General features: G+C 45.0%; 36 protein-coding genes and 1 other annotated feature. Of the genes, 18 read left to right on the top strand and 18 right to left on the bottom strand.

What is annotated here, in order from left to right; genetic code table 11:
* The 6 genes from AB4Z17_RS09590 to AB4Z17_RS09615 all read right to left on the bottom strand — a co-directional run.
* Positions 1 to 440, bottom strand: a 440-nt coding sequence (locus AB4Z17_RS09590; RefSeq protein ID WP_441959492.1) for an ATP-binding cassette domain-containing protein, incomplete at its 3' end; no start/stop codon positions are given.
* Positions 441 to 598: 158 nt separating this feature from the next.
* Positions 599 to 1,984: a class II fumarate hydratase gene (gene fumC, locus AB4Z17_RS09595; protein ID WP_441959494.1), complete on the bottom strand. Its 1,386-nt coding sequence runs from the start codon at positions 1,982 to 1,984 to the stop codon at positions 599 to 601.
* Positions 1,985 to 2,123: 139 nt separating this feature from the next.
* Positions 2,124 to 3,224, bottom strand: coding sequence for an ATP-binding protein (locus tag AB4Z17_RS09600; RefSeq protein ID WP_441959496.1), 1,101 nt, complete (start codon positions 3,222 to 3,224; stop codon positions 2,124 to 2,126).
* Between the two features lie 297 nt (positions 3,225 to 3,521).
* Entirely contained in the window at positions 3,522 to 4,397 is an 876-nt protein-coding gene (locus AB4Z17_RS09605) for a glycoside hydrolase family 43 protein (protein WP_441959498.1), read from the bottom strand.
* Between the two features lie 102 nt (positions 4,398 to 4,499).
* Positions 4,500 to 5,168, bottom strand: coding sequence for a bifunctional 2-keto-4-hydroxyglutarate aldolase/2-keto-3-deoxy-6-phosphogluconate aldolase (locus AB4Z17_RS09610; RefSeq protein WP_076268815.1), 669 nt, complete (start codon positions 5,166 to 5,168; stop codon positions 4,500 to 4,502).
* 99 nt (positions 5,169 to 5,267) lie between these two features.
* Positions 5,268 to 5,579, bottom strand: coding sequence for a Dabb family protein (locus AB4Z17_RS09615; protein WP_076268814.1), 312 nt, complete (start codon positions 5,577 to 5,579; stop codon positions 5,268 to 5,270).
* Between the two features lie 241 nt (positions 5,580 to 5,820).
* Between AB4Z17_RS09615 and AB4Z17_RS09620 the strand changes: the two genes are divergently transcribed.
* Positions 5,821 to 9,894: a bifunctional 2',3'-cyclic-nucleotide 2'-phosphodiesterase/3'-nucleotidase gene (locus AB4Z17_RS09620; RefSeq protein ID WP_441959499.1), complete on the top strand. Its 4,074-nt coding sequence runs from the start codon at positions 5,821 to 5,823 to the stop codon at positions 9,892 to 9,894.
* 121 nt (positions 9,895 to 10,015) lie between these two features.
* On the opposite strand, the gene AB4Z17_RS09625 is transcribed toward AB4Z17_RS09620, so the two are convergent.
* Positions 10,016 to 11,230: a DUF418 domain-containing protein gene (locus AB4Z17_RS09625; protein WP_441959501.1), complete on the bottom strand. Its 1,215-nt coding sequence runs from the start codon at positions 11,228 to 11,230 to the stop codon at positions 10,016 to 10,018.
* Between the two features lie 131 nt (positions 11,231 to 11,361).
* On the opposite strand from AB4Z17_RS09625, the gene AB4Z17_RS09630 reads away from it, so the two are divergent.
* Positions 11,362 to 12,111 carry a response regulator transcription factor gene (locus AB4Z17_RS09630; RefSeq protein ID WP_441959502.1) on the top strand — a complete coding sequence of 250 codons (750 nt, stop codon included), beginning with the start codon at positions 11,362 to 11,364 and terminating at the stop codon, positions 12,109 to 12,111.
* Positions 12,108 to 13,844 carry a sensor histidine kinase gene (locus AB4Z17_RS09635; RefSeq protein WP_441959504.1) on the top strand — a complete coding sequence of 579 codons (1,737 nt, stop codon included), beginning with the start codon at positions 12,108 to 12,110 and terminating at the stop codon, positions 13,842 to 13,844. The genes AB4Z17_RS09630 and AB4Z17_RS09635 overlap by 4 nt, the downstream gene beginning before the upstream one ends.
* 44 nt (positions 13,845 to 13,888) lie before the next feature.
* On the opposite strand, the gene AB4Z17_RS09640 is transcribed toward AB4Z17_RS09635, so the two are convergent.
* On the bottom strand, positions 13,889 to 15,076 hold the full coding sequence (locus AB4Z17_RS09640) for an aminotransferase class I/II-fold pyridoxal phosphate-dependent enzyme (protein WP_441959506.1): 1,188 nt from the start codon (positions 15,074 to 15,076) through the stop codon (positions 13,889 to 13,891).
* 52 nt (positions 15,077 to 15,128) lie between these two features.
* Positions 15,129 to 15,366 (bottom strand) — a binding site (T-box leader).
* 243 nt (positions 15,367 to 15,609) lie between these two features.
* Between AB4Z17_RS09640 and AB4Z17_RS09645 the strand changes: the two genes are divergently transcribed.
* Positions 15,610 to 16,299, top strand: coding sequence for a class I SAM-dependent methyltransferase (locus tag AB4Z17_RS09645; protein ID WP_441959508.1), 690 nt, complete (start codon positions 15,610 to 15,612; stop codon positions 16,297 to 16,299).
* A gap of 103 nt (positions 16,300 to 16,402) precedes the next feature.
* Entirely contained in the window at positions 16,403 to 16,741 is a 339-nt protein-coding gene (locus AB4Z17_RS09650) for a hypothetical protein (RefSeq protein WP_441908034.1), read from the top strand.
* 164 nt (positions 16,742 to 16,905) lie between these two features.
* On the opposite strand, the gene AB4Z17_RS09655 is transcribed toward AB4Z17_RS09650, so the two are convergent.
* From AB4Z17_RS09655 to AB4Z17_RS09675, 5 genes are all read right to left on the bottom strand, one after another.
* A complete protein-coding gene (locus AB4Z17_RS09655; protein WP_441959510.1) occupies positions 16,906 to 17,121 on the bottom strand; it encodes a hypothetical protein in 216 nt (71 codons plus the stop codon).
* 243 nt (positions 17,122 to 17,364) lie between these two features.
* Positions 17,365 to 18,045 carry an S-layer homology domain-containing protein gene (locus AB4Z17_RS09660; protein WP_441959512.1) on the bottom strand — a complete coding sequence of 227 codons (681 nt, stop codon included), beginning with the start codon at positions 18,043 to 18,045 and terminating at the stop codon, positions 17,365 to 17,367.
* Between the two features lie 72 nt (positions 18,046 to 18,117).
* Positions 18,118 to 19,317, bottom strand: coding sequence for an MFS transporter (locus tag AB4Z17_RS09665; protein ID WP_441878590.1), 1,200 nt, complete (start codon positions 19,315 to 19,317; stop codon positions 18,118 to 18,120).
* A 39-nt stretch (positions 19,318 to 19,356) separates the two neighbouring features.
* Complete coding sequence (locus AB4Z17_RS09670) at positions 19,357 to 20,484, bottom strand: Gfo/Idh/MocA family protein (protein ID WP_441959514.1); 1,128 nt, start codon at positions 20,482 to 20,484, stop codon at positions 19,357 to 19,359.
* Positions 20,477 to 21,310, bottom strand: coding sequence for a sugar phosphate isomerase/epimerase family protein (locus AB4Z17_RS09675; RefSeq protein WP_441908038.1), 834 nt, complete (start codon positions 21,308 to 21,310; stop codon positions 20,477 to 20,479). Before AB4Z17_RS09675 ends, AB4Z17_RS09670 begins: the two co-directional genes overlap by 8 nt.
* Positions 21,311 to 21,668: 358 nt before the next feature.
* On the opposite strand from AB4Z17_RS09675, the gene AB4Z17_RS09680 reads away from it, so the two are divergent.
* The 7 genes from AB4Z17_RS09680 to AB4Z17_RS09710 all read left to right on the top strand — a co-directional run bounded on the left by AB4Z17_RS09680 (position 21,669) and on the right by AB4Z17_RS09710 (position 28,611).
* Entirely contained in the window at positions 21,669 to 23,069 is a 1,401-nt protein-coding gene (locus tag AB4Z17_RS09680; RefSeq protein ID WP_441959516.1) for a stalk domain-containing protein, read from the top strand.
* A gap of 19 nt (positions 23,070 to 23,088) precedes the next feature.
* Entirely contained in the window at positions 23,089 to 23,952 is an 864-nt protein-coding gene (locus tag AB4Z17_RS09685; protein ID WP_441908040.1) for a phosphate ABC transporter substrate-binding protein, read from the top strand.
* 165 nt (positions 23,953 to 24,117) lie between these two features.
* Positions 24,118 to 25,080 (top strand): phosphate ABC transporter permease subunit PstC, encoded by a 963-nt coding sequence (pstC, locus tag AB4Z17_RS09690; protein ID WP_076268798.1) that lies wholly within the window; start codon positions 24,118 to 24,120, stop codon positions 25,078 to 25,080.
* A gap of 14 nt (positions 25,081 to 25,094) precedes the next feature.
* Positions 25,095 to 25,985, top strand: a complete 891-nt coding sequence (gene pstA / locus AB4Z17_RS09695; RefSeq protein WP_430056169.1) for a phosphate ABC transporter permease PstA — start codon at positions 25,095 to 25,097, stop codon at positions 25,983 to 25,985.
* A gap of 272 nt (positions 25,986 to 26,257) precedes the next feature.
* Positions 26,258 to 26,749: a DUF1648 domain-containing protein gene (locus AB4Z17_RS09700; protein WP_441959518.1), complete on the top strand. Its 492-nt coding sequence runs from the start codon at positions 26,258 to 26,260 to the stop codon at positions 26,747 to 26,749.
* 94 nt (positions 26,750 to 26,843) lie between these two features.
* Positions 26,844 to 27,620: an exonuclease domain-containing protein gene (locus AB4Z17_RS09705; protein ID WP_441908043.1), complete on the top strand. Its 777-nt coding sequence runs from the start codon at positions 26,844 to 26,846 to the stop codon at positions 27,618 to 27,620.
* Between the two features lie 112 nt (positions 27,621 to 27,732).
* On the top strand, positions 27,733 to 28,611 hold the full coding sequence (locus AB4Z17_RS09710; protein WP_441959535.1) for a DMT family transporter: 879 nt from the start codon (positions 27,733 to 27,735) through the stop codon (positions 28,609 to 28,611).
* A 214-nt stretch (positions 28,612 to 28,825) separates the two neighbouring features.
* Here AB4Z17_RS09710 and AB4Z17_RS09715 read toward each other — a convergent pair whose 3' ends face one another.
* The gene (locus tag AB4Z17_RS09715) at positions 28,826 to 29,410 is read right to left on the bottom strand and encodes a LysE family transporter (RefSeq protein WP_441959520.1); all 585 of its coding nucleotides are present in this window, start codon (positions 29,408 to 29,410) and stop codon (positions 28,826 to 28,828) included.
* A 63-nt stretch (positions 29,411 to 29,473) separates the two neighbouring features.
* On the opposite strand from AB4Z17_RS09715, the gene AB4Z17_RS09720 reads away from it, so the two are divergent.
* Positions 29,474 to 30,079 (top strand): helix-turn-helix domain-containing protein, encoded by a 606-nt coding sequence (locus tag AB4Z17_RS09720; RefSeq protein ID WP_441959522.1) that lies wholly within the window; start codon positions 29,474 to 29,476, stop codon positions 30,077 to 30,079.
* A 314-nt stretch (positions 30,080 to 30,393) separates the two neighbouring features.
* Positions 30,394 to 31,962 (top strand): class I adenylate-forming enzyme family protein, encoded by a 1,569-nt coding sequence (locus AB4Z17_RS09725; protein WP_441959524.1) that lies wholly within the window; start codon positions 30,394 to 30,396, stop codon positions 31,960 to 31,962.
* Between the two features lie 28 nt (positions 31,963 to 31,990).
* Here AB4Z17_RS09725 and AB4Z17_RS09730 read toward each other — a convergent pair whose 3' ends face one another.
* The 4 genes from AB4Z17_RS09730 to AB4Z17_RS09745 form a co-directional block, all read right to left on the bottom strand.
* Entirely contained in the window at positions 31,991 to 32,527 is a 537-nt protein-coding gene (locus AB4Z17_RS09730) for a hypothetical protein (protein ID WP_441959526.1), read from the bottom strand.
* Positions 32,527 to 32,943 carry a MerR family transcriptional regulator gene (locus tag AB4Z17_RS09735; RefSeq protein WP_441959527.1) on the bottom strand — a complete coding sequence of 139 codons (417 nt, stop codon included), beginning with the start codon at positions 32,941 to 32,943 and terminating at the stop codon, positions 32,527 to 32,529. The genes AB4Z17_RS09730 and AB4Z17_RS09735 overlap by 1 nt, the downstream gene beginning before the upstream one ends.
* Positions 32,944 to 33,181: 238 nt before the next feature.
* Positions 33,182 to 40,747, bottom strand: coding sequence for a pullulanase (locus AB4Z17_RS09740; RefSeq protein ID WP_441959529.1), 7,566 nt, complete (start codon positions 40,745 to 40,747; stop codon positions 33,182 to 33,184).
* 121 nt (positions 40,748 to 40,868) lie between these two features.
* The gene (locus tag AB4Z17_RS09745; protein ID WP_339206762.1) at positions 40,869 to 40,991 is read right to left on the bottom strand and encodes a hypothetical protein; all 123 of its coding nucleotides are present in this window, start codon (positions 40,989 to 40,991) and stop codon (positions 40,869 to 40,871) included.
* 218 nt (positions 40,992 to 41,209) lie between these two features.
* Between AB4Z17_RS09745 and AB4Z17_RS09750 the strand changes: the two genes are divergently transcribed.
* From AB4Z17_RS09750 to AB4Z17_RS09765, 4 genes are all read left to right on the top strand, one after another.
* The gene (locus tag AB4Z17_RS09750; RefSeq protein ID WP_441959531.1) at positions 41,210 to 41,905 is read left to right on the top strand and encodes a response regulator; all 696 of its coding nucleotides are present in this window, start codon (positions 41,210 to 41,212) and stop codon (positions 41,903 to 41,905) included.
* Positions 41,898 to 42,902: a sensor histidine kinase gene (locus AB4Z17_RS09755; protein ID WP_441959533.1), complete on the top strand. Its 1,005-nt coding sequence runs from the start codon at positions 41,898 to 41,900 to the stop codon at positions 42,900 to 42,902. Before AB4Z17_RS09750 ends, AB4Z17_RS09755 begins: the two co-directional genes overlap by 8 nt.
* A gap of 103 nt (positions 42,903 to 43,005) precedes the next feature.
* Complete coding sequence (locus AB4Z17_RS09760) at positions 43,006 to 43,767, top strand: ABC transporter ATP-binding protein (protein WP_076268787.1); 762 nt, start codon at positions 43,006 to 43,008, stop codon at positions 43,765 to 43,767.
* Positions 43,757 to 45,709 (top strand): FtsX-like permease family protein, encoded by a 1,953-nt coding sequence (locus tag AB4Z17_RS09765; RefSeq protein ID WP_076268786.1) that lies wholly within the window; start codon positions 43,757 to 43,759, stop codon positions 45,707 to 45,709. Before AB4Z17_RS09760 ends, AB4Z17_RS09765 begins: the two co-directional genes overlap by 11 nt.
* Positions 45,710 to 45,860: the final 151 nt, after the last annotated feature.

Genomic DNA, 45,860 nt, shown 5'->3' on the forward strand with positions numbered 1-45,860 from the left:
AGCTTCGACAGCGCCATCTTCGCATCGCTCTCCAGCTGCCATGCATCAAATTCATCCATAAGCTGGTTTGCCTTAATCAGCTTGTCTTGCAGCGCTACATCGCTTGGATTAAGCTCAATCGCTTCCATTGCAGCAGCATAAGCCTGCACAGCTCTTAGCTGTGGAGAATCTCCGCCAAGCACATGCTCCAGAGTCGTTTCGTTCGGAGCAAATACCGGGTCCTGCGCCAGCATTCTAACCGTTACCCGGTTGCCGATCGACACTGTGCCTGAGTCAGCTTGTTCTAGGCCCGCAATCACCTTAAGAAAGGTGGATTTCCCCGTGCCGTTCACACCAATGATGCCGACTTTGTCGCCATCCTCTACGCCAAATGTTACATTTTCGAACAATAGCTTCTCGCCATAGCTCTTCGTTATATGTTCTACAGACAATAAATGCATGAGACAAACCTACTTTTTTGGAATAGTATTGCTGCGATTGCAGCCCCTCGTATCATACCATAAAAAGCCCATATCATAACATGAACCTCTGTACAGCAAAAAGAATCAGCACCTTGTCCCATGAGACAAGAGCTGATCCTTTCTTATTTCGCTGTTTATTAACGCTTTCCGATCATGTTCTCGGGACGAACAAATTCATCGAATTGCTCTGAAGTTAGCAAGCCGCTCGCGATAGCCGACTCCTTCAATGTTAGTCCTTTTTTGTGTGCGTTTTTGGCAATGGCAGCCGCATTCTCGTAGCCGATATGCGGATTAAGCGCTGTGACCAGCATCAGCGACTGATCCAGATTACGTTTGATAACCGCTTCGTTTGGCTCGATGCCAACCGCGCAGTTGTCGTTGAATGAAACCATGCCATCAGCAAGAAGGGCTACTGATTGCAGGAAGTTATAGATGATAACTGGTTTGAATACGTTTAGCTCGAAGTTTCCTTGGCTTGCTGCCATCGAAATAGCCGTATCATTGCCAATCACTTGGCATACTGCCATCGTCAAAGCTTCGCTTTGCGTTGGATTAACTTTACCTGGCATAATCGAGCTGCCCGGCTCGTTCTCTGGAATCGAAATTTCACCGATGCCGCAGCGAGGACCGCTTGCCAGCCATCTTACATCGTTTGCGATTTTCATCAAATCAGCCGCCAGCGCTTTTACGGCACCATGCGTGTATACGATTTGGTCGTGGCTTGTAAGCGAGTGGAATTTGTTCTCTGCCGTTACAAATGTTTTGCCCGTAAGCGCCGTTACTTCTTGCGCCACTGCAACTGCAAAGTCAGGGTGAGCGTTAAGGCCCGTACCAACTGCCGTACCGCCAAGCGCTAGATCGCGCATCGTTTCTACGCTTTGAACTAGCATAGCGCGCGTTCTGTCCAGCATGGAATACCAGCCGCTTATTTCTTGGCCCAGCGTAATTGGTGTAGCATCTTGAAGATGAGTACGCCCGATTTTCACAATATCGTTAAACTTCTCCGCTTTCGCGCGAAGCGTGCCATTCAGTAGATCAAGAGATGGAAGCAAGCGATCCTCGAGCGCAATTACGCCAGCAATATGCATCGCTGCAGGGAATGTATCATTCGAGCTTTGTGAGCGGTTAACATCATCATTCGGGTGGATGCGCACTTCGCTTCCGCGTTCTGCAAGCAAGTTATTCGCACGGTTAGCAATAACCTCATTCACGTTCATGTTCGTTTGCGTGCCGCTGCCTGTTTGCCATACGACTAATGGAAAATGCTCATCCCATCTGCCTGAAACGATTTCGTCTACCGCTTCACCAATAATCGCTGATTTTGCTGCATCCAAAACGCCAAGCTTCTCGTTGGCTTGCGCGGCTGCTTTTTTAATATAAGCCATCGCATACACCACTTCGATCGGCATGCGCTCACCGCTAATTTTGAAGTTTTGCAAGCTGCGTTGCGTTTGTGCGCCCCATAGCTTATCCGCAGGAACCTGAATCTCGCCCATTGTGTCCTTCTCAATACGATAATCCATTAATTGAACGACTCCTTTAATCAATTGTGTTTTCTCTTTTTTGACCCTGTTTCTGTTATAACGCTATTCCTGATCAGAATCAAGCAAAGCTCCCAAATTGGTTATAAGGACTGCGCTTTTGCTGAGCATACTGCTCACGCTAAACATACGCTTCTTCAGTCATAAGAGGGAGTTCTAATACAAAGCATGAGCCGCGCTCATTGGATTCCATCAGCCATATCCGGCCTGCCATTTGCTCAGCAAGTTTCTTACAGATAGATAGCCCGAGCCCTGTACCGCTGTATTCAAAGCTGCGCTCAGGTGTATGCAATTGAGAGAATGGTTTAAAAAGCATGTCCAGCTTCTCCGCACAAATACCGATTCCAGTATCTCTAACCTTTACAAGCATTAAAGGATAGCTTGAATCTGAAGAATGCTGCTCCACAGAAAGGGTTACATCGCCAGTATTTGTGAATTTGATTGCATTGCTGATTAGATTAATCATGATTTGCTGAATTTTCGTAGCATCGGTCCTAACCATATCCGGTATAGTAGGACAGACTTCCGCATGAAGCTTAATGCCTTTTTTGGCAGCATCCGGACCGAGCAGCTCTTGAACTTGTTTGACGCATGAGCGCAGGTCAAGCGGGAGATGAACGAGCTCTGATTGATCGGAATCGATTTTGGCATACGATAAAATATCATTTAGCACAGCGAGCAATGAATCTCCGCTGGACTGTGTAATTTTAATATATTGACGCTGCTCCTCGGTCAGCTCAGTGGACTGGAGCAGATCGATCATTCCGATGATACCATTTAGAGGAGTGCGGATCTCATGACTCATCACGGCAAGCAGGTTGGATTTCTCCTCAGCCAAATCACAAATCTTATGATGAGCTTCCTGCAGTGCCATGGCTGCGTCTTCCAATTCTAGAACATTGGCAAAAAAAGCAGCTAACGATGACATGAATGCTACTTCCTTCTCGTCGTAAGCATAGAAGTTATGGTCAAAGGCGCAAAGGGAGCCGTATACTTCTCCACTTTTTTTGACGATCTGAACTCCCATGAAAGAACAACCGCCGACCAGCTTCGTTGCATCCATATCCCGCGTGAGCGGATGTGTCAAATTATTATTAATAATTAATGGCCCTTCTGACTTTTCAATGACCAAATGACAATAGGACTCTTCGTTGTCAACGACTAAGCCTTCATCCAAAATCATGTAGTCGCGATTGTACGACCTCAAGACTGTTGTTGTCATTCTATCATTTATAGCGATGCAAAACGTGTTTGCCRGTATCATCGTATAGGCGGTGCTCATTACTTGTGTAGCCGAATTATAAATGTTTGCTGAGACTATCGTTAGCATGTCCTCAATAATAGTAGATCTCATACTACCCATCCCATCATGATTATGAATATGACCGTTACACTAAAATTCCATATGTATTGATCATATACTTCTATAGGAAAGAAGTCTAAGCCTTTCGACCTAGCAACGCCTGTGATTAAAGCAAACATCGCCTCTGGCTTGTCATGAGCTGCCTATTTTTCTTCGTTATTCTTTTCGCTGCAGCGTACCGTTCTTCTCTTCAATTTCAATAAATACAGCTCTTTCATCCGGCTCATTATTGGGTGAGTGCATGGCAAGCATAAGCTCTCCTTCCAATGAGCGGAATAACATCCCGTGTCCGCCATCCTGCGGGAAAAGCGTCTCCGCATCCTGCGTCCATGGCCCTTCAATCGTTCCGCTGGCTGAACGTGCGATCCCAATAGCGTAGCCATTTTTCGAACCGCTTGACCAAAGCATGAGCAGTTCGCCTGCTTGATTACGATATAGATATGGGCCGTCTGTTATATAGTTGTTATGATCATCGCCAAAAGGAGTTGCCCAAGCTGCTTCCGATGCGGAGAAAAGCGTGATCGGCTCTCCAGCCGCTTCCTTTAAATCTGCGGTCAATGGAATGGCGCACATTTTGCCATCATTCACCTGCACCCACTCTTGGCAAAATACCATCCATGGCGTTCCATCCGCTTCGATATGCAGCGTACCGTCAAGACATTCCCACTCCGATGGAGTTACGGGCTTATCTGTAAGCGGGACAAAAGGCCCAAGAGGGCTGTCCGCTATTAAAACCTGTGTTGCGCGCCTCTTATCCTCTGACTTAAATGAAGCAAACATATAGTAGCTGTCATCGAAAACATACACTTCAGGCGCCCAAAAATGATGATCCGACCAAAAATCCGGCTCCGGCCTGAAGGCTGGATAAGGCCCGTCCCAATTCTCAAGATCAGTGCTTTTGTACGTATCGAACCCCGTCCCTGGAGCTGACCATACATTCTCATCCGTTGTACCGTATAGGTAATAACATTGCTCTTGCTCATTTACGAGTATGTAAGGATCACGAATTCGAATTTGCTCACGTTTCAGCATTGGCTGGATTTCCCCCTCTAAACATAAGTATGAGAAAATGATTTCCTTTCTTCTATTTCAAAAAAAAGAACCTGACAGAGGCAGCCTCCGTCAGGTATTTGATTAAAGTCCTTTTGCTTCGCGGTATGCTGCGATATAAGCTGCGGCTTTCTTCTCAATGAGCGAGAAGTCGCCCGTTTTTACAGCGTCCTTCGTTAGATCGGATCCGATACCGACCGCTACCGCACCCGCTTTGATCCAGTCCTTTAGGTTGTCGAGCGATACGCCGCCGGTTGGCATAACGTTAGCCTGCGGCAACGGCCCTTTAATAGAAGGAATGACACTTGGTGAATATAGATTTCCTGGGAACAGCTTCACGATATCAACGCCCAGCTCCAATGCCGTTTGAATTTCATGAATGGTCATTGTACCTGGCAAAATAGGAACCGCATAGCGATTGCAAAGCTTGATCGTATCCGGATTAAGCGCTGGAGAAACGACATATTCCGCCCCTGCCAATATAGCAGCGCGTGCCGTTTCTGGATCTAGTACTGTGCCGACGCCGATAATAGCAAAGTTGTCAGCATCAGGCGATACGGAGCTTGAATACTCTTTGGATAATTGCTCGATGGCACGCAGCGCAAATGGCACTGTCATCGTAATTTCAATCGCTTTGATACCGCCCTTAATTGCACGGCGTGACATTTCCACAACTTCCTCAGGCGAGTCCGCACGCAATACCGCCACGACGCCGGCATCCGTCAACTGCTGAAGCACTCTAAGCTTTTTCATCCCTTAGTCCCTCTTCCCATTATGTTCGTATTTGTTCGAAAATGTGTATTCTATACCGCTCATTATATGTCGTATCAGCTAAATCTTCAATGGAATGTCCTACTTCGCGTAATCGATTTCAAGAAATTTTTCTACTTCTGTCACCCAACGTTCATTTACAAACTGCACATGCAGCGGATGCTCGTTATAAGCATCGTAATCAGCCTGATTTGCAAATTCCATTGCGAAGCCATGGCGGTAGTCATTTTTCCCGCTTACTTGCTTATACACTTGAAAGTTCTTAACAGACGGAATCGAAGTAAGAATCCGCTCGCCATCCTCCAAAAACTGCTGCTCCTCCGCAGAGCCCTGTTCATGCTTTAAGTTAAAAATGACGGAGTGCAAAATCCAGTCTTTTGTTTGCGTTGTCATACGTTTCACTCCTTCTTCTCTATGAAATGGTTTTGTTCCTATAAAAATAACATAAACAAGCTGCTAAGTGGAACGCTTTTCGTTATAAATCCTTCCATTTTTTGTTCTTGTTCTTTTTTCAAAATATACATTATTATTAGCTTGGTTCTATTAAATTTCGAAAATATAGTATTGGAATTTAGTAGCTTCTGCTCTAATATGTTTATGTTAACATTTATGACATGAGAGGAAGATTGGTAGAATGCAAGAAGGTCAGCTTAAGGGGAAAAAGGGTTTACGAAAGCTCGCTGTCTCATCATTGACTTTATTCGTGCTGTCGATGCCGTTTAACGGCATGTTCGCAGCAGCAGCGGATGCCGGGTCCAGCGTGAAACTCAGAATTATGGAAACAACAGACATTCACACCAATCTTGTGCCGTACGATTATTACAAGGATGCCGTTTCCAATACGGTCGGATTTGCTAGAACTTCAAATCTGATTAAAGCGGCTAGAGCAGAATCAAAGAACACATTCCTTGTTGACAACGGTGACCTTATTCAAGGCACGCCGCTTGGCACTTACAAGGCAGTCGTAGCTCCAATTAAAGACAAAGAGATTCATCCCGTCTATAAGGCCATGAATCAACTTGACTACGACGTTGCTACCCTAGGCAACCATGAGTTCAACTATGGATTAGACTATTTGGACAACGCTCTTAAAGGCGCCAATTTCCCTTATGTGAGCGCAAACGTATATATCGATGATAAGGACTCGAATCCGGATAACGATGTGAACCGCTTTGAGCCCTACAAAATTATTACGAAAAAAGTTGTTGATGAATCCGGTCAGGAGCAGACGCTGAAAATCGGTGTTATCGGCTTTGTACCTCCGCAAATTACACAGTGGGATAAAACTTGGCTTGAAGGCAAAGTCATTACGAAGGATATTGCCGCAACTGCTGAGAAATTTGTACCTAAAATGAGAGCGGAAGGCGCAGACATTATTATTGCTATGGCGCACACGGGCTTTAATGGCAACTCTCAAGCAAATACTAACGCTGAGGATGCTGTACTGCTTCTAAGCAAGGTGTCTGGTATTGATGCAATTACATTCTCTCATACTCATAAAGTATTCCCTGCAGTTGACGAGAAATCGCTCGACGCTTTATTTAAGGATGCTTCTGGCAAAGTATATGCAAGCGTTGACAATGCGAAGGGCACGATTAATGGAGTGCCTGCCGTGCAAGCTGGATACGGCGGAAGCAATCTAGGAATTATCGATTTGTCGCTAGAGAAACAGGACGGCAAATGGAAAGTTGCTGGCTCCCAGTCTTCTACGAAAGCGATTTACGATAGCGCAGCGAAAAAACCGCTTGTTGAAATCGATCAAGCGATCATCGACGCCGTGAACGGTGATCACGAAGCAACGATTAAATACGCAAACAATCCGATTGGAACAACAACGGCGCCGATTCACAGTTATTTTGCGCTCGTACAAGACGACCCTTCTGTTCAGATCGTAACGAACGCACAGAAATGGTATGTTGAAAACTATATTAAGAAAAACCTGCCCGAATACAAGGACACGCCAATCTTGTCCGTAGGCGCTCCATTCAAGGCGGGACGCAATGGCGTTGAGGAATTCACAGAAATTAAGGCCGGCCCGCTCGCGATTAAGAGTGCAGGCGATCTCTATCTCTACGACAACACGCTTAAAGCGATTATGGTTAAGGGTTCTGTTGTGAAAGAATGGCTGGAAATGTCTGCTGGCAAATTCAATCAAATCGATCCAAGCAAATCGGAAGAGCAAGAACTGCTCAATCCTTCCTTCCAAGTGTATAACTTTGACGTGATCGATGGCGTAACTTACCAGGTAGACGTTACCAAACCAGCTAAATATAAAGTTGATGGTACGATTAATGATGCAGCTTCCAGCCGGATCATTAAGTTAAACTACAAAGGCAAGCCGGTAGATCCAAATCAAGATTTCATCGTTATTACTAACAATTACCGTGCTGGCGGCGGCGGCAACTTCCCAGGCGTTAAAGGAAGCAAATATATTATTGACGCACCGGACGAAAATCGCCAAATCTTAATGGATTACATTAGCACGAATAAGCAAATTAATCCATTGATCGATAACAACTGGTCGATTGCTCCAGTTATGGGCGATGTAAAGGTTACATTCACTTCTTCTCCAAAAGCGGCGGAGTATGCAAAAACGACGAACAACATCCGTTACTTGGATAAAGTCGATGAAAAGGGCTTCGGCATCTTCTCCCTCGACCTGAACAAGCTATTTACTGATGTACCAGCTTCTCACTGGGCTTCCCCTGCCATTAATGAGCTGGTTGTAAAACAAATCGTTACAGGCAAAACCGATACTACTTTCGAGCCAAACACGAACGTTACCCGCGCGGAATTCGCGACACTGCTCGTGAAAGCTTTGAAATTGACTGCGAAGAGCAAAAGCTCGTTCATCGATGTTCCAGCGACTGCATGGTATGCGGAATCCGTTGCAGCGGCAAGCGAGAACGGTTTGGTTAACGGAGTTTCCAAAGGCAAATTTGCTCCGAACGACAAAATTACGCGTGAGCAAATGGCGGTAATGGCAAGCAACGCATTGAAACTCAAAGCAGGCAAAGAGACGATCGTAGCAGATAGCAAAAAAATGGCCGACGATGCTCAAATTAGTGCTTGGGCAAAAGCTGGCGTGAATATCGTCGTTGACCGCGGGGTTATGAACGGACGCGGCGAAGGCAAGTTTGTCCCTAAAGCGTCATCGACTCGTGCAGAAGCGGCGAAAGTCGTTCATACGCTGATCAGCGATATTTCGGTACAATTGCTGGGCATTAACGATTTCCACGGACAATTGGATTACAAAAAAGATGTAAAGGATGCAGCGGGCAAAGTCGTGTCGACACTCGGAGGCGCTGATTATTTGGCCACATATTTGAAACAACGCGAAGCTTCGAATCCGAACACGCTGCTTGTGCATGCTGGCGATGCGGTTGGTGCCAGCGCACCGGTATCCGCGATGCTGCAGGATGAGCCGACGATCGATTTCTTGAACCGCCTCGGCTTCGATATCGGCACACTCGGCAACCATGAGTTTGACGCTGGCGCTGCTGAAGCACTCCGCTTAATCAACGGAGGCAAAAACCCGAAAACGGGCAAGGATTTCGCAGGTGCAAACTTCCCGTATGTCGCTGCAAACGTAGTGGATGCAAACGGCAAACCGCTGCTTGACGCCTACAAAGTACTTGAGGTTGGCGGAGTTAAAGTCGGTTTTATCGGGGTCGTAACAAATATTACGCCTTCTGTCGTAAAAGCTGAAAGCATTAAAGGTCTTAACTTTATCGAGCAAGCTCCAGCGGTTAACAAAGCAGTGAAAGAGCTGCAAGCGAAAGGCGTGCACACCATCGTTATTTTGGCGCATGATCCATTCGATGGCAAAGCCGACGCTCCAACTGGCGAAGTTGTCGATCTGGCTAACAACGTTGATGATGATGTAGACGTCATCTTCGCAGGCCACAACCATGGCGGCCTGAACAAAATGATCGACGGCAAGCTTGTCATTGAAGCCTTTTCTTATGGTACGGCATTCTCTGATGTGGATCTAGTTATCGATCGTGCAACGCATAACGTTATTTCCGCTAAAGGCGAAGTCGTCGAAGTGAAACGCGAAGGCGTTACCCCGGATGCAGAAATTGCACAAATGATCAAATCGTACCAAGAGCTGAACGCTCCAGTTATGAACGCACCGGTTACTAAAACGGATGCTGCCATTACACGTACAACTAACGCTTCCGGCGAATCAGCGCTAGGAAACCTAATTGCCGATGGCATGCGCGAAGTAATGAAAGCGGACTTTGCATTCATGAATTCGGGCGGAATCCGTAATGATCTTCCACAAGGAAATGTCACTTACGGAAACATGTTCTCCGTACAGCCTTTCGGCAATGTGCTCATTAAGATGACGCTGACTGGCGCGCAAATGAAAGAACTGATGAATCAGCAATGGGCAGGAACAAGCCCGAAGATTGGCCAAATTTCCGGTTTCACATATAAGTATGACGATAGCAAGCCAGACGGCCAAAAGATTGTTGAAATCAAGAAAGCAGATGGCACTGTTCTAGATGACGCAGCAGCCTATACGATTGTCGTGAACGATTTTATGGCAACAGGCGGCGACGGCTACACGGTGCTTTTGAAAGGAACAAACCGTGAAGCTGGTCCTGTAGATCTTGACGCTACGATCACATACATTAATGCGAAATCCACAGCAGGTACTATCTCGGCAAAAATTGAAGGCCGCTTTACTAAAGTGAACTAATCACCTGTTAAAAGAAAATCCCCCTCGCCGAGGCTTCATTCGCACCGGTCGAGGGGGATTTTTTGTATAAATAACCGAATCGTAAATCTAGAACGTAAACATCGTCTGCTCCTCGAATTGCTTACAAACCAGCGTTAGCAGCCTGTGCATCTGCTGCTTTTTTCGAAACCCGAGCTTTTCCGCTAAACGACCAATATGTTGCAATGCGAAGCAGTCGCTCAAATGGACCATTTTTGAACCAGAACAGGATGAAGCTGGACACAACGGCTTGAACGGCATAAATGGCTATGCCAAGCAGTACCCCGTTAAGCACACCGATTTCTCCAAACCATCCCAACGCATATCCATAAAATATAGTGGTACAAATCACTGTCTGCATTAAATAGTTGGTCATAGACATGCGTCCTACCGATTCAAATGCCATAATGATATAGGATCGTTTAGATAAAAACGACATGACGAACGCAAGACCAAAAATATACCCAAAGGCCAGCAATTGTCCGCCCAAACTCAATAACACGCCGCTCCAAGCCCACTCTGGTTGAAGCACTGCCACGCCTTTCGATAATAGACCCAGCGGCAGCAAAATACCGCCGATCCACGCATATCTGCGTCTCTCTCGCTTCGGATTATGGAACCATTGCTTATTCGCAGCTGCAATTCCAAACAAAAACATTGGCAACAGCATAAATGGCATCATAACTACCAGCACCGCCATGACTGCCGCAGGTATTTCTAATGGATCCTCATCTTGGCGGAAGTTCATAATTTCTTGATAGGTTCCTTCCCCGTACACCATTTTGGATTCTACCACATATTCCTGCATGCGAGCTTTCTCTTCTGGTTTATCCTTCTCCATTCCGAAGCTTATGCCAGCCATTAAGACACTCAAAATTACTCCCCATATCATAAGCGTCTTTGGCTTCCGTTTGATAAACAACAATAAGCAAAAACCGGCGATCCCATATGCAAGTAGAATATCGCCCTCCCAAAGGAGCATGCTATGCATAAGCCCAAGCCCTATTAGCATAAAAAAGCGCCGTACCATATACCTCGCTGGCTTAAGCCCCTTGGCGACTAGTCCTTCGCGCAGCTTAAAGAGGCTGTAGCCGAACAAAAACATAAAGATAGGCATAAAGCTGCCTTCCACCGCTACCTTGAGAACTTGATGCGTTACTTCATCTGTAGGAGAAGGATTAAATAGCTTCATTTCCTCTTTCCCATAAATGCCATATTGAAAAATAAGCATGTTCGCCAGCAGGATGCCAAGCAAGCAGAACCCTCTAATCGCATCAATAACGCGAATTCGCTGTCCCGTTTCATTTTGATTTATCATTCCCATCACCTCTTACCCAATCATAAGGATTCCAATTGAACAGCGTACAAACGGAATCATAACAGCAGCTTAATTTTTTTCAATTTTGTTCAACAGATGTTAAGGTTGGTGTGCTAGCATAAAACGGGGTGATGAACATGAACAAAATTGTCATAGTGGAAGATGAACCTTCTATTGTAAAAATGCTGCAGCTGGTGCTCCAAAAGGAAGGCTTTCAGCATATCCATACGGCAGGAACCTGCCAAGAAGCTCTCGATACGATCGCTCGTTACGGAGCCGATATCGTGCTGCTGGATGTGATGCTGCCCGACGGCAGCGGATTTGAGCTTTGCTCAAAAATTAGACAGCTGGGCAATCCGCATATCTTATTTTTAACCGCCAAAGCATCCGATCTCGATATATTGACCGGATTTGCGATGGGCGGCGATGACTATATCACGAAACCATTTAATCCATTGGAGATTGCCGCTCGCATTAAAGCAAGGCTGCGCCGCATGGAAGAGGCGGAATCACTTCCACCGCATTCAACATTCGCTTCGTCAATATCTGCTGCCTCTACCCCTCATCAAACCTACCGTTATGGCCGTTTTCAGTTAAATGAAGCAGCTGGGGAATTATTAGTAGATAATCAGCCGGTATCATGCCCTGCACAGGTTTTTCAGCTGCTGCTGTATTTCTGCAAAAACCCCGGCATCGTCTTCTCGAAAGGCCAGCTTTATGAAGCGGTATGGGGCATTGACGGATTAGGGGACGACAACACGGTTATGGTTCACATCAGGCGAATTCGCGAGAGGATTGAATATGATCCCAGTATGCCGACGCATCTGCTTACCGTTCGTGGCCTCGGCTACAAATTAGTTAAGGAGCCTGTAAGCCTATGAAGGTTCAACGCCGAATGGCCTTTCATTTTACATATCAGCTCGTCGTCTATTCCATTCTCATATTCGTTGCGATGATCGTGCTGTTTCTTGTCCTTATTAATAAAATTACGAACGAGGATCTCAAACGGAACTTTCCCGCCGGCGCGCTTAGTYCCATTGTCGCGGAAACCGACTATTCGAAAAAAGAGATTAAGATGTCGAAGCACTGGAAGGAGCTCATTGAAGAGCGTGATATGTGGCTGCAAGTCGTGGACTCCAAAGGGCAGGTTATTTATTCCGTCCATTCGCCGAAAGAGCAGCCGACTTCTTATTCGATTACGCAGCTTTTAGCCATCCAGCAATCCGAAAAATCCGGCATTTATACCGTCGATAACGAGCTCGATCTGACGTACTCTACTCCGCTGCTCTTTCTTCTTGGTTACAAAAATCCGCAGCAAGAGAAGCTGACTGCATGGTATATGGCATACCAGCAGAATGGTCTAGTAAATGAGGCATATAAGAATGACCTGCTCACTGAGCTAAGGAAAACGAACAGCTATTTGCTAATCGTCGACCAAGAAGGCAAAAGTGTTCAAACGATTGGAGATCAGACTTCAGCTATCGATGTATATGAACCGCTGGAAGTGCTGACTATGCAGCAAAAGCCTGGTGATTATGATACGAACATCTTTGTGTATCAGCCTGAAAATAGTGATATGACTTGGATTTTGCACACGCCAAATGAACAAATAACGTATACGAAGCAGCCCATCCTATCGGAAGCCATACGTATCTTCATTTGGATAGGCGGCTCGCTGCTCTTGCTCTCCCTTGCTATCTCCATTTGGCATGGCTATCGCTATGGTCAGCCGCTCATCCTATTCGCCGGCTGGTTCGAGCGGATGGGCAATGGACGGTACGACGAGGTGCTTACGCCAAAGGATCGCAAAAAAGTATTCCGCCGCAGCGGCAAGCTGCGTATTCGCTACCGCCTTTACCGGGAAGTGATTGCGGCTTTCTACCAAATGGCCGAGCGGCTGGCGCAAACGGAGAAGGATCGGCGCCAGCTTGAGAAAACGAGAGAGGAATGGATGACTGGCATTTCGCATGATTTGCGCACGCCGCTCTCTACCATTCAAGGCTACGGCTATATATTGGAAAGCTCCCCTGCGCAGTGGAGTGATGAAGAGCTTCAGGACATGGGCAAAATGATTCGTGAAAAAAGCAGCTATATGCTGGAGCTTATGAATGACTTTTCGCATATTTATCAAATAAAGCATGGAACCGTCCATATGGATCGACATGAATTTGAGCTTGGCGAGCTGGTTAGACGCTCAGTACTCAAATATGTGAACGATGCTACGCTTGCCGAGGTAGACTTCCTTTATGAGGGAGACGAGCTGCCTGTCAGCCTATATGGCAATCCAAAGTGGATGCAGCGGCTAATGGATAATCTGCTTTCGAACGCCGTGAAACATAATCCTACAGGCATAACCGTTACGGTAACCTGCGGCATGCTGAATGATGATGCCTACATTCGCGTCTCCGACAACGGGAGAGGCATGGACGAGGCCACTGTCAACAAGCTGTTCGAAAGATATTACCGCGGAACGAATACGGAAGAATCAAGCAGCGGCACTGGCCTTGGCATGAGCATCGCCAAAATGATCGTAGAAGCACATCAAGGACGAATCGAGGTGCGCTCTGCGATTGATGAAGGCACCTCGATCAGTATTTATTTTCCAAGCGATTGATCCACTCGTCCGAGCCGTGAGGGAGCCTATGCTGGCTCCCTTCTTTATTTCCCGGACATACCGGGTGTCCTCAAGCAGCGATCCATACGCTCAAGCGCTTCGTTAAGCCTTGATACAGAGGATGCGTAGGAGCAGCGAATGAAGCCCTCTCCTCCAAGGCCGAACACATGCCCAGGCACTGTAGCAACACTGGCATCAAACAATAGCTTTTGCGCAAATGCATCGGAAGTAAGTCCCGTATGCGCAATAGAAGGGAAAGCATAAAACGCGCCCAGCGGCTCATGGCAGGGCAGGCCAATTTCCCTTAGGCCCTTAACAAACATCCGTCTGCGCTGCGCATAAGCCTCAATCATCCTATCCTTTTCATCTAATCCATTGCGAAGTGATTCTATCGCCGCAACCTGCCCAATAATTGGTGCGCACATGACGGTATACTGATGAATTTTGAGCATCGCTGCGATCAGCTCCGGATGACCGCAAGCATAACCGATTCTCCACCCTGTCATTGCAAAAGCTTTGGAGAAGCCGCTTATAAGCAGCGTTCTGTCCCGCATGCCTGGCAGTGAAGCGAAGCTTACATGTTTCGCATCGTAGGTCAGCTCCGCATAAATTTCATCGGATATAACGATTAGATTATTTTCTTCCACGACCTTAGCAACAGGAAGCCACTCTTCATAGGTCATGACAGCCCCTGTCGGGTTGTTCGGATAATTTAAAATAAGCACCTTCGAGTGCGGAGTAATGACGGCTTTCAAGGCTTCTGCCGTTAGCTTGAAATGATCCTCAGCGAACGTTTCAACCTCAATGACCTTGCCGCCATTTAACTGCGCGATCGGCGCGTAGGCAATATAGCTAGGAACAGGAACAATAATTTCATCCTCTGGCGATATTAACGCCCGCAGTGCAAGATCAATGGCTTCACTGCCTCCAACGGTAACAAGCACTTCATTCGATGGTTCGTATTTCACTTGGAACCCATTGTATAAATAGTTGGCGATTTCTTCTCTAAGCTCAATAAGCCCTGCATTTGAAGTGTAGGAGGTTTTGCCCTGCTCAAGCGCACGGACGCAAGCCGCTCTTACATGCTCAGGCGTAACAAAGTCAGGCTCTCCAACGCCAAGCGAAATAATATCCTTATTGCCTTCAGCCAGGCTAAAAAATTTACGAATGCCCGAAGGCGGAATTTGCTGCACCATTGGTGAAATCATTTTGCTCATCGACCATGTCTCCATTACTTTTCCTCCTAAAATATGGATAAAAAACAAAAAAAGAGACCCATCCCTATAAAGGGACGAGTCTCTACCCGTGTTACCACCCTAGTTTCACGCCAAAAGCGCGACACTCTGCTCATGTATCTAGCAATACATGTTCCCGTTAACGCTGGAAATGCGGCAGAGCTTACTCTCGTTCAGCCTGCTTCTCGGAGATGGCTTTCCGCTACTACCCGAACGTTGGTTTTCAGCTGCCCCAACTCTCTGTTCGATCAGGCCCATAACGTACTCTTTCTCGTCATCGAATGTAAAAGCTATTAACTTGCCATATGTGTTTATCAGTGATCTTAAAATTTTACCAATCGTACCATCAAAAACTCGGATGCGCAATACCCATTTTTTAACGGATTGAAATCGATTCATTCATAGTTTAAAACTATAAAGTATATTCATATTATATATTTCCATTATGAAACAATAATCTATAATATACTGATTAACTCAAGTGAAAATGAAAAATCAGCACTCAGCCCACTATTCGAGGAGGCATTATTGTGAATGAAAATGTAAAAAAACAGTTTGATGCTGTCGCGCCTGAATATGATCGTCAGCGCCGCCAACTGATCCCCTGCTTTGATGATTTTTACAGCATAGCAACCAACTTGGTTCACTGTGATAGCGATGCCCCGTGCATACTCGATTTAGGTGCCGGAACAGGGCTTTCCTCATCTATGATTCGCAACAAATACCCAAATGCCAATCTTACTCTTATCGATTTAAGCGAAGAAATGCTAAAGGAGGCGCAATCTCGCTTCGGAGCTGACCCATCAGTCAGCTATATAGCTGCTGATTATTCAAGCTACCCTTACACAGAAAAATACGATGCCATCATCTCCTCCTTGTCCATCCATCACTTATCGCATCCAGCAAAACGCGGCTTATTTCATACCGTTCATCAGCTTTTAAAAGAAGGCGGCAGCTTCGTTAATGCTGATCAAGCAGCGGGTACAACCGCTTATTGGGATCAATATTATATGTCGCAATGGACAACAGCCATCCGGCAAAGCGGTTTAACCACAGGCGCAATCGAAGCGGCCATCCAGCGCCGAAGCGTCGACATTAATGCCACTGTAGAGGATCAGCTTAGATGGCTGAGTGAGGCAGGTTTTGTTCATTCCGACTGCGTATATAAAAATAATGGCTTCGCTGTTTTTGCAGCATTCAAACATAAAACCAGTTCCTAACCGAATGGGACAAAAACACAATAATTACAAATTGCTTGCAATCCCCTTAATTCCTAGTATAATACTAGGTATATAAACAAAACGGAGATTGGAGCTGACCAGCATGACTTATTCCGAGAAACAAATTGCAGCAACATGGGTTGATGATTATTTGGATCTTTATAACTTTGCTGTAATGATCGGAGATGCAGAGTGGCAGCAACAAATCCTTCAAAACCTGCACGCCAAAGATAATCATATCCGCCTTGAAATCGAGCATGGCATTCGTGTCGATCTATGGCTTCGCTTCGATCAAATCAATCGTAAAATGCTTGATATTTACGAGCAGCTTCGGAATGCGCATAATTCGGAGCAGCAGATTCAGCTAAGAGAAAAGGTTTGGGAGTTTAAGCTTCAACGGGTGATGATCGCCAGCAAGCTGAAAGCCCACTATGCGTTATAAGGCGAAGGTTCGAGGCGCAATGGTGAAGGTCTAGAAATAAAAAAAAGCCTGCATGCAGTTGGCTGCTCTGCTTAGCTATGTAGGAAAAAACGATATACGACGGCATGCCGCGAACAGCTCTGCCGATTATACTAACCTCTATGAATGGTCAGATTCATAGATGATTACATCGATACTTGCTCCATGTCACGCATCATTTGCATCATCATCGTGGACATTTCGTCACATTCCTGCATCTTCATCATCATCATGTTCATATCCATGTTGTCCATCATTTTCATTTCCATCATCATGTCCATCATCATCTTCATGGATTTCATCTTGCACATCATTTCATCCATGCACATGTTCAYCATCATTTGCATTGCCATCTTTTCCATTACCGTTCACCTCCCAAAAGTTTCCTATACAGAAGATACTACAGCCTTGAATTAATTTCAAGGCTTTTTTACATTTTTTATTGATTTTTCAAAATAAAATGTGATATAAATAAAGATTACCCTTTTATATCTTATTACTCCGCTTGGAATTATCGCGTTGCTAGGAAAAATAATTTTAAAATAAAAAGGCAGTTAATGAGGCTGAAATAACCCCTAATTAACTGCCTTTCCCTATTTCATTTTTTATTCAGCTGCTCCCTGCTCGGGTTCCGCCTTTTCCTTATGCGCCTCAATAAAGCCTTGTGTATCATACAGCATTCCTGCCGCTTCAGCACGGGTTAAAACATGCGCTGGATCAAAGTTGCCCTTCTCATCTAGAGACGCAATCTTGTATAGCAGTGAACGCTGAATAGTTCCTTGATAAGCCGTCGTAATATCCTTTTCGTCCTGGATATTAATAAACATTTTGATCATCGGATATTGACCGGTAAGCTCTAAGGCTTGAACAAGATAATGCGTGAACTGCTCTTTCGTAAGTGGCGCTTGCGGATCAATATCAGCCGGGATGTCCAAACCGTTGTAGTGTGCAATGATGAAATCCTCCRCGTACCACGCATCGTTTTTCACCTTTGTATAGAAACCATCAGCGGTAGGCGCACTAGAAAAATCAATGGCGGCTAGGCTAATTTGCGTCGTTCTCACGATCAAAGAAATGCCTTGTGCTGCCGTCAAATGATCCTCTGGATGGAATGCCGTATCGCTCACTCCTTTAATAATTCCTTGCAGCTGCAAAGCTTCAATCTTTGCTTTGCTGCCAATGTTTGCGATATCGCCAAATGGAGCCGCCGCGAAGGCTTGTGCTGCAATAGATGTAGAAAGCATGACCGCGACTGCTGTTAAGGCTAAACTCCGTCGTTTTCTCATGGTCGTTCACCTCTCCTATAACATGATGTCCATTCTCTTATTCGAACGACCATAAGACAAGAAAGGTTGCAGTTATCCAGCATGAGAGCTTATTTTGCTGCTCGTGCCCACTTCTCTGCGCAGCCGCGCAAACAGCAAGAAGAAGCCAACAATCCCGAGCGCAGCCATGACGCTGCATAATTGATACATCGCCTGCGGACCCATTTGCTCAAACACCCAGCCTCCAAGAAAACCCGCCGCAATACCTGACAAGCCTCCCCAAGTAAGGGCATAAAGCGCTTGTCCCGATGCTCTGAATTCAGCAGGCACAAGCTGTACGGCCAGCTGCGTGCCAATATAATAGTAGCCGCCAAATGTTAAGCAGTGCAGCACTTGGATATAAATAATTTGCTGAGCAGTGTCTGCGTTTGACATCAGGAACCAGCGCAAGGCGAATAGGATACTGATGACAACGAGGCATAATACCATCGTTTTTGTATTTTTTTTCAAATACCGATCAAGCAGCAAGAAGACTGGAATTTCAAATATGGATGACCAGAAGGCAGACCAACCGATTAAGGAAGCCTCTCCGCCCAATTCCTTAATATACAGCGGGATAAATGTCGTATTCATAGAGTTAGGAATGGAGATCACTAAACCTATGATTAAGAACAACAAGAAGGAACGGTTCACGAACATCGAACGGTAATTCACTTTGCCGGCAGGGGCTGCACCCTTCGCCTCGCCTTTTGGCAGCGTAAACGCAAAAGCAAGCGAGATAAGCATCATGACCGAATAAATAATCCAGAGACGCTCAATGCCAATTTGCCCAATCACAGGTCCAGCCACCAAAGCGATAAACGCCCAGCCGAGCGAGCCGAACAAGCGAAAAGCGCCGAATTTATGGTTCGTTCCTTCAATGCTGTTCAGAATGAGACTGTTGCTCTGTGAAAATAAAGGCATTTGAAAAAAGAAAAAGAACAGCATACAGGCGTAAATGATCGTATACGATTGATATAAAAAGACGAGCTGCATGACAAGCATGCTGCCAATAAGCATCACGATCAGAATTAGCCTGACATTGCGGAATCGATCGCTCAAATAACCCCATAGCGGGTTCGCGATGATGGAAACAATCGGGCCGCCGGCCATTAACGCACCAATCTCAAGCGTGGACATTCCAATAGATTGTAAATAAACGACAAAAAACGTACTGTACACAGCAATCGCGCCATATACAAAAAAGTTAAACGCTTTAATTAAATGAAATGTACGATTCTGATTCTGATTCATATCCAAGTCCCTCGTCTTGCTCTTTAGCTTAGCAATTCTTTAAAGCTGTACAGCAGAAGTACGTGCGCGTACAATAACTTCGTCCGCGCTAACCTCACGTCCAAGCTCCTCTGACATATAAATGCCTTCGCTAATGAGCATCGTATTCAGCGCGATTTCCGCTGTTGGCAGTAGCGGCACTCTGCCTTGCAGAGCTGCGATCCAGTGATGCTGAGATGAGCTGTAGGCATCCTCATTCTCATATAAGCGATTCCTGCGCAGGTCCATCATATCAAGGTCCAGCGTACTGTCCATATCCATATCACAAACCGTGTTATGGAAGCTGAAGGACTGAGCCCCCGGTCCTGTCTGCTCGTTCGGCAAGCGTACGCCACCCTTGGAACCAGCGATACTGCTGCCCTCGAAGCCGCCAAGATGAACAGCCCACGCTTCAACGATATCAAGCGTCAAACCACCGCTGAACCGAATCAAGCCTGTAGCCAGCTCCTCTACATCAAAGCCGCTTTGTTCCCTTCTCTCTTGCAGCATATCCGTCTCTTGATAAACTTTCCCTGAAATTCTTTCAACCTGCGGGTTGCCTAATAAATAGAGCAGCTGTGCAATGTGATAGACGCCCATGTCGAGCAGAGCGCCGCCTGCCGCTGTTTCCTTGCGCGTAAAATAAGGCGTGCCATAACCGTCAACAAACGGTCGATTCCTTCGGCGAAAGCCTGACGAGCGGGCATGGTACAGCTTGCCCAGCATGCCGCCATCAATTAATGTTTTGGCAGCTTTCGTATCTTTACCATATAACGTGTAGAGCTGCACATGCAATTGTTTTCCACATAACTTCGCAGCATCGACCATAGCCTTGCCATCGGAATAGGTTCCTGCAATCGGCTTCTCACAATAGACATGCAAGCCCGCCTGCAGCGCTGCAATCGTTACCGGCGCATGGAAATTGTTGTGCAGGCACACGTCGACCGCGTCCAAATCATCGCGCTTCAGCAGCTCTCTAAAATCAGAGTAGGCATGAGGTATATCATAATGCTCAGCAACTCGTTTAGCTTCCGCTTCATTTAAGTCGCATACAGCAACAAGCTCAGCACTAGCGATATTTTTATACTTTTCGATATGCATTTTTCCAATTTGTCCTACGCCTATAATGCCAATTCGTATTTTATTCATAGTGCTGAGCCCCTCTGCCTGATTGTTGATCTGCCTCGATCAGAAGCTTCTTCACCTTCGTTATAAGCAGCTCCGTTTCTACGTATTGATTTTTTGGCGCATTATATTCTACTCCCCAATATCCCTTGTACCCTGATTCTTGCAGCATATGAATCGTCTCCAAAGCATGCGTACCGTCAGCAGTTTCTTCGTCAAAATGGGTATGGTACGCCCAAGGCGCAACGATGCGGTCTCCTTCTGCTTGATTCTCCTTCCACCGGCCTAAATGAACAAGAAAACCAAAGGCTGGATGATCAACTGCCTCTGCGAGACGTTTCATCTCATTTGGATTTAGTGACGCACCCATATGGTTCTCTGGTCCAATTAGAAAGCCATGGTCAGCCGCATATTGGGAAAATTCCTGGTATCTTTTTACCGTATATTCAAATTGCTCGTCGCTCATTGCTTCCCAGTCCTCGTAGCTGCCTCCCGTATCAATACGGACGGTTTCCGCGCCTAAAATAACGGAAGCTTTCAAATGAAGGAGAGCATTGTCATACAAATGCTGTCTCATTTCCTTGTCTGGGTCCCACAAATGAGCACCGTCGATCGCAAAATTAACGACCCGCATTTCTTTTTCATCGAGCGCCTCGCGTATTTTGCGAATATAGCTTTCATCGGCCAGCTTCATAATAGGCTTGCTGCTGCGATCTATAAAAAAGCCATTCCACAAATCGACCACATCCATCCGATACCGGAATTTTACCGTTTCCAAATATCCGAAAATATCCATTTTCCCTTCCAAATACGTGTTGTTGAATGAATAGCCTCCGATTGAAATGTTCATTGATTGGTCCTCCTATAAGTGAATAGATTTGCGAGCATACCCCCATTATAAACCTCGTTCAAAAAAGACCATGGTGCACTTTCTTCTTATAGTGGGGTAAATTTCTACTATTTCCTACTTAAAAGAAGGAGAATTGGATTTAGGTGGTAATCTGTCTATCTTTACAAATTCGATACAATTTCTAAATATTGGGATGATAATTCATTGTTATGATCAGGTAGAAATAAACGATTCGCTACAAAATGTATTGATCTAGCGCTGCCTGGGAGGGATCAAGCCAACCGTATATACTGACCGAGTATGCCTTGGATTGTATTAATAAAAAAAAATACCCATTTGAGAAAGGTGACCCAATTCCATGCAAATGAAAAAAGCAATGGCAATCTCGATGATCGCAGCAGCAATTAGCGCTTCAGCAGTTACTCCGGTATTCGCACAAACCGCTTCAGTAAAGCAAGCTGCACAAATTAGCACAGCAAGCTTTCTAGTAAATGCTAATCCAGTAACCGTTCGTACCGTCGTAGACGGCGGCGTTACACTCGCTTCTGTTCGGGACATGACAAATGCGATCGGCGCGACTCTTCACATCAACAGCGATCATACGGTAGTTGTAAAGTTTGGCGACAAAACGCTGAAGCTAAAAATCGCTGCAAAAACAATTAACATAAACTGTGTTGCAACTRCACTTCAGCATCCAGCTATTGAAGTGGCTTACTCCACTTTCATCGAGCCTGCTGCATTCGTTGAAGCACTTGGCGGCACTTATGAAGACAACAACATACATACGGTTCAATTGCTTGATAGCGCTGAGCATGCAATCTGGGTTAATTCCAAACAGCTTATCGTATCGAACACGGCTGGCGAAGGCCGCGAAGATTTCTTAGTTGATGCTGTTACTGGAAAATATGAGCTGCTTCTAGCATCCTCTGACACTTCCGATCTTATTTTGTCTCCTGATGGCAAAAGTGTAGCTTACTCCGATGCAAACGGTGCGGTATTCACCATCGATCTGAGCACAAAACAAGCGAAACAAGTAAGTACGGACAACTCGATCAAAAATGAGCTTCAATGGTCAAAAGACGGATCTTCCATCTTCTTCTTACAAGGAGACAAAAGCTCTGTCATCGCCAAGCTTGCTATAGCTGACGGCAAAGTATCCAAAGTATTGGAAGATAAAGTAGATTACAAGGCAAACCTTGAAGTATCTGCAGACGGCACTAAATTCGCTTTCTACGTCTTCAAGCAGCCAAAAGTAACAGCTGACAGCAGCAAAGACGTTGAGCTTGATGATGTTGCTATTGATGCAACAGGCACTGAGCCGCAAATCTACTTCTATAATTCTACAGTTGGCGATAATAAGCCTGTACAGCTTACAAAAGAAGCAACGGATAAAGTTTTCCTTAAGCTGGCAGCAGACGGCTCCAAAGTAAGCTATGTTAGCGTAAGTTCAGACGAAGCAAGCGTTGGTCAGCTCGTAACGGTGGACAATACAGGCAAAGCAAGCACGCCTCTCTTCGCTGACAAAGACGTTTACCAATTAGTTCAAGGCGGAAGTAAGCTCTATCTGCTCACAGCTGACGGAAACAGCACTAACGCAATCTACGAGATTGACAGTACTACAGGTACGAACAAACTTGTGCAAACCGTATCGGACAGCGCAACAGAATTAGTCGTATCGGACAGCTCCGATTTTGCAGCACTTATTGATGGTCAATTGGCAGTATCCGTTCAAGGCAAATGGAAAAACATCACAAACTAATTAATGGAGGTCATTCCTAATGAAATGGTTTAAACAATTAACAATCGCAGCGCTTATCGCTGTTATCGGCTTCAGCTCCGTTCCTGCATCAACACCTACGGCTACCGCAGCTAGCAAGCTTAGCGGCAAAATTGTCATCAACGGCTCCTCTGCTCTTCTGCCGTTGACACTTCAAGCATCAAGCGAGTTTAAAAAATTGAATCCAAAAGTAAAAATCTCAGCTTCCGCAGCTGGATCGATTACTGGACCGCAAGCTGTACGCAAAGGCATCGCAGACATCGGAGCAGTTGACTGGGATGCATCCAAAGACGTTCCAGGCTTCAAGAAATTCGAAGGCCAAGTTGCTCATAAAGTAGCTATCATTCCTTTCGCAGCTGTTGTTAACAAAAACGTAACTGCAACAAGCCTAACGACTAAAGACTTGCAAGGCATCTTCTCCGGTAAAATCAAAAACTGGAAAGAAGTTGGCGGCAAGGATGCTGATATCATCGTTGTAAACCGTACTTTCGGTTCCGGTACTCGTGTTAACTTCCAAGACAAAGCGCTTGATGGAACAGATTTCATGAGCAAAGGCGACAACTACAAAGAAGTAAAAACAAGCGGCGACATGAAGTCCGCAATTGAAACAACTCCAAACGCTATTGGTTACATGGACCTTGCTTATGTAACAGACAAAATGACTGCTGTAAAAATCAACAACATCGAACCAACTGAAGCTAACGTTATTAACGGGAAATACAATGTATGGGGCTATGGCTACTATATGACAAAAGGCGAGCCAACTGGCGCTACAAAGGAATTTATTAAATACGTACAAAGCACAAAATTCCAAAATGGTTCGCTTAAAAAGCTTAAATTCATTCCGATCTCAGCTATTAAATAGTTAAAAACAAGAGGAGCGGTCGGCTTGCGCACAAGAGCGCTTAAGTCGATCGTTCTTTTCTTTCATCGCATGAATCGTTATCCCCATTTATATTTTATTGCGAAACAAGCTTAGCTACCCCCTAGACAGCTAAGGCGGGGTTTCGCACAGAGGAGCCTATAATTTATGTTGGAGTCCACTCATGCTGCAAGGCAGCCGCGTCTATCTTCTGAGCTCGGCAGCGCGATCTTGACTGGCAGCAGCAAGCCGTTTGACCGGAGATCGCGCTTGTTTTTCACGAATCGTATGTTTCGTTACTTGTGCATAGCAGCAGCCGGTTTTGTTTGCCTCATTCTCTTACTCATTTTGCTGCTTATGTTCCGTACCGGCGTTTTGACATTCGGCAACATTTCACTAGCAGATTTCTTCTTTTCCACGGAATGGAATCCCGAAAATGAGCAATACGGCGCGCTTATTTTCATATTCGGCACCTTTGCCCTGACCGCTTTGACGCTGTTAATCTGCGTCCCTATTTCCTTAATCATTGCAGTATTTCTGTCTGTCTTTGTACCGCCGTGGCTTAAAAACATGCTGCGTCCGGTTCTTGACCTGCTCGTCGGAATTCCGTCCGTCGTTTATGGCTATTTAGGCTTGACCGTTCTTATTCCTCTGATTCGAAATGTTACCGGAAGCGGAATGGGCGATGGGCTGCTTGCGGCAGCGCTCGTGCTTACAATTATGGTTCTGCCTACTGTAAGCCGTATAAGTGATGACGCCATTAGCGCAGTACCAGCCAAATTCAGCGACGCTTCCTATGCGTTGGGCGCTACTCGTTTTCAAACTGTATGGAGAGTACTGCTTCCTTCGGCCAAAAGCGGAATCATGTATGCTGTTATTCTCGGCATGGCGCGTGCAGTCGGCGAGACGATGGCTGTCGTTATGGTTATTGGCAATACGCCTCAACTGGCAGACAGCTTGCTCAAGCCTACCTCCGTACTTACGAGCAACATCGTTATGCAAATTTCGAATGTTCCTTTTGATTCCACTTGGAACTATGCGCTCTACTTAATGGGCTTCTTGCTCCTCGTTATTTCGCTGCTTATGATCGTTGCCATTCGCTGGCTTCAAAGAAAGGGGTCGCAAGTATGAAACAAGCTTTAGATATGAACCCATTAGCAAACCCCTTTAGCAGCAAAAAAGGACTTAATCGCTTTAAAGATCGCTTGTTTACAGGTATTGTTTGGTCGTTAGGCATTTTAATCATCGCTTTTATTTTTGGCCTTCTTTTTCTAATTCTTCAGGACGGTCTTCCAAAAATAACATGGGATTTCATATTCGGCTTGCCGAGCGAAATTGAAGAAGGCGGCGGTATCGGCCCCACTCTGCTTAACTCCTTCTACATCTTATTTATCTCTTTGCTCATCTCTATTCCGCTCGGAATGGCAGCTGGCATTTATTTGGCCGAATTTGCACCCGACAATAAGCTCATCGGCTTCGTACGCATTTGCGTGGAAGGACTCGCTTCCGTGCCGTCTATCATTTTCGGCTTGTTCGGTATCGCTCTATTCGTTGAATACTTCGAGATTGGCTTGACCATCCTTGGCGGTGCAGTCAGTCTAGCTTTTCTTAACTTGCCAGTACTAACCCGCGTAACAGAGGAGTCCATTCGCGCTGTACCGAAAGAGCTGAAGAGCGCTTCCTTTGCACTTGGCGGCACGCATTTGCAGACTATTACTCGCGCACTTATTCCGGCTGCGCTTAACGGCATCATTACAGGGATCTGCCTTGTTGCCGGTCGCGCATTCGGCGAAAGCGCCGTAATCATCCTAACTGCTGGTGTTACGACATCCGGTGAAATGTGGGATTTCAGTCTCTTCTCGCCTGGTGCTACACTTGCCGTTCATCTGTGGTATGTACAATCCGAAGCCATTGTTGGCGACGCTCAAGAGATTGCTCAAAAAGCGGCAGCCGTGCTCGTTTTCGTGGTCCTGCTGATCAACTTAGTGTTCCGTATCCCGCTTTGGCTGAATTCCCGCCGTATGAAACGCTCTTAGAAAACTAAGCGGCTCAAGCTAAAACGCCTTCGGCGTCCTTTGGAAGCTGAAGCAGCTTTGACGGAGAAATATAAGCCTTCTATAAATATCAAACTTATAAATTCTTATATTTGAACAAATAAGTGATCGAGCAACTCCAGTCTTAGCCCTCCCCCGGCCTAGGCTGGAGTTTCTTATTTGGAAAATTACTGTAAACAAGGTTACTTTCCGCAAAGCCATACGCTATAATTAATGAGTATGCACATGACTAGAGATAAGGTGGTGCTGCCACTATGGCGAATTTACCTAAGCTTACGATTGCAAAATCAAATCTTGAAAGATGGCATGATGGAATATCGGTTCTACTCCTGCTCTCGTCCGTCATCTATTTAATTGTAAAATGGCCTGATCTTCCGCAAACGATTGCCATTCACTTTAACGGGAGAGGCGAGGCTGACGGATGGGGAAGCAAAGCAGCACTCGTCATTTTACCGATAATCTCATTCCTATTATTTGCTGGGCTTGCGCATTTACGCAAAATCCCTCATCAATTCAATTACATGACCACCATTACGGAGCAAAATGCCTCTTACCAATACAAGATCTCCATCCACCTGCTAAGCTGGGTCAAGCTTGAAATTGTAGCATTATTCACTTATGTGCAATGGGCGGCTATTCAATATGCATCCGGAGGCGTCTCTTCGCTTGGCGTATGGCTGCTTCCTGTGATCCTCGTCATTCTTATTGGCACGATTGTCTTTTATGTGATGAAATCAAAAAAATAAACCTGCTGCGGCGTTCTACCATATTGTAGTTTCCATCTGGATAACTTTTTCTGATAGAATGAATAACACAGGCTATCTATCGGAGGTTAAGATTTTGGACTACATTATATTGGATATTGAATTTAACGGACGAAAATTTGCAAGCGAATTACCTATGGAGGTTATTGAAATTGGCGCGGTTCGTCTCAATCGTTCACTTGAACAGGTAGATGAATTTTCCGCATTGATCAAACCGATCTATTTCTCCAAGCTGAACAGCTTCATTAAGAAAAAAACAGGCATTCCACAGGAAGACATCGACGTAGCAAGCCGTTTCCCGAAAGTAATCGGGGATTTCACCGCATGGCTCAAAAAAAGCGACTCCTTCCTGCTGTTCACTTGGGGCGGCGAAGATTTAAAGAGGATCGTCTACGATACGCGGATGCATAAGCTCGATGACAGCTTCTGGATGGCTGCCGATTATTTCGACCTCTTGAAGGGTTACATTCGCTATAAGAACGTAACGAACGATGTCAGCGTCGAAGCTGCGCTCATTGATCTTGAAATCACAGCTGAAGGCTCAGCGCACCGGGCACTCGATGATGCTCGTATGACGGCTGAGGTATTCCGCAAAATTTTTGGCGAGCTGGATTTCGAGCTTAAGCAGCAGTTCAAGGATATGTACACGAATGCAAAGGAACGCAGAATGGTTAAAAACGCGATTCGCTCTATGAACGCGCAAAAGATCGTTCCACAATGGGAAGTTTTCGCGGAACGTTATTTAGCGGGCAAAGCCTCATTCGAGGATGTAAGAAAAGTGACGGAGCTTCAGCAGTATTTTGACGCAGAACTCGAGAAAGCTGGGAAAACTTCAGCTGGACAAGCCGGATAGCCGCAAGAGCTGTTTATGTTTGGTCATAAATATAATAAAGCCCCCTGATCCTTCCATCGCAGATGCTGCAATTGGACTCAGGGGGTTTATAAGTATGGGAGAATTTACAACGATGAACCGCAGCACCAAGTCTTTAGCTACTTATGAATTGTTATACATTATTGGTATTATCGCTATATCCTTTTCTTCCATTTTCGTTCGTTGGTCAAATGCTGACGTTGCCGTCATCGCCATGTACAGGCTCTATCTAACTAACCTGATCATGCTGCCGCTCGTCTTTAAATACCGCACGGAAATGTTCCAGYTCAGTGCCAAGCAGTGGAGACTGCTCACCCTCTCCGGCGTCATGCTCGGGCTGCACTTCTTGTTATGGATGGCTTCACTGCGGCTTACCACGGTCGCAAGCTCTACCGTTATTTTGACATTGGAGCCTGTTATGGTTATGCTCGGCTCCTACTGGCTCTTCCGTATTAAAGCAAATCGCATGATGCTGTGGGGGATGGGGATCGCGCTGATCGGCTCCATCGTTATTGCATCGGGAGACTTTTCCCTCTCAAGGGATGCGTTGATTGGCGACGTTCTGTCCTTTCTAGGCGCAGCTGCTGTTGCTGTTCATATGATGATCGGCAAGGAATTGCGTAAGGATATGAGCGCATTCACTTATAATTTCTGGGTATTCGCGCTTGCTGCGACTTCACTCGCCGTCTACAATCTCGTTCGCGGCAATTCCTTCACAGGCTACAGTCCGCAGGAATGGGGCATTTTCTTGCTGCTCGCGATCGTACCGACGCTGTTCGGGCATTACTTGTTCAATTGGCTGCTGAAGCATATGAGCGCAGCAGCCRTATCCATGGCTGTTCTTGGTGAACCCGTCATCGCCTCCTTGCTCGCTTGGGCTCTATTAAAGGAAGCACTAACGGCTTATCAAATGGCAGCCGGCGTACTTATCTTGTTCGGCGTGTGGCTATTCATACGTCATGGCAAGGAGTAGAAGCTAAGAGCTGCAGCAATTATCGAATTTTTAAAATGGATTAGATCCTCATAATACAAACAGCGGCAGCCTTGGACGAGAAAATAAGTCCTGACTGCCGCTGTTTTATTAAGCTGTAGTGCTCCGTTAACTTAGCCGAAAAAAAGCTTTGCTGCCAAAGCCAAACTACTCCTTTTTCAGCTCAACTATCCTGCCCTTCTGTCTGAACAATCCCCTACAAATGCATGGTAATTGCGCTATAAATCAATAATAATCCCATGAATATATTGAACTTTTTCTCATGTGCAGCTAGAAATTTTTGAAATAATGCACCAAAAACAGCCCAGCAGGATGTGGCTACCAGTCCTACAAAGGCAAGGAACATCGAAAACAATAATAAGCTTATATTTGATTTGTAAAATGGCATGATGAACGTCGAAATCGCTGTAATTCCGTATAATATCACCTTGAAATTAACGAACTGCAGCAGCATGCCCGATAAGAATGAATTCAGCTGCCCATGATTATCTCCATCACTGCGGTGTGGTTTGCTCTTCATAATTTTAAATGCAAGATAAGTCATATACAGGCTTCCTAATATATTCATGACAAATTTCATTTTAGGAACGAAGCTATATAATAGCAGATTGAAGTAACAACATAACAGCATTAATAGTAAGAAACCAGTTGCTACACCAAACAGAAAACGAATAGAATTCTTCATTCCATATCGGCTCGCATTAGACATCGCCATGATGTTATTTGGCCCTGGCGTAAAAGTATTCACAATAACATAAATCAAAAAAGGAGCTAAAGCCATGATTTAAATCCGCCTCTCGTGTGCTATACTTGAACAAGATGTACTCTTTAACGTATGTACGTTATGATTATACATTACGAACGCTATATCGCACAATCGAGGAGGCTAATTATTTTGGAAGACATCAATTATGTACTTGCCAATAACCTAAAACACCTGCGGGAGCTACAAAAGCTTAGTCTTGATAAGGTAGCAGAAATGACAGGGGTCAGCAAAACGATGTTAGGACAAATCGAACGCGGCGAATCCAACCCTACTATTGGAACCGTTTGGAAAATAGCTAATGGTTTAAAAGTTTCATTCACTTCCCTCATTAACGAGCCGCAATCCGATACCGTCATCGTTCGCAAAAATGAAATACAAACACTAACAGAAGATAACGGTAGATTTCTGCTTTATCCGTTTTTCCCCTTTGAAGAAGGCAGACGATTTGAAATGTATTCCGTTGATATGGAAATAGGCGCTTATTTGAGCTCTGAATCACATAGAGAAGGTACACAGGAGTTTTTAACCGTGTTTAATGGCGAGCTTACCGTTCGTGTAAATAATGAAGAATATACAGTGAAAACAGGCGATTCCATACGTTTTACAGCCGATACTCCCCATGTCTATCACAATTCAGGTGATTGTATTGTGAGAATCAGTATGGTCATTTATTATCCGTCATAACAAGAGGCTGTTCCAAAAGTAGAATAAAATCTACTTTTGGAACAGCCTCTTTTGTTTTAATCAACTACTGATTGCTGGAAGTAAATTGCCAAACCATTGTAGTAAGTCGTTTTTTCTCGGTATCGGCACCTCCTTTGGCAGTCGTATGGTATATAAGTAGCTGCACCAATCAATCGGTTGGTCATTTTATAAAAAAAACATTATTTTTCCATAAGGAAAATCAATTTGCTGCCCCAGCTTCTTCCTGTTACGGTTGAATAGTACAGTAAATTCATGGGTTTTATTGCTCTTATTTTAATTAGGGAGGTTATGATATGCTGCTTTCCAAAATATTGCCGAAGACTGCTCAGATGCACCCAACAAAAAATGCAATGAAGGATAAGAATGAAACCCTTACTTATGAACAGTTATTTAATAAGGTTAACCGTGTCGCTCAAGGATTTCATGATCTTGCAATCAAGCCAGGAGACCGAATTGCACTGATTAGTTCCCCATCACCGTACCTCGCTATTGCCGAACTTGCTGCGGTTGCCATTGGCGCCATTCCTGTAACGATTTTTCCCGGGTTAGCCGCAAATGAAATCAAAAACATTGTACAAGATGCCGCTCCCATTGCACTCGTCTACAGCTCCGAACAATCTCAGCTATTAGAAGCCTTATCTTCACTGCCAATTGCGCATTTCATTTCATGCACCTTAGATCAGTCCCCCCTATCATTGCAATCTTTTATGGTTCATTGTCCCGCTATCGTGGATTGGCATGAAGCTGCACCAGATGACGTGGCGCTTATTATTTATACAGGCGGTACGACAGGACGATCCAAGGGCGTCATGCATTCTCATCGCCATATTCGCAATTGGTCCTTTATGAACCTTGAGAGGGGCGGCGGGCATAACACCTCTAAAAAATCGATCGTGATGAATCAAGCCCATTTAACCGGCCAGTTTGTTTTGTGGACGACCTTATTTGAAGGCGGCTGCCTTATTTATCCGAATGAGTATCCCGTTCGAGCTGAAGAAATCGTAGATATCATAGAACGAGAGCAAATTAGGTTTTTGGGTACTGTAGGGCTATTATTTCGAGATATTGTCCTTATGGAAAATATCAAATCCCGCAGCCTGCAATCCGTCGAAGGCATCTCTTGCGGCGGCGCTCCCATCAGTGAAAATGTATTTCATCAAGCGTTAACTATTTTTCCGAATGCACAAATTACCGAAGTCTATTCCCAAACAGAAAGCGGACAATTTATTAGTTTTTTAAACATAAACCAATGTTTCCATGAAGGAAAGCTAAATCGATTAGTATCCGTTGGCAATCCAGCCAACATGCCATATTGGGGGCAACAAGCATTTCAAATTCGTATTATTAACGAGCATGGCCAAGATGTTAAACAAGGAGAAACTGGCGAAATTATATGCAAAGGAGAGCAAATCATGCTTGGCTACTGGAATAATCCAGTGGAAACAAACCATGCCCTGCTGGACGGGTGGCTCTATACGGGTGACTTAGGCAGGTTTGATGAGGACGGTTATTTGTATCTCATGGATCGAAAGAAAGATATTATTATTATTGACGGTGCAAATGTTTACTGCTCAGAAGTAGAGGAGGCACTTAGCAAGCATCCGTCAATTCGTGAGGTTGCTGTATTTGGAACGCCCTTATTAGTGGATGGCGAAGAAGTAACTGCGGTGGTGTCCCTTAAGGGCGATGCAGAGCTGACTTTAACTGATCTAAAAATATTTTGCCATGAGCAGATTGCTCCATTTAAAATTCCAACGCGATTGGAAATCGTTGCTTCTCTCCCAAGAACCTCTGTCGGGAAGCTGAACAAGGCGGAGCTGAAGAAAACGTATTGGCTCGGCAGAACACGTATGATCAATTAATGCTTATCTCATTAATTATTTTGGGTGCTTAACGTGGTGAAAGCCCTTCAATTCGGTATTTTTTCTCCCAATCCGCATATTCACTCGATTCGATCCTAATGATTTTTGTTTGGGAATGATCAATAAATTCATATTCCGATTGCTCATTAGATTTTTTCAGAGCCAGATGTTCTTTCATAAACGCTGCGGCTTCTTCATCAACGGCCAAGCCGTCCATTTCATCCTCAGATACGATCCTTAATGGCACTTCATGTTCAATTCGAATAGACTTTTCTTTTTCTCTATAGGTGATAGCAACAATGATGGTCTTCTCTCCGCATGTTACTGGGCTTGTCGTAAATAGTTCAACGATCATGTTATTTATTATCATTGGATTGGGTACGACGATCTCCTGAATATCCGTCTCCTCATATCCGCTCAAATTGTGCAGACGATGAATGCCGCTTGGCAGCGTAAGCTGAACACGAACATCATCCGCAACACGAATTGGAGAAAGCTGAAGCCAAAGATGGTTCATGCCTTCTTCATTTTCCATAACGGATTTGGTGAACCTTGTTTTGATCATCACTTCACTTCTCCCTTCAGCATTTGAGAGATCGTCTTTACCATTTTCTCCCGGAGTTCCGCCGAAATTCGTGGGCTCATCGAAAGAATGACATCATCATTAATGACATGGGTATCATTGGTTAGCATTTTTTTGGAGCGATAAAGCTGAAGATTCTCGCCTATTTTGGAAATCTCATCTATAGAGAGCTCCTTCAGCTTTTCTTGGATAGCAGCCAGCGTTTCTCCGCTATGGACTAACGTGAGAATCGCACGAAAGTAACTAACATGGTTGCTCGTATAAACTCTTTTGTTCCCCACAAGCTCTAACGGGGGAACGATCCCGATCTGGGTATAATACCTGACGGTTCTCAAATTCATCTCAGGATCTTCCTGCTGGAGAATCTCCGCAACTTGTTTCGCTGTGAATGTGTCCATCGTTTCACCTCTTTTCTCATTATTGACAACCAACCATTTACAGCTCGCTGTATTAGTTACAGTATACTGTAACTATAGTCATGATGTAAAGATATTGATTGCTCTACTCGGCAATACAACAACGCCAAAAAAAGCCGGGTCTCCAGAAGGAGAAGCCCGGCTTTTGTCTGTTTCAGCAACTACATCATGTTAGACATAATGATTTGCCAACTTTCTAACCCTTACATTGAAGAAATGCTCATTTCCCTAAAAGCTTATAGATGACCTGTGCACTTTCTGCACGAGTCATTTTCCCCTTAGGCACAAATGTTTCGTTTTCTCTGCCTTGTATCAGCCCTAGCTTAGCAGCCGCCGCAACCGATGCTTCCGCCCATTTGCTAATTTGGCTGCGGTCAGTAAATGTTGTTTCCTCTGCCGCCGAAGCTGCAGCCGCTCCCTTTCTAACCTCATACGCTCGCATGATCATGACAGCCATTTCCTCGCGGCTTATCGTTTCATTTGGCGCAAACGCCGAAGTACTGCGACCTTTTATAATGCCCAGCTTGCTCGCTGTCGCCACATAAGCGGAATACCATTTGCCCGCTTCTACATCGCTATAGCTTGCCGTGCCTTCTACTTTCACTCCAAGAGCACGGATAAGCATAGCTGCAAATTCTGCTCTCGTTACGTTAGCCTGTGGTGCAAACTGCTTCTCATTAATGCCCGAAACAATGTGCTTCGCAGTTAGTGATTTAATCGCTGCATTAGCCCAGTGACTCGCTGGCACATCCGTAAATGATTTATCGTACTCAAGAACCGCATATTTGCTGAAATGGAATACCTCAGCCGTAATCAACTCACCCTTAAGCGTGCCGCCGATGTATTCCAGCTTGCCAGCATCACTCACATAATAGATACCAACGATGTCTTGGTGTGCGTTCGGGTTAAGCTGGAAGCTGAGTAGGATCGGCTTCTCAAATTTTGTAACCGGAATCACTTTTCCAGCCTTCGTTACGATGCTTAAGTTGAAATCATAAACCAGAGAGCCCGCTTTCAGCTTAGCTTGAACATCCTGGGTTCGGTCAACCAAAGCGTCCGCATCTGCTGTCTTCAACGGTTTTGCCTCGAATACGATACGAGCCCCATCCGCTTCACTCGCAGACACAAGTCCTTTTATGGATGCCAATAGTTCATTTGACAGCGTCATTGTAATGCCAGCTGCCTTCAGCTCCAAGCTATTGCCTGCCAGTACTGCTGCTGCATCTAGCGGCAATTGTACCGAATGTTTTCCATCGACAAATTGTACCGTCACTTTACCATCCTTGCCGCTGCGCAAGATGTCATTATCAATCACTTGGACGTCTGCTGGCTGTGGTGTACTCGGCGTCGTAGGTGTTGGAACATTATCCGCAACCTCACTCAAAATAACCGTTCCGCCTTCGTTTCTGCCCGGCACTTCAACCGTCACCTGTCCATTATCCTTCACCGTATAAAGTATTCCGCTGTACTCATCCTTTGCTTTAGCTCCAGCTGCGAAAGGAACTTCCAGCGTAACCTGCTTGCTCTCCACGGCTGTGTTAATAATCGTTACAACATTTACGCCGTTAAATTGTTTATTAAATGCTAAATAAGCTAGTGTATCCGATCCAGCAAGCTTGGTACGCAAGCCTTTGGAATAAACCTTCGAGAACTTCGCCCGAATATTGAGCAGCTTCTCGTAATGATCATGCAGCGCTTGTTCTGCCGTCAACTGATCCCATGGCATATCTGAACGATTTTCGCTAAACAATCCTGCGCTCATGTCGCGAGCATTAGGACCTGAGCGGCCAAGCTCCTCGCCATAATAAATGACGGGCTGGCCTTTCGCCGTGATTTGAAGAGCTGCTGCGATTTTCAGCTTGCCTTTGTCTCCTTTCACAAACTCAGACAGGAAACCATCCTCATCGTGGCTGCTTAGGAACTGCCCCATCATTGCTGTGTTGTCCAGCTTCGTTTCCCGGTCTGCCAGATATGCATCGACAGCATCAATCTTCCCATCTGTAAAATCTTTGGCTCTGTCATTAAAGCTAAAATCGAGCAAGCTGTCCATTTGGCCGCTGCGCAGCATGCCGCCGTCACCGTCGATTGAAGCGCCAAAATTTTCACCGATCAGCTTGAAGCTTGGATCGATAGTCGTCAAAGCATTTTTGAACGCTTTCCACGTTGTGCTCTCTACATGCTTCACTGTATCCACGCGGAAGAAATCAATCGTATCGCCGCGATTCGTTCTAGCGCGCTCCAGCCAGCCTGCTTGCCATTCGATCATTTTCTCACGGACGGCAGGGTCCTCTGTCTTGAAGTCCGGCAAACCATCCAGTTCTCCTTCAATTGGATTGGTGCTGGCTTGAACGCCATTTGTTCTGAGCATCCCTTCAAAGCGAGCTTTGTCCTCCGGCGTAATGCCTGGACGGTTATCCTCAGCTTTTAAGCCGTAGCCGGTATGGTTAAGCACCACGTCGACCATAATCTTGATGCCCTTGTCGTGAGCTTTGTTGATTAGTTCCTTAAACGTATCCATATCACCAAGATGCTCATCTAGCTTCGTGAAATCTTTTGCCCAGTAGCCATGATAGCCGTACTGCTTGGTGTTAAAATCTACGCCTTTGTTGAAATCGATATTATCGACAATCGGAGTGATCCACAGCGTATTAATGCCCAGCTCCTGCAAATAATCCAGCTTGTCGATCATGCCTTGGAAATCACCGCCATGGTAAGCTTCAAGGTGATCTTTATCTACATCCGCATTATTGGCCCAATCCCCATCCGCAAACCGATCAGTTAGCGCGAAATAGATACGTGCCTCATCCCAATCAAAGTCGAGATTGCCAGCAAAGGTTCTTGCTTTTACCGTTATTGTGGCTGTATGGGTGTGCTTGTTGCCGTACTCATCGATGAGTGTAACGGGTATTTCTTTTACTCCCGCTGTAACCGTGTCTTTCACGGCAATCGATTGTGCAAACAGCTTGGTGTCGAAGGRCACTTTAGCTAATCCACCTACTGCCGTTAAATCCATATACCCTTCAGAAAATGCGACTTCTTCTGATGCTGATGCCTGTAATTTGAGCACCGCGCTTTCATTATACGAAATCGCAGCAGGATGAACCGATGTTGTCATCGTTACGACAGGCTTCCGATACGTAATGACTGATTTGCCATTGGTCGTATTCTTGGGATCGGTTATTTCAACGACTGCTTCGTCTTTCTTCTTCACAAGGAAGGTATATTCGTATGTGCCGCCTTCTACATTTGCAAGTGAATAAGTAAACCACTCCTTCGCAGCATCATAAACCATTTCATGCTCTGCACCATTCACCTTTACCTTAACCCCGGTCAAATCGCTTGACCGTCCTTTTTCAAATAAAGCATCATCCCGGTACAGGAAGGTAATGCCGCCATCTTTTAGAACTGGTCCGGTAATAGTTGGCAAAATATCGAGCTGCTTTACCATACTCGTTATATTTACTTTCGTAAAAGCAGCCCCTGGCGAGATCGGAATCACGCGATCGTCTGGAATATCCTGCTTCGCAGTGTCCCAGTCTGTTCCTTTACGAAGCACGAAGCCCACATTGGTCGCATCCTGCGAAATTTCAAGCATGACTGTTGCAATGCCATTTTCGATTTTATCAAAGTTGATTTGATCATTTTTCACACCGGTGTTCCATATCCACATATTCCAGTCCTGATAGTTTTTATCCGGACGAATGTAGTTGATTTGGACATACCGTTTGGTTGATTCCGTTTTTACAGCAACTACAGCGCTCACGGATATTCCGTTGTACGTAGCTGTGATTGTTGCATTTCCTAAGCTGTTTGCTTTAACAAGACCTCCTGTTGTTACAGAAGCAATTTCAGGCTTATCCGAAGAATAAGCAACAACGCTCGTTACTTTTCTTTTGCTGCCGTCGCTGTATTTCGCGTAAACTACCGTTTGATGGGTCGTTCCAACCTGCAAAGGATAGTTAGCGCTATCCAGCTCAAGCGCATTTAGAACAGGCGCTGCCGCCTCCATCTTAATAATGACTGCGGTCAACGGCTCAAGCGTAATCGAGCTAGACGTCAGTTCAAATCCGGATGGCGCAGAAACCGCCGAAATCCCCGCTTCATCATTATCTACTAGCACTGTGCCTGCCGTTAAATCCTCTGTTAACGTAAGCGTTCTTGCTGTACGATCAGCATTCATAAATACATAATAATTGCCGGTGCCGTCTGTTGCTTTATTTTTGTAGCCGATCACGAGATCGTTATCTTTCATTTCCTTCGCAGGAATGAGCGTGACATTGGAATCAACTAGGTCCTTTTCGCCTAAACGGAAGGCATCCGTATGTTTCCGAAGTTTAATTAATCCTGCTGTGTACTCCTTCGTTACATGATTGACTGGATATTGCTCAGCATAAGTCGCCTTCTGCCAGTCAAATTTATTGATTGCATCGGAGGAATCATAGGAATCATGAATGAAATAACCAAAAGCTTTTCCAGCTTCATCTTTAAATTCAGTAGACTTTTGTTCCGGAATCTCGTCCCCAAGCCACTGCTTCGTTCTGCCATATTCTTGACCAGCATGAAGGAAAGCCGTACCTTGAGAGGTTAGAATGAGCAAATTGCCAAGACGCACCCGTTTATGAATCTCCAGATCATTAGCCGCTATAGCCGGGTCCTTCTTGATCGATTGGGCGATAACATCATACAGCGGCAAGTTGTCATGGGCTTCAATATACTGCACCATGTCTCCCGGGTCATCAGCAGGCGTGTTGCTTGGCTGCCCCTTGATATTATTCAGGATCGTAGCCACGCTTCTTGCTCCACCTGTTATAAATCTTGGCTCGCCCTCCGAGCCGAAACCGGATTTCAATTCATTGCGAATCTCATCGGAGAAAACGCCTACACTGTCTGTTTTATCCATCCATTTTTGGTCTGCGCCTTTGCCCTTCAAAGCAGGATCAGAAGCATCGCCTCCGAACGTTACCCAGCCTTCACCGATAAACAAGGCATTCGGATTAATACTCGCTGCTGCATCGTATGCATTCTGCACGGAATCATAAGTAGCATCGCCCATCATATCCCAGCGCATGCCGTCGATTTTGTATTCATCAAACCAATACTTAACCGAATCAACCATTAGCTTCTCCGCCATTTTGTGAGAGGTAGCAAGGTTGTTGCCGAATCCGCCGATGTTTTTGCCATTTGCATCTAGGAATGCGTAGTAATTAGGTACGATATCGTTTAAGAAGCTTGCTTTGGCCATATGGGTGTAGACGACATCAAGAACGACTCCCATACCTTCATCATGAATCGCATCAATGAGTCCTTTTAGTTCCTTTACTCTCAGCTCGGGATCTGCCGCATCCTCCGAATAAGCGCCATCCGGCGAGAAGTAGCTATGCGGATCATAACCCCAGTTGTATTCGTTGTTTTGTGCAGAGTATTCCAGTTCTCTTGTTCCCATCTGAGCTTCGTCGCCATAATACCAAGCCATAACTGGGAGCAGCTGAATATGGGTAACGCCTAATGATTTAATATAAGACAGCTTATCCTTGAATGCGTTATAAGAGCCCCATCTCGCATTAAGATCATCAGCTACGGATGGATCGGACGTAAAGTCTCTAATATGCGCCTCCCAAATAATAGCGTCCTCTCGTTTCTCATAGCCGTCAATTTTGGCAAAATCATAGTCTGCGGCAGGATTAGTTGCACCTAGATCAACGATTGCCGCTTTGCCAACTGCATCGCCATCTGGACCGGTTTCACCTTTCGTATTCACTCTAAACTCCGCCATCGATTTCGCGTACGGGTCGAGTACTTGTTTCGTAACCCCATCATTCGTCACTTCATATTGATAAAAATACCCCTTCAGATCGGTTATGCCTTGACCTGTAAGATCAGTTGGCGCGATAGCTGCCGTCCAAACGCCTTTGTCGCCTTTCGTCAAACTGGCACTGCCAACTAGCTTAGTGGAATCGGCTTTATCATAGACATTTGCTACGACTGAGCTTGCTTTTGGCGCCCATAGCTTCRGAACGACGCTGCCAGAATGATAGCTCGCCCCAAGATCATTTCCTTCGTAGTTGTAAAGCTCATCAAGCATTCTCCAGCCTGCAGCTGCGGATACGGTTCTCCCTTGGTAAGTTACGTTCAGCGGCGTTTGATCCAGCTGAATGTTTGCCGAGACATTTGCTGTTTTTTTATCAGCGTTCAACACCACTTGATTAATCGATACAGCTGTACCGTTCTTATCCGTAATTGTAATGGCATTCTTCAATTCCTCTGCTGCGAGACCGTCGGTCATCGTGAATCCGAGAAGGAGCTTACTTTCGGATAAGATCTCTGCGGACTCAAGGGCTGTAGGCAGTTCCCAGTAAGGGGACACGTATACATTATTATCTCCCTTCTTGATCCAGAGCTGATTGTAACGATCTACAAGACTGAAGGAGCGATTGCCACCGTCCTTATCCGCATCGCCCAAGGTGCGATTAACGACAATAAAACTAATTTTTTGTGCGTTCTCTTGAAGCGGAATATCGACATAGCTGCCATAACGGTCGACCTGTTCCTCTGTAAAAGCGGATGCGCCCGTTGGCCAGTCTGTTGAAGGAGTCGCCACCTGATCCCACAGCCATAAACCGTAAGCACTCTGTTTTTTGTCGTCTCTCACATAGTGAATACGAACGGTATTAGCTGGGAGCTCTACCGGCTCGAAATAAGATACTTTATCGGCGTTCTCCTTAATCCAAATTTCATTTACTGCAGGGGAGCTTATGGATACCGTTTTATCGCCGCCATCCTTAGCTCCATCTAATCGATTAACAATAAGGAAGCCCACTTTTTTGGCATTCGCAGCTAGTGGAATATCAACATAGGCACCATAGCTGTCTCTCTTATCTGCTGGAAACGCTATTGCGCCAAGCGGCCAGCCCGTTGAAGGAGCGGCAACCTGATCCCATGTCCATATTCCTTGATTCTCATAAAGAGCATCTGCCCGATTGTAATGAATGCGCAGATGGTTAGCCGGAATCGGATCGAGGTTCGGGTCAACCGGATCTGGACTCGGACTCTGGTCAACTGGTGCTTTGAAATCTGCTGATACTACTTCTGTATTCGCGTTATATTTAAACGTTACTGGAAGATCGGCAGGAAGACTAAGCAATTGATCATCCTTTGGATACGTCTGGTCATCCCAAGTCGATCCAAGCACGATTTTGAATTTGTAATCCCCTTTGGGTACATCTTTCGTTATCGTGTAGACGCCATCCAGATCGGTATCAGTCAAAATAGATAGCGCCGATTCTGGTGCCCAGTTACTTGGTTCCCCTAGCGGAACCTGCAGTGTCCCAACAATCCGAGGCAGCTTGTCGCTGGCTACCTGGGTGTAATAGGTAGAATCCGCAATTTTATGTGTATCGTGGTTATAATAAAAAGTCACTTCTTTCTCTTCGGAGAGTGTCAGCTTAATATTGCCGCTGCTATCCACACCGCTTGGATTCGTGTAATTACCAAAGCCATAGCTTTCCAACCAGCCTCCATTTAGAGCTACTTTATATTCATATGTGCCTGCTGGCAGTGTAGCCTTAAACGTATAATAACCGCTGCCGCTCTCGCTCATCTTGGTTGCCTCGGCTTTGGGGTCCCAATTCTCGCTGTTACCGAGCCCCTTCTGCAAGTCGCCGACAAGAACAACCTGAGTTGGCGCCGCGGCGTTCGTATGTAGCGGTATTGCGCCCACTAGCGACCAGATCATAGCTGCAATAAGCATGATAGACATCATTTTCTTTCGTTTTAAAGCAAAGCCCATTTGGATGAACCTCCTCAAATTATGATCATTGCACCTTTCAATCTTCAACTCGCACCGTTCCGTCTACACCAAAGTTCGTTTACACAACACCCCCTGACTTCTGTCTAAACAGCTATAGATTTTATGCAAGCGTTTGCACAAATAACATAATTAATGCAAACTTTTTAACCGCATCTTCTACAACAGCTGTTCCAGTCATAAAAGCGCAATGAAAGCGTTTGCTGATTCCCATATTAATACTCAAAATAAAGCGCTGTCAATTGTTTTTCTCACCTTTTACCTATTTCGACACGTAAATCCACCTTTTTCTCCCGAAATGACAACGTTTGCACAAAATGTTGCACAACCTTCTTTTCTCATCCCCTCTCTCTATTCAGCACTTTGTTCCGTGCCATTTATGGCATACATAGGGATTTTCCTATACAATTCATAGTAATAAACTTTAAAAAAAGCGGTGACCCTATGTTTAAACTATTGTTAATTGAAGATGACACAACGTTATTTAACGAGATAAAAGACCGATTATCCCAGTGGTCATATGAAGTACATGGCATTTCGGATTTTGAGAAAGTGATTCAGCAATTTACCTTGGTTAAGCCGGACCTCGTGATCATCGATATTCAGCTTCCAAAATTCGATGGATTTCATTGGTGCAGAATGATACGTTCCCACTCGAGCGTCCCGATCATCTTCCTATCCTCGCGAGACCACCCGACGGACATCGTCATGTCTATGCAGCTTGGAGCGGATGATTATATACAAAAGCCCTTTCACTTCGATGTGCTCATCGTCAAAATACAAGCAATTCTTCGGCGGGTATACAATTACAATACCGAACATATCGAGCTTAAAACCTGGTGCGACGCAACGGTTGATTATGAGAAAAATCTGGTCTCCAATCATAAAGGCTCCATTGAGCTTACCAAAAATGAGATCTTTATTTTAAAAATGCTCATTGACCGTAAAAATAAGATTGTTAGCCGGGAAGAATTGATTAATAGCTTATGGGATGATAAACGGTTTGTCAGTGACAACACGCTTACTGTGAATGTGAACCGGCTGCGCAAAAGGCTCGATGAAATTGAACTGGGCCGATTTGTTGAAACGAAGGTTGGACAAGGCTATATGGCTGTTGAAGAGGCGCATGATTATGATTAGAAAATATATAGTGGAGAGGCGCAGCTGGATTCTGTTGTTTATTATTTTGCAGCTGCTGATTCTTGTTTGTGCTTATGTAGATTCAACGATTCCCCTGCAATCGATGATCTACCTCTTTTATTTATCTTCGATTATTTTTATCATCCATTTCGTCATCCGGTATCATAAAGAAACAAGGTTCATCAGAAGCTTAGAGGAGCGAGACATCAGTCTGGATACTACGAGTATGGCTGAGCCGGAGAGCCCGTTTGAGAAAGTGATCGAAAAAAGCATGACGAATCAAGCGGAACTGCTGAAGCAGGCTGCAATGAACAATCGGATGATTTTGGAGCATGAGAAGGATGAGCTGTTATCTTGGATACACGAGGTAAAAACGCCGCTAACCGCGATGCGTCTCATGATAGACCGTATACAGGATGAAGGAATGAAAACGCATTTGACATATGAATGGCTGCGGATTCACCTCCTGCTCGACCAGCAGCTCCATCAGAGACGCATACCGTTTATTGAAAATGATATCTATATCGAAAACACCGATTTGGAAACGATCATCTTCGATGAAATCAAGACGCTGCAATCATGGTGTATCCAGAAGGGGATCGGCTTTGATATTCAATTGGATGAACCGAAAGCGCTGAGCGATGCGAAATGGCTTTCCTTTATCATCAGACAGATTTTAACCAACGCTGTAAAATATAGCCCTCCTTCCGATATCGTGATCAAGAGCTATCAGCGGAATCAGCAGACTATCCTTGAAATCATTGATAATGGACGCGGCATCGACCCGAAGGATCTGCCTCGCATTTTTGATAAAGGCTTTACATCGACGACAATGCACCAAGACAGCGCCGCAACAGGCATGGGATTGTATTTAGCTCAAAAAGCAGCTCAATCGCTGTTGATCCGTGTCCATGTCAAATCCGAGCTCGGATCAGGAACAGCGTTCACCTTAACTTTCCCGCAGCGAAATGAATTCGTTCGTATCACAAGCATGTGACAACTTTGTCACATGCTTCTATTATTTGTTCGGTCATTCGAAGGAACAAATCGGACATTCGTTTTACAATAAAAGTAATAGACCTAGGGAGAGTGTTAATCACATGTTCATTCTGGAAGCAACCAAAATTCATAAAATTTACGGAAACAAATTCAATAAGCAGGAAGTATTATGCGGGCTCGATATTAGCATTGAAAAAGGGGAATTCGTCAGCATCATGGGCGCATCCGGCTCAGGAAAAACGACCTTGCTTAACGTGCTTTCATCGATTGACCACATTAGCAGCGGCTCGATTAAAATCGAAGGGAAAGTTATTTCTGGGTTAAAAGAAAAACAATTGGCTGAATTTCGTAAAAATCGTTTAGGCTTTATTTTTCAGGAATACAATTTATTAGACACGCTAACGGTCAAAGAAAATATTTTATTGCCGCTGTCGATTACGAAGACGCCAAAAAAAGAAGCTGAGCGTAAGTTTCAGGCGGTAGCGACCGAGCTTGGCATTTATGAGCTCCGCAATAAGTATCCGAATGAAATATCTGGCGGTCAAAAGCAACGTACATCCGCTGCAAGAGCCTTTATCCATGAACCAAGCATTATTTTCGCTGACGAACCGACAGGTGCCCTTGATTCCAAATCCGCCTCTGATTTACTGAACAAGCTGAGCGGTTTAAATCAAAAAAGACAAGCTACCATCGCCATGGTTACTCACGATCCGGTAGCTGCCAGCTATTGCAGCAGAGTCATCTTCATCAAGGATGGACAAATCTATTCTCAGCTTTATAAGGGAGAACAAACGCGGCAAAACTTCTTCAACGATATTATGGCAACACAAAGTGTACTAAGCGGGGTGCACCATGAGCATTAATCAACTCATTTTCCGCAATCTAAAAAAGAATCTAAAAAATTATTATCTCTATGTGTTTGCTCTCGTGTTTAGCGCTGCTCTTTATTTCGCCTTTGTCACCCTGCAGTTTGATCCTGCCATGGATGAGGCGAAAGGTTCTGTTAAAGGGGCTGCCGCCATTAAGACTGCTTCTTATTTGCTCGTTGGAATCGTTTCTATTTTTCTGCTGTACGCCAATACCATCTTTATTAAAAGGCGCAGCAAGGAAATCGGCTTATTTCAGCTTATCGGAATGACCAAAAATAAAATTTTCCGCATTCTGACGCTGGAAAACTTTTTTCTTTATTTCGGCTCCATCCTGCTTGGGGTTCTGGTCGGTTTCTCTGTGTCCAAATTAATTATTATGATTTTATTTAAAACGATCGGTGTTGAGGTGGCCGCTGAGCTGCATTTCTCCACCCAAGCATTCAAGCAAACCATCATTATTTTTTTAGTTATTTATCTTCTGATTATGTTGATGAACTATTTATTTATAAAAAAACAAACGATATTATCGCTGTTTAGAGTGAATTCCGTCACAGAAGGCAAAGCAAGAAGAGTGTCTATTCTGGAAATGCTAATCGGCATTGCCGGATTGCTTTTGATAGCGCTGGGCTATTATATTTCTTCCGAACTGTTCGGCGGTAAATTTGTGACGATGACCGCGCTCTTTGCTGCCATGATCGGCATACTCGGCTCCGTCATCCTTGGAACCTTCCTTTTCTATAAAGGATCGGTCAGCTTTATTTTCAACGTGATCCGAAAGCAGAAAAACGGTTACCTTAACATAAATGAAACCTTATCTCTCTCGTCTATTATGTTCCGGATGAAATCAAATGCGCTGCTGCTCACGATCATTACGACCGTGTCGGCGCTTGCTATCGGCTTATTATCCTTAAGCTATATCTCTTATTACTCTGCCGAAAAAACGGCCAAAAACAATGTTCCCGAACATTTTGCATTTATGAACGTTCAGGACGCGGAGCAGTTTAAAGAAGCTCTAAACAAAAACAAGCTGCCGTATACCGAAAAAACCATTCCTGTCATTCAGGTAGACGTCAATGTGAAGAGTATTATGAATAACAATCTGGAAGGGGTAAGCGTGGCTGGGAATTCGGATATGATGACCTTGCCCGTTGTCAGCGAAAAGTCTGTTGACGGCATTCAGCTGTCTAAAGACGAGATCTATCTCTCCGGTTACAGCAGCATGCTCAAACAGTTCATGTCTTTGAAGGACTCAGGGCCTGTACAATTAGTGAATCCTACTCAAAGTATTCCACAACAATATATCGGACTTAAGGAGCAGCCCATCGTCTCATGGTGGTTTAAAAGCGGCGGATTGCCTGTAGTTATCGTCGATGATTCTGTTTTTGAGCGCTTAAATAATCATCTTGATCCGGCTATTCAGAAACACTCTACCCTGCATATCGGAATTAATATGAAAGATCGTTCTGATCTAAAAGAAGCGACTCAGCTATTCAATGAGATGAAGTTCTCTGAACACAACAGAAATGATTCTCAGCTTAATACAAGCAACCAGCAAAAACAAACGATGGGCTTGATTATGTTTATCGTTGCTTTCCTTGGACTAACCTTTCTTATCACATCCGGCAATATTCTCTATTTTAAGCAAATGGGAGAAAGCGAAGAGGAAAAGCCGAACTATACCATCCTTCGAAAGCTCGGCTTCACAAGGGCTGATTTGTTAAGGGGCATAAAAATAAAACAAATGTTCAACTTTGGCATTCCCTTAGTGGTTGGGCTGCTTCACAGCTATTTTGCAGTCAAATCCGGATGGTTTTTCTTTGGAACAGAGCTTTTAACTCCGATGATTATCGTCATGCTGCTATATACCATCCTTTACTCCATATTCGGAATTCTTTCCGTCTCTTATTACAAAAAAATCATTAAAGAAGCACTTTAATACCATCTAAACAGGATATCCCTCTTTGATTTTCAGAAGACGGGTACCCTGTTTTTCTTTGTGTGTTAATATGCAAAAAAAACGAGATCGCAAACTCAATATCCAAGTGGAAGTTCGATTCATTACCTGTTAAGATGTGGATATGTAAGGA

The organism is Paenibacillus sp. TAF43_2, from assembly GCF_052113545.1.
Lineage (GTDB): Bacteria > Bacillota > Bacilli > Paenibacillales > Paenibacillaceae > Pristimantibacillus.

Coding starts and splice junctions, on each gene's coding strand:
- fumC (WP_441959494.1), bottom strand. CDS start 1,984: ATGGATTATCGTATTGAGAAGGACACAATGGGCGAGATTCAGGTTCCT.
- AB4Z17_RS09600 (WP_441959496.1), bottom strand. CDS start 3,224: ATGACAACAACAGTCTTGAGGTCGTACAATCGCGACTACATGATTTTG.
- AB4Z17_RS09605 (WP_441959498.1), bottom strand. CDS start 4,397: ATGCTGAAACGTGAGCAAATTCGAATTCGTGATCCTTACATACTCGTA.
- AB4Z17_RS09610 (WP_076268815.1), bottom strand. CDS start 5,168: ATGAAAAAGCTTAGAGTGCTTCAGCAGTTGACGGATGCCGGCGTCGTG.
- AB4Z17_RS09615 (WP_076268814.1), bottom strand. CDS start 5,579: ATGACAACGCAAACAAAAGACTGGATTTTGCACTCCGTCATTTTTAAC.
- AB4Z17_RS09620 (WP_441959499.1), top strand. CDS start 5,821: ATGCAAGAAGGTCAGCTTAAGGGGAAAAAGGGTTTACGAAAGCTCGCT.
- AB4Z17_RS09625 (WP_441959501.1), bottom strand. CDS start 11,230: ATGATAAATCAAAATGAAACGGGACAGCGAATTCGCGTTATTGATGCG.
- AB4Z17_RS09630 (WP_441959502.1), top strand. CDS start 11,362: ATGAACATGAACAAAATTGTCATAGTGGAAGATGAACCTTCTATTGTA.
- AB4Z17_RS09640 (WP_441959506.1), bottom strand. CDS start 15,076: ATGGAGACATGGTCGATGAGCAAAATGATTTCACCAATGGTGCAGCAA.
- AB4Z17_RS09650 (WP_441908034.1), top strand. CDS start 16,403: ATGACTTATTCCGAGAAACAAATTGCAGCAACATGGGTTGATGATTAT.
- AB4Z17_RS09665 (WP_441878590.1), bottom strand. CDS start 19,317: ATGAATCAGAATCAGAATCGTACATTTCATTTAATTAAAGCGTTTAAC.
- AB4Z17_RS09670 (WP_441959514.1), bottom strand. CDS start 20,484: ATGAATAAAATACGAATTGGCATTATAGGCGTAGGACAAATTGGAAAA.
- AB4Z17_RS09675 (WP_441908038.1), bottom strand. CDS start 21,310: ATGAACATTTCAATCGGAGGCTATTCATTCAACAACACGTATTTGGAA.
- AB4Z17_RS09685 (WP_441908040.1), top strand. CDS start 23,089: ATGAAATGGTTTAAACAATTAACAATCGCAGCGCTTATCGCTGTTATC.
- pstC (WP_076268798.1), top strand. CDS start 24,118: ATGTTGGAGTCCACTCATGCTGCAAGGCAGCCGCGTCTATCTTCTGAG.
- pstA (WP_430056169.1), top strand. CDS start 25,095: ATGAACCCATTAGCAAACCCCTTTAGCAGCAAAAAAGGACTTAATCGC.
- AB4Z17_RS09700 (WP_441959518.1), top strand. CDS start 26,258: ATGGCGAATTTACCTAAGCTTACGATTGCAAAATCAAATCTTGAAAGA.
- AB4Z17_RS09715 (WP_441959520.1), bottom strand. CDS start 29,410: ATGGCTTTAGCTCCTTTTTTGATTTATGTTATTGTGAATACTTTTACG.
- AB4Z17_RS09720 (WP_441959522.1), top strand. CDS start 29,474: ATGATTATACATTACGAACGCTATATCGCACAATCGAGGAGGCTAATT.
- AB4Z17_RS09725 (WP_441959524.1), top strand. CDS start 30,394: ATGCTGCTTTCCAAAATATTGCCGAAGACTGCTCAGATGCACCCAACA.
- AB4Z17_RS09730 (WP_441959526.1), bottom strand. CDS start 32,527: ATGATCAAAACAAGGTTCACCAAATCCGTTATGGAAAATGAAGAAGGC.
- AB4Z17_RS09735 (WP_441959527.1), bottom strand. CDS start 32,943: ATGGACACATTCACAGCGAAACAAGTTGCGGAGATTCTCCAGCAGGAA.
- AB4Z17_RS09750 (WP_441959531.1), top strand. CDS start 41,210: ATGTTTAAACTATTGTTAATTGAAGATGACACAACGTTATTTAACGAG.
- AB4Z17_RS09755 (WP_441959533.1), top strand. CDS start 41,898: ATGATTAGAAAATATATAGTGGAGAGGCGCAGCTGGATTCTGTTGTTT.
- AB4Z17_RS09760 (WP_076268787.1), top strand. CDS start 43,006: ATGTTCATTCTGGAAGCAACCAAAATTCATAAAATTTACGGAAACAAA.
- AB4Z17_RS09765 (WP_076268786.1), top strand. CDS start 43,757: ATGAGCATTAATCAACTCATTTTCCGCAATCTAAAAAAGAATCTAAAA.